The sequence below is a fragment of the Paenibacillus sp. FSL H7-0942 genome, assembly GCF_045040715.1.
Lineage (GTDB): Bacteria > Bacillota > Bacilli > Paenibacillales > Paenibacillaceae > Paenibacillus > Paenibacillus amylolyticus.
This window is the reverse complement of the sequence record NZ_CP150279.1, coordinates 3,344,940-3,402,610: the sequence shown is the minus strand read 5'-3', so window position 1 is coordinate 3,402,610 and position 57,671 is coordinate 3,344,940. Positions and strand designations below refer to the sequence as shown.

The 57,671-nt window shown below is 43.5% G+C and carries 45 protein-coding genes (2 of these 45 cut by a window edge); 5 read left to right on the top strand and 40 right to left on the bottom strand.

Annotation, left to right across the window (positions count from 1 at the left end; all coding sequences use genetic code 11):
- The 8 genes from MHI48_RS15210 to MHI48_RS15175 form a co-directional block, all read right to left on the bottom strand.
- Positions 1–1,139: the 5' portion of a 6-phospho-beta-glucosidase gene (locus MHI48_RS15210; RefSeq protein WP_076253069.1), read on the bottom strand. The gene continues 286 nt to the left of window position 1, outside the view; 1,139 of the gene's 1,425 nt are visible here — the first part of the coding sequence; the start codon lies at positions 1,137–1,139; its stop codon lies off the left edge, out of view.
- A gap of 28 nt (positions 1,140–1,167) precedes the next feature.
- The gene (locus MHI48_RS15205; protein WP_076253068.1) at positions 1,168–3,057 is read right to left on the bottom strand and encodes a beta-glucoside-specific PTS transporter subunit IIABC; all 1,890 of its coding nucleotides are present in this window, start codon (positions 3,055–3,057) and stop codon (positions 1,168–1,170) included.
- Between the two features lie 178 nt (positions 3,058–3,235).
- Positions 3,236–4,117: a LysR family transcriptional regulator gene (locus tag MHI48_RS15200; RefSeq protein WP_076253067.1), complete on the bottom strand. Its 882-nt coding sequence runs from the start codon at positions 4,115–4,117 to the stop codon at positions 3,236–3,238.
- 128 nt (positions 4,118–4,245) lie between these two features.
- Complete coding sequence (locus MHI48_RS15195; RefSeq protein ID WP_076253066.1) at positions 4,246–5,001, bottom strand: carboxymuconolactone decarboxylase family protein; 756 nt, start codon at positions 4,999–5,001, stop codon at positions 4,246–4,248.
- 198 nt (positions 5,002–5,199) lie between these two features.
- The gene (locus MHI48_RS15190) at positions 5,200–6,174 is read right to left on the bottom strand and encodes a hypothetical protein (RefSeq protein ID WP_405144535.1); all 975 of its coding nucleotides are present in this window, start codon (positions 6,172–6,174) and stop codon (positions 5,200–5,202) included.
- Positions 6,174–6,665: an RNA polymerase sigma factor gene (locus MHI48_RS15185; protein WP_405144534.1), complete on the bottom strand. Its 492-nt coding sequence runs from the start codon at positions 6,663–6,665 to the stop codon at positions 6,174–6,176. The genes MHI48_RS15190 and MHI48_RS15185 overlap by 1 nt, the downstream gene beginning before the upstream one ends.
- A gap of 183 nt (positions 6,666–6,848) precedes the next feature.
- On the bottom strand, positions 6,849–8,429 hold the full coding sequence (locus MHI48_RS15180) for a histidine-type phosphatase (protein WP_076317879.1): 1,581 nt from the start codon (positions 8,427–8,429) through the stop codon (positions 6,849–6,851).
- Positions 8,430–8,668: 239 nt separating this feature from the next.
- Positions 8,669–9,091 carry a DUF3237 domain-containing protein gene (locus MHI48_RS15175; protein WP_076317880.1) on the bottom strand — a complete coding sequence of 141 codons (423 nt, stop codon included), beginning with the start codon at positions 9,089–9,091 and terminating at the stop codon, positions 8,669–8,671.
- Between the two features lie 150 nt (positions 9,092–9,241).
- Between MHI48_RS15175 and MHI48_RS15170 the strand changes: the two genes are divergently transcribed.
- Both MHI48_RS15170 and MHI48_RS15165 read left to right on the top strand, forming a co-directional pair.
- Positions 9,242–10,444 (top strand): tetracycline resistance MFS efflux pump, encoded by a 1,203-nt coding sequence (locus tag MHI48_RS15170; protein ID WP_036671164.1) that lies wholly within the window; start codon positions 9,242–9,244, stop codon positions 10,442–10,444.
- 16 nt (positions 10,445–10,460) lie between these two features.
- Positions 10,461–11,081 (top strand): TetR/AcrR family transcriptional regulator, encoded by a 621-nt coding sequence (locus MHI48_RS15165; protein ID WP_405144532.1) that lies wholly within the window; start codon positions 10,461–10,463, stop codon positions 11,079–11,081.
- 88 nt (positions 11,082–11,169) lie between these two features.
- On the opposite strand, the gene MHI48_RS15160 is transcribed toward MHI48_RS15165, so the two are convergent.
- From MHI48_RS15160 to MHI48_RS15125, 8 genes are all read right to left on the bottom strand, one after another.
- Complete coding sequence (locus MHI48_RS15160; RefSeq protein ID WP_076317882.1) at positions 11,170–13,431, bottom strand: glycoside hydrolase family 3 N-terminal domain-containing protein; 2,262 nt, start codon at positions 13,429–13,431, stop codon at positions 11,170–11,172.
- A gap of 98 nt (positions 13,432–13,529) precedes the next feature.
- The gene (locus MHI48_RS15155; protein ID WP_036615816.1) at positions 13,530–14,450 is read right to left on the bottom strand and encodes a carbohydrate ABC transporter permease; all 921 of its coding nucleotides are present in this window, start codon (positions 14,448–14,450) and stop codon (positions 13,530–13,532) included.
- A gap of 15 nt (positions 14,451–14,465) precedes the next feature.
- A complete protein-coding gene (locus tag MHI48_RS15150) occupies positions 14,466–15,407 on the bottom strand; it encodes a sugar ABC transporter permease (protein ID WP_047844314.1) in 942 nt (313 codons plus the stop codon).
- Positions 15,408–15,727: 320 nt separating this feature from the next.
- A complete protein-coding gene (locus tag MHI48_RS15145) occupies positions 15,728–17,404 on the bottom strand; it encodes an ABC transporter substrate-binding protein (RefSeq protein WP_405144530.1) in 1,677 nt (558 codons plus the stop codon).
- 42 nt (positions 17,405–17,446) lie between these two features.
- Entirely contained in the window at positions 17,447–19,108 is a 1,662-nt protein-coding gene (locus MHI48_RS15140) for an ABC transporter substrate-binding protein (RefSeq protein WP_076327589.1), read from the bottom strand.
- 121 nt (positions 19,109–19,229) lie between these two features.
- A complete protein-coding gene (locus MHI48_RS15135; protein ID WP_076317885.1) occupies positions 19,230–20,969 on the bottom strand; it encodes a sensor histidine kinase in 1,740 nt (579 codons plus the stop codon).
- Positions 20,951–22,537, bottom strand: a complete 1,587-nt coding sequence (locus MHI48_RS15130) for a response regulator (protein ID WP_076327590.1) — start codon at positions 22,535–22,537, stop codon at positions 20,951–20,953. The genes MHI48_RS15135 and MHI48_RS15130 overlap by 19 nt, the downstream gene beginning before the upstream one ends.
- Positions 22,538–22,638: 101 nt before the next feature.
- On the bottom strand, positions 22,639–24,621 hold the full coding sequence (locus MHI48_RS15125) for a hypothetical protein (protein ID WP_076327591.1): 1,983 nt from the start codon (positions 24,619–24,621) through the stop codon (positions 22,639–22,641).
- 159 nt (positions 24,622–24,780) lie between these two features.
- Here MHI48_RS15125 and MHI48_RS15120 point away from each other — a divergent pair, with 159 nt between their 5' ends.
- The gene (locus MHI48_RS15120) at positions 24,781–25,632 is read left to right on the top strand and encodes an AraC family transcriptional regulator (protein WP_076327592.1); all 852 of its coding nucleotides are present in this window, start codon (positions 24,781–24,783) and stop codon (positions 25,630–25,632) included.
- Positions 25,633–25,750: 118 nt separating this feature from the next.
- Here MHI48_RS15120 and MHI48_RS15115 read toward each other — a convergent pair whose 3' ends face one another.
- The 5 genes from MHI48_RS15115 to MHI48_RS15095 all read right to left on the bottom strand — a co-directional run bounded on the left by MHI48_RS15115 (position 25,751) and on the right by MHI48_RS15095 (position 32,239).
- Complete coding sequence (locus tag MHI48_RS15115; protein ID WP_405144526.1) at positions 25,751–28,069, bottom strand: glycosyl hydrolase family 95 catalytic domain-containing protein; 2,319 nt, start codon at positions 28,067–28,069, stop codon at positions 25,751–25,753.
- A gap of 284 nt (positions 28,070–28,353) precedes the next feature.
- Complete coding sequence (locus tag MHI48_RS15110; protein WP_036671145.1) at positions 28,354–28,779, bottom strand: MarR family winged helix-turn-helix transcriptional regulator; 426 nt, start codon at positions 28,777–28,779, stop codon at positions 28,354–28,356.
- Positions 28,780–28,917: 138 nt separating this feature from the next.
- Positions 28,918–29,658 (bottom strand): oxygen-insensitive NADPH nitroreductase, encoded by a 741-nt coding sequence (gene nfsA / locus MHI48_RS15105; protein ID WP_036671143.1) that lies wholly within the window; start codon positions 29,656–29,658, stop codon positions 28,918–28,920.
- 14 nt (positions 29,659–29,672) lie between these two features.
- A complete protein-coding gene (locus MHI48_RS15100) occupies positions 29,673–31,019 on the bottom strand; it encodes an NtaA/DmoA family FMN-dependent monooxygenase (RefSeq protein ID WP_076317888.1) in 1,347 nt (448 codons plus the stop codon).
- Positions 31,020–31,135: 116 nt separating this feature from the next.
- Complete coding sequence (locus MHI48_RS15095) at positions 31,136–32,239, bottom strand: Gfo/Idh/MocA family protein (protein ID WP_076317889.1); 1,104 nt, start codon at positions 32,237–32,239, stop codon at positions 31,136–31,138.
- 266 nt (positions 32,240–32,505) lie between these two features.
- Between MHI48_RS15095 and MHI48_RS15090 the strand changes: the two genes are divergently transcribed.
- Positions 32,506–32,850, top strand: a complete 345-nt coding sequence (locus MHI48_RS15090) for a helix-turn-helix domain-containing protein (RefSeq protein WP_074095086.1) — start codon at positions 32,506–32,508, stop codon at positions 32,848–32,850.
- A gap of 72 nt (positions 32,851–32,922) precedes the next feature.
- Here MHI48_RS15090 and MHI48_RS15085 read toward each other — a convergent pair whose 3' ends face one another.
- The 14 genes from MHI48_RS15085 to MHI48_RS15020 form a co-directional block, all read right to left on the bottom strand.
- On the bottom strand, positions 32,923–33,720 hold the full coding sequence (locus MHI48_RS15085) for a hypothetical protein (RefSeq protein ID WP_036615847.1): 798 nt from the start codon (positions 33,718–33,720) through the stop codon (positions 32,923–32,925).
- Positions 33,721–34,953: 1,233 nt separating this feature from the next.
- Complete coding sequence (locus MHI48_RS15080; RefSeq protein ID WP_076327594.1) at positions 34,954–35,916, bottom strand: sensor domain-containing diguanylate cyclase; 963 nt, start codon at positions 35,914–35,916, stop codon at positions 34,954–34,956.
- Positions 35,909–36,544: a chemotaxis protein CheC gene (locus MHI48_RS15075; protein ID WP_036615855.1), complete on the bottom strand. Its 636-nt coding sequence runs from the start codon at positions 36,542–36,544 to the stop codon at positions 35,909–35,911. Before MHI48_RS15075 ends, MHI48_RS15080 begins: the two co-directional genes overlap by 8 nt.
- Positions 36,534–36,908 (bottom strand): response regulator transcription factor, encoded by a 375-nt coding sequence (locus MHI48_RS15070; protein WP_036615858.1) that lies wholly within the window; start codon positions 36,906–36,908, stop codon positions 36,534–36,536. The genes MHI48_RS15075 and MHI48_RS15070 overlap by 11 nt, the downstream gene beginning before the upstream one ends.
- A 282-nt stretch (positions 36,909–37,190) precedes the next feature.
- Complete coding sequence (locus MHI48_RS15065; protein WP_017688457.1) at positions 37,191–38,093, bottom strand: carbohydrate ABC transporter permease; 903 nt, start codon at positions 38,091–38,093, stop codon at positions 37,191–37,193.
- A 12-nt stretch (positions 38,094–38,105) separates the two neighbouring features.
- Complete coding sequence (locus MHI48_RS15060; protein WP_036615861.1) at positions 38,106–39,071, bottom strand: sugar ABC transporter permease; 966 nt, start codon at positions 39,069–39,071, stop codon at positions 38,106–38,108.
- 112 nt (positions 39,072–39,183) lie between these two features.
- Positions 39,184–40,839, bottom strand: coding sequence for an extracellular solute-binding protein (locus tag MHI48_RS15055; RefSeq protein ID WP_036671131.1), 1,656 nt, complete (start codon positions 40,837–40,839; stop codon positions 39,184–39,186).
- A 139-nt stretch (positions 40,840–40,978) separates the two neighbouring features.
- Positions 40,979–42,520 carry a response regulator gene (locus tag MHI48_RS15050; protein WP_076253049.1) on the bottom strand — a complete coding sequence of 514 codons (1,542 nt, stop codon included), beginning with the start codon at positions 42,518–42,520 and terminating at the stop codon, positions 40,979–40,981.
- Between the two features lie 13 nt (positions 42,521–42,533).
- Positions 42,534–44,315: a sensor histidine kinase gene (locus MHI48_RS15045; RefSeq protein WP_076253048.1), complete on the bottom strand. Its 1,782-nt coding sequence runs from the start codon at positions 44,313–44,315 to the stop codon at positions 42,534–42,536.
- Positions 44,316–44,319: 4 nt separating this feature from the next.
- Entirely contained in the window at positions 44,320–45,435 is a 1,116-nt protein-coding gene (locus MHI48_RS15040) for a helix-turn-helix domain-containing protein (RefSeq protein WP_076253047.1), read from the bottom strand.
- Between the two features lie 350 nt (positions 45,436–45,785).
- Positions 45,786–46,625, bottom strand: coding sequence for an SUMF1/EgtB/PvdO family nonheme iron enzyme (locus MHI48_RS15035; RefSeq protein WP_036671125.1), 840 nt, complete (start codon positions 46,623–46,625; stop codon positions 45,786–45,788).
- A gap of 133 nt (positions 46,626–46,758) precedes the next feature.
- On the bottom strand, positions 46,759–47,394 hold the full coding sequence (locus MHI48_RS15030; protein ID WP_036615877.1) for a glycoside hydrolase family 11 protein: 636 nt from the start codon (positions 47,392–47,394) through the stop codon (positions 46,759–46,761).
- Between the two features lie 71 nt (positions 47,395–47,465).
- On the bottom strand, positions 47,466–48,239 hold the full coding sequence (locus MHI48_RS15025) for an esterase family protein (RefSeq protein WP_076253046.1): 774 nt from the start codon (positions 48,237–48,239) through the stop codon (positions 47,466–47,468).
- Between the two features lie 42 nt (positions 48,240–48,281).
- Positions 48,282–49,565, bottom strand: a complete 1,284-nt coding sequence (locus tag MHI48_RS15020) for an SGNH/GDSL hydrolase family protein (RefSeq protein ID WP_076317892.1) — start codon at positions 49,563–49,565, stop codon at positions 48,282–48,284.
- A 288-nt stretch (positions 49,566–49,853) separates the two neighbouring features.
- On the opposite strand from MHI48_RS15020, the gene MHI48_RS15015 reads away from it, so the two are divergent.
- A complete protein-coding gene (locus tag MHI48_RS15015) occupies positions 49,854–50,996 on the top strand; it encodes a glycosyl hydrolase family 8 (RefSeq protein WP_076317893.1) in 1,143 nt (380 codons plus the stop codon).
- A 224-nt stretch (positions 50,997–51,220) separates the two neighbouring features.
- Here MHI48_RS15015 and MHI48_RS15010 read toward each other — a convergent pair whose 3' ends face one another.
- From MHI48_RS15010 to MHI48_RS14990, 5 genes are all read right to left on the bottom strand, one after another.
- Positions 51,221–52,879: an ABC transporter substrate-binding protein gene (locus MHI48_RS15010; RefSeq protein ID WP_143780999.1), complete on the bottom strand. Its 1,659-nt coding sequence runs from the start codon at positions 52,877–52,879 to the stop codon at positions 51,221–51,223.
- Positions 52,880–52,899: 20 nt separating this feature from the next.
- Positions 52,900–53,829, bottom strand: a complete 930-nt coding sequence (locus tag MHI48_RS15005; protein WP_076253042.1) for a carbohydrate ABC transporter permease — start codon at positions 53,827–53,829, stop codon at positions 52,900–52,902.
- 27 nt (positions 53,830–53,856) lie between these two features.
- Positions 53,857–54,711, bottom strand: a complete 855-nt coding sequence (locus tag MHI48_RS15000; RefSeq protein ID WP_036671100.1) for a sugar ABC transporter permease — start codon at positions 54,709–54,711, stop codon at positions 53,857–53,859.
- 275 nt (positions 54,712–54,986) lie between these two features.
- On the bottom strand, positions 54,987–57,338 hold the full coding sequence (locus MHI48_RS14995) for a helix-turn-helix domain-containing protein (protein WP_405144518.1): 2,352 nt from the start codon (positions 57,336–57,338) through the stop codon (positions 54,987–54,989).
- A 294-nt stretch (positions 57,339–57,632) separates the two neighbouring features.
- Positions 57,633–57,671, bottom strand: the 3' portion of a protein-coding gene (locus tag MHI48_RS14990) for an RICIN domain-containing protein (protein WP_076253040.1). It continues 1,668 nt past the right edge of the window; 39 of the gene's 1,707 nt are visible here — the last part of the coding sequence; its start codon lies off the right edge, out of view — the gene reads right to left on this strand; it ends in the stop codon at positions 57,633–57,635.

Sequence of the window (57,671 nt, the reverse complement as noted above, 5' to 3'; positions counted from 1 at the left end):
GTATCTATCGCTCCTAAGCCATTTTCAACGATGAATAGTGGCTTTTGATAGCGGTCATACAAGGAATTCATTGTAATTCTTAGACCTTCAGGATCGATTTGCCATCCCCATTCACTCGTTTTCAAATGAGGATTGCGCAGTGTTGGAAACAGGTTAGCTGCCGTTTGAGTATTTACTTCCGGGTCTGCACTAGTTAACCGCGAACCATAATAACTGAACGAAACGAAATCAACCGTATTATTTTTCAAGCATTCCTCGTCCCCGTCTTCCATGGCTAAATGAATATTCATTCGTTCTAACATTTTCTTGGCATAGTTTGGGTATTCTCCTCGGGATTGTACATCGACGAAGAAGTAGTGCTCGCGATCTCTTGTCATGGCTTTCCAGACATCATCTGGTGCACATGTATACGGGTAAGTGTTGGCACCTGCTAACATACAGCCAATCTTAATTTCCGGGTTAATTCTACGCGCAATTTCAGTTGCTTTTGCACTTGCGATCAATTGATGATGAGCCGCCTGATACTTCACAGCATCCTCATTCTCACCTTCTTCAAACACTAGGCCTGAGCTGCCAAAAGGTAGATGCAACAGCATGTTAATTTCATTAAAGGTAAGCCAATACTTCACTTTATCTTTATAACGGGTGAAGATCGTTTCACACAGTCTCTCATAATAATCCACCATTTTTCGACTTCTCCACGATCCAATAGTTTTCACCAAATGAATAGGGACATCAAAATGGGTAATGGTGACTAACGGCTCAATGCCATACTTCAAACATTCGTCAAATACATTTTCATAGAATTTCAAACCCTCTTCGTTGGGTAACTCATCATCTCCATTAGGGTAGATCCGAGTCCATGCCAAAGATAAACGGAAACACGTAAAGCCCATCTCTGCAAATAAAGCAATGTCTTCTTTATACCGATGATAAAAATCAATAGCCTCATGACTCGGATAAAAATGTTCTTGATCACACTCCAACATTTTTAACTGTCCTCGCATGACAGGAACACGATCTTTCCCTGCCGGGATTACATCAACTGTGGATAGTCCCTTGTTGCCTTCTGCATATCCACCTTCACATTGGTTAGCAGCAACTGCCCCACCCCACAAAAAGTCTTTTCTTAAAGTCATTAAAACACACTCCTAACCTGTAGTTTTGTTAAGCTTTGACAACCAACAATGTATTGTTAAAATCAATATTTTGGGGACTAGTCTCTGCGATCACATCCGAGTAACTATACGAATTGGTTACAATAACGGGCGTTTGAGTGACATATCCTTCTTGTCTGATTTTGTCCAGATCAAAAGTCAGCAAGGTCTGTCCTTTTGTAATTCTCTGACCTTCTTCAACGAACGCTTCAAAATATTTTCCGTTCAGCTTTACCGTATTTAAGCCGACATGAATAAGAATTTCGACTCCTTCATCGGATAATAGTCCAATAGCATGTTTCTTAGGAAATAGAGATACAATCATGCCATCAAATGGAGCAATGACTTTCCCCTCGCTAGGTTCAATAGCAATTCCTTTACCCATTGCCTCTGAGGCAAACGCTGCATCTTGTACATCCTGAAGTTGAATAAGCTGACCTTTAAGTGGCGTTGCAATAACAGAATCTTTAATTGTAATGACTTCATCCGCAACCCCACTCCCTTCGTTCGCATTTGAAACAGTGTTCTGTGAAGGTGCATCTTTTTCATATTTCAAACTGAGCAAATAGGTAAGTACAGCAGTTACGACAGTTGTTATAACAAGTGCGATCAAAATGTTATATAGATTCCAGATATTTTCACCAATGTACAGAGGAATCGCCGGGATTCCTGAAGCGCCTGTTGCGTAACGAGAAACATCCATTAGCCCTGCAAAGAGTCCCCCACTAGCAGCTCCAATCATACCCGCGACAAGTGGGTATCTCTTCGGTAAATTTACGCCGTAAAGAGCTGGTTCCGTGATTCCCATCAACGCGGTGATCCCACTGGAAGCAGAAATTTGTTTTAATGCTTTATCCTTGGTTCTCATCCCTACAACTAATGCCGCAACACCTTGACCTATACAATTGATCATCGCTCCAGGACCAAGGATATTCTCATAACCTGATGTGGTGATTTGAGCAATGGATAGAGGAACAATATTATGGTGCAGCCCAAACATAACCAGTATTGGCCAGAAGGTTGCAACCAGGAAAATAACCAGCCAGCTACCATGTGCGGCCAAGAAGTCAAAGCCCATCGCTAAATACGTTCCGAAAAATGACCCCAGTGGTCCCAACACGGTTAAGGCAAGAATTCCCGTTACTAAAATAGTGCACATGGGAACAAAAATAACTTTCACTGCATTCGGAATGATCCTTTTAAACAACGATTCAATATATGATTGTGACCAAACTATTAAGAGAATTGGAACTACAGAAGAACTATAAGATACAAGAGTTAGCGGGATTCCAAAAACACTTACGTCAGTCCCATCCAAACGCAATTGCGTCAAGTTGGGATGGAGTAAAACACCGGCTAAAACGAGTGCTAAGACGGGACTGCATTTTAGTTTGTTTGCAGCTGAAAACGCCAACAAGAATGGTAAAAAGTAGAAAATAGCATCTGACATAAGACTTACGACATAGTAGGTTTGGGAATCTTTTGAAATCCAGTTGAACAAAATAAGTAGAGCGAGTAATGCCTTGATCATACCAGCCCCAGCTATAGCGGGGACAATCGGACTAAATGTCCCCGAGACGAAATCGATTAATTTCCCCAAAATACTAACTTTCTTAACATCAGTTGGTTCACCCGATGAACTCGCGTTAGGTTGAAGATGCTTGATCACTTCTTTGTAAACGTCTTCAACATGTGTGCCGATGACGACTTGAAATTGTCCGCCGCTCTCAAGCGCATCAATAACACCATCAAACGATTTAAGCGCTTTTTGATCTGCTTTATTAGTATCATTCAGTGCAAATCTAAGCCTAGTCATACAGTGAGTCAGAGTGGATACATTCTCACTACCGCCCACTTTCTCTACAATATCTTGAGCCAACTTCTCGTATTTCTTGCTCATCCAATAATGCCCCCTCTTGTTGTTGCCATCTAAATGAATGAGACCAAAAGCGCTCTAAATAACTTCTCTTTGCAATAAAAAAAGCTATTTATCTGAAATACATAAAGGCTGCATTCATTACACCTTTAAAATATCATCTGATAAACAGCTATAGCCAATACCTATAATTCATACTTTATTATGCCTGAAAGGCATGCCTGATATGTTCCAAAAAACGTACCTCCGTTTGACTGAATACCTTATGTTTTTTCCAGACAATCACTGTTGGAAACTGAAGTTCCGGTTGAAAAGGTCTGAAGCATAATGTGTCAGACTGCTTCATTGCAAGCGCACCCTCAATACAGATGGCCGTCCCTAACCCCTCCTCTACGAGGTTAAGTATGTTAGATATTAAATTATAGGTCGCAACGAAGTTTAAATGTGCATACTCATCGGCAAACCAGCTTGCAATCTCATTCTGTACGACAGATCGGCTGGATATGAGCAGAGGCACTCCGGCTAAATCGGTTGAAGTGACATATTCTTTTTGTGCAAGAGGTGATGAGGTCTTCATAAGGACTCCCCAGCGCTCCTTCTGGGGCAGTCTGATGAAATCGTATTTCTCAATGTGAATGGGCTCTAACAAAATGCCCACATCGAGCAGTCCTTTATCGATTCGCTCCTTTATATCATCCCCCGTTCCACTATAGATGTGATATTTAACCTGCGGATACTCCAGATTGAAGTCTTTTAATAATTGTAAAATAACATTGGACGTTAATGATTCAACACTCCCGATCGATATGGTTCCTCCAACCAGGTTGTTCTGATCTTTAAACTCTTTCTCTGTTTTATCCGCAAGTGTGAGAATTTCTTCTGCTCTTTGACGTAGAAGCATGCCTGCATCTGTAAGTGTTATTTTACTTTTCCCGCGTATAAACAATTGAGTTTCTAAATTTTTTTCCAGATCAGCCAACTGTCTGCTTAACGTTGGCTGTGTCACATGTAAGATCGTTGCAGCATGTGTGATATTTTCTACTCGAGCTACTGTCAAAAAATATCGAAGTACTCTTAACTCCATAATTCCTCCTGATTTACGTTCATTTAAGTGTCTACTGAATCATTCATTTCTTTACTATACCTTCTTGTTAACCAGAAGAAGACAGTTGATTGGGATAATCAACTGTCTGTTGCTTCAAATAAAGAAGATTATTTCTCTGGAATGATTTCATTAACGCAGGCTAAAGCATTTAGTGTTCTAGGAAATCCCATGTAGGGAAGGCAGTGAGTTAGAGCGGTGATCATGGTTTCTTTATTATTGCCAACATTGATGTTACCCTGAACGTGTGCTTTGACTTGACTATCCGCACCTCCGAGTGCACTTAGTATACAAAGAGTAAGAAGTTCTCGTGTTTTCAGATCCAGACCTCCGCGGGTATAGAAGTCACCAAAACAAAATGCTGAAAGATAGTCTTGGATATGCTTCTGATTTGACGGGGCATTTTCCCGGTTTTTCTCAATAATATCGCCAAAAATCTCTTTTTGAATACCAAGTCCTTTGTCAAAGCGATTATCTTCTTCAACCCGTTTTTGACTTTCAAGAGGCAGTGCAACATTTCGCTCTTTTAACACTTCATTTATTTCCGATATGGCATTTAAGGTTTTGGGGAATCCCAAATAAGGTGCGCATTGATAGATTGCTTCTTGGATCTCCGTTGGAGTCAACCCAACATTTAGCGCTGCACGAGTATGTGCTTTGAGCTGTGGCAACGTTTGATTAGTAGCCAGTACAACCAAAGTAATAAGCTCTCGTTGCTTATCGTCAAGAGTACCTTGATCAAAAATTTCACCAAATATGAAGCGACTTAATATGTCCTGAAATTCAGGATCTGTAGCATATGCCGCTGGAACTCCCTCGCCGAATAACCTTTTATATGTTTCCTGGCTCTTTTCGATTCGATTCATATTCATCTAACCTCCTGTTTCTTTTTAGTTAAAACTAGGTGTACCCATTTTACATTGAAAGAGGAAAGAATCCATATCCTATTCATATCATTTTATTGCCTAATCCTATCAAATGATTGTTTGTTGATGAAAAAAGCGAACAAAGCACTTGCGTGCCCTGTTCGCTCTTCTTGGTGCAGCCATGTTACTGTCTTCGCCTTACTCGCCCAAGCTGTCCCAGAATGATTGGAACGCGCCTTTCTCCACTTCCAGGAATGCCGGAACATTACCATAACGAACCAGAGCTTTTTCACCAAACAGAACCAGTGGGACCTGCGTTTTGTCTTCCAGCGTGAGATAGATGATCTTGCGATCTTCCTTGCCGTAGAGGTTCTCTTCCAACTCCGGACTCGTTGCGATCGGTTTGGCAGCATTTAGCGATGAGATAAAGCTGCCCAGTGCTTCATCCGCTGCTAACGGTTGAAGCTGCTGCAATCCATTGTTCCAGCTGTCGAACGTCTCCCATTGCGCCGAGGCGATGTTGCCTTCGAGATGAAGCTTGCCGATCAGGTCGGCACCAGTACCAATAGTGATCCCGTTGTTCTTGTCGAATAACTGAGCATACACCTGACCATCGATCTCGGTGTAAGACATGATGCGGAAATCCTTGTCGTAGCCATTGACCGCATAGATGTCTGCTTCGCCAATGTTGGAAGCAAGCTCCGTATATTTATCCTGGCCGCTCAGTTCATTGATGCCACCAGTTGTAGTACCAAGCTTTTCACCCCGCAGGTTGAGTGCATTTGCGCCTTCAAGCAATGTTGGGGACTGTGTATATACGTTTCCTCCATATACAACCAGTTGCATCATATCAGCCATCGCGCCTTTGCCCTGTGAACTCGGCAACTCCATCTTCGGAATCACGATCGGATCAAACGATGCTCCTGGAGTCACCGCTGCCACCTGTGGTGTTGGTGCGGCTGGTCCATTGAATTGTTGCCATACACTTGGCGCAGCCAATCCAATGCTGGCAGCGATAACAACACTTGCTGCAATGTATAGTGGTTTACGTTGACGTTTTGGTCCCTGATGTTGCGTGTTTAAGGATTGCTCTACCCGTTTTTTCATTTGCTCGTTTGTTTTCATATGATCCACCGCTTTCTTGTAGTTTTGTTTGAATTGTTCTTCGTTCATTACAGTTCCTCTCCTTCCAGCTCCAGTTTTAACAGCTGTCTTCCTCGTTTCAATCTCATTTTCACTGCTGATTCGCTAATCTCCAGGATCTCGCTAATTTCTCGAATCGGATAATCTTCGTAATAATACAGATGAACCACCGATCTATACTTGACGGTCAATGACAGCACAAGTTCGATCAGCGCGTGATCTTCAGGGTTGTCTGTTGTAAGAGGATCGACTCCCTCCAGCTTGACCTCCCGTTTGCGCCAGCCTCTGCCTAATAAGGATTTGCAATGATTGGTGATGACCCGAATCAACCATGCTTTTTGATGCTCCGCATCGTTGAACGTAGGGGCTTTTTCTATTAGTTTGATGAAGGTATCCTGAGTGGCTTCCTCCGCGTCTTCTCGTCTGCCGAGGTGCACCATGGCAATCCGGAACAGCGTATCCGCGTATGTCTCATAGACTTTCATCACATGATCGCCCAGCTGGGGCACTGATCGCTGCATGGTTGTTATGCCCTCCTTTATACCTCTAACACTCTTACGGACGGCATTTGGTCACATTTTGTTTTAGGATTTTTTTACTGGTCCATTTCATTCAAAATGCAAAAAAAGAAAGCAGCCCCGTTTAGGAGTTGCTTTCTTCATCTTCGTCTTTATTTTCATATAAAATGCATATCGTTCGACCGATTAGAATTTCTCCTGTAAAAGCTCGATATTGTCTTCCAAACTGCTGTCCAAGCTTACGCCTACCTTCTGCAGTTTGTTTTCGTAATATGTCTTCACATCTTCCCATTTATAGTACGGATAGGCCTTTGTTTCAATCGGGAAGGCGATCTCTTCTTCATTTCTAAGCATTTTCACGAGAACATCCTTACCATTGGAATACAGAATCCATTGAATATTTGCTCCCATTGGTGAGATAACCGAGCCATTCCAGTTTTGGGTCACGTCCTGCGGTTTGTCGATACTCACATTAGCTCCGGCGATATCCAGGAATGAAGATAGTGGAATGATGGTTTCTGCGTGAGCAAAACGAAATATACCAGCCGTGTCTTTCTGCTGAATGGACTGGTCGGTAGACACGATCAACTCTTTGACCAGAGGTGCAATGATATTTTGCGGCAGATCCGTTGACGTTAAAGATGGACCTTTTTCATAGAAATCATTGATATTGTCAATGCTCTCGTACCATTTCAACTGATTAGCCGTGAAATACCGCCCGAATTCGAAGTCACCTTCTCCTTTTATATTCGAAGAAATGATGTAGAGTTCGTATAAATTAGAAGCAGCCTCGGTTGGGTTGCTGAGCTTCACTTTTCCCTTCTCATCTTTCAGTTCAAACTCTCCAGCGTTCAGCCGTTGATAGAAGTCATCAGAGAAAAATTGCAGAAGGACCTCTTTTGCATAACGCGTTCCAGTGCTCTGTGTGACATAATCCTCGTATAACTTAACCCAGTCTCCATCTTCTACGTACTCGTTATACTTCGTAGCCAAGTCGTAGGGCCGTAGATAGGGGTCTTTCCCTTCTTCAAAGGCTGAAGCCAGAATGTCTACCTTATTATCTCCCAAGCTTTCCTTTAACCCGTCAATAAACTGATCTCTGCTCTGCGGCGTTCGATCTTTGAAGGTTGCTTGTGCAATCACTTTTTTATCCGATGTAAAAAGTTCTTTGAAATTCTGCCCAACTCTGGCCCCTATTCCTTTCAGTTCTTCTCCACCCGTAGTGGATAACAATCCATAATGATCTTTTTCAACCTTCATCAGATTGCCAATTTCCTTCTTCAGCTCTTTGCCCAGATTAGTGATCTGCCCGTCCTTTTCAGCGATGTCGAGCAGTTCAAATAACGTCTTGTCGTACTTGGAACTGGATAGATGTCTGGAACCATGTCTCCCTATGTAGTTAATAAATATGGGTTCATATCCACTAGGAGCTTTTGTATAACTTGTTTCCTTAAAAGGATATGGCGTTTTGGTACCGCGGTACCCCTGCTGATCGCTCATTTTTTGTCCAACAAACACCGATTGGGTGTTGTTATCCCAGTCTACCTCTTGCCCCAAGGCTTCACCAATCGCTCTTGCAGGTACATAAGTGACCCCATTGTAGAGAAATGATTCGCCTTCCACCCTTTGACCGTTTACAACCACATTAGCCGATTGTTCAGAAACTTCGAGCATGCGTTTGGAGCCTGCACCATATGCGTCAAATACACTTACAGACGTTAAGATGGCGAGTGATGCTACTGAAATCCCGATTTTTTTGATCATCATAATGAATAGTTTTCTCCTTATTCCGCCTGATATGGGTTTATTTTCGCTCATCATACTATAGGTGAGAAGTGTCTGCGCCGTATCCATCCTATGTTAATTAATTGTAAAAGAGTACATATAAATATTGACGTAAAGTCTCATGCGACAAAAAGAGCCGCTCCTTAGCGACTCTGACTTTTCATTATAAAAAGCTATCTTCTCTGCCATACAATAAAAAGATAATTGCTATTTGCCCCGCATTACAGCGGTTTTCTATATATTTTTATATCTATCCCTGACTCCGTCGGATGACCTTCTCCAATAAGTGTCTCACAGTTCAAGAAGGATAAGGCTTTGCTGTCTGTAATCATTTTGGGGGAAGTGCGAAATAAAGCAGTTTTCAGCGTTTTATCAATATTTCCGTTATTTTCGATATAAATTTTGCAGGAATGACCTGTGTTGTCGGTCCCTTGGAGCATGTATCTTGCCGATAGCGTATGCGGGTCACCATTCTTCCCTATGATCTGCGTATCCACTCCTCCACCCAGCACAATTCCCTCAAAGTACTTTCCGGTTACGCTGCCTGTAAAAGTAATCATGACAACCGAATCATCTCCGCTATTCTGTAAATCAAATGATTCTTCGATGTTCACATGTACCGTAAACAATTCCTCTAATTTCACGTATTCTCACCTCCATATATGGACAATTATAACTCTACTCATTAGACTGCTTCACTAAAAAAAAGATTTACATATTTCCTTCAAATCATTTAAAATGGTTTACACAATGTAAAGGTTAACAAGTTGTAAATGAAGGGGTTAATGACGCACATGAGTACATTACCAAAATCAGTTCGCTTTCCACTGTTCATTCTGATGTTAAATCTGTTTATTGCTTTATTGGGGCAAGGGATGCTCATCCCCATATTACCGGAGTATTTGAAGCTTTTTCATGCGGGAGGCACAGTAGCAGGATTTTTAGTTGCAGCCTTCGGTGCCGCTCAATTCTTCTTTTCCCCTCTCGGGGGACAACTGTCTGATCGATTTGGACGCAAAAAGTTGATCATCGCAGGTATGTTTCTGTCTGTCATTTCAGATATCATATTTGCGCTGTCGACGTCATTGCCGTTCCTCTATGTCGCACGGTTTATCGGTGGAATCAGTCTCGGTTTAATGGTTCCTGCCAACCTCGCATATGTCGCCGATATTACAACGCCAGAGACACGTGCAAAAGGTATGGGCTATTTCGGCGCAGCAATGAATTTGGGGATGGTTCTCGGACCTGGTCTGGGCGGTCTCATCGCCGAGATGGGCATTCGCATGCCCTATTTCTTCGCAGCGGGTCTGGGACTGATTGCGGCCCTAATGACGTTGCTATTGCCTGAGACACTTCCTCCCGAGAAAAGAACGGTCTCCATCCGTCTTCAAAAAGGAGATCACTTGGGCAAGAAAATCTGGAGTTCTTTTAAAGTCCCCTATTTCAAATACTTGATTGTGTTGCTTGTCATGACCTTTGGTCTCATGAGTTATGAGACAGTATTCGCGCTTTTCGCAGAGCAAAAATACGGATTCGACGCTGCAACAATCTCCATCATTATTACTTTGGGCGCGATTATCGGTATCGTTGTGCAGATCTGGCTTTTGGATTGGTTCGTACAGAGAATCGGTGAAGTTAAGTTGATCCGTCTCTCCTTGATAATCACACCCATAGCTTTATTGTTAATGTTGATTAAGGTCAACCTTGTGTTTCTGTTGTTCGCTTCTGCGTTATTCTTTGCCTTTAATTCGTTTTTACGACCTTCGGTCAGCACGTTAATATCCAAAAATGCAGGAGATCGGCAAGGTTATGCATCGGGTCTAAATACTACATTTTCCAGTCTCGGAACGGTGATTGGCCCGCTGATCGCAGGACTATTGTTTGACAAAAACATAAACTTCCCGTATATTTTTGGTGCAATTATGCTACTCGCTTCACTCGGACTGACCTTGAACGCATTTCGTTCGAAGAAAGGACAATTGTATACAAGTGAATGAAAACTGGCATCAACAATTGGGAAATAAACATCGTGATGATTTGATTGCAGCAGGTAAGGAGCTTTTTTTGAAATATGGATTGCTCCAGGTGAAGATTAAGGATGTATGTACAAAAGCTGAACTTAGTAGAGTGACCTTTTATAAACATTTTCAGTCTATGGATGAGCTTCTTCTAGCCATTCAGATGCAACTGATCGAACATTTAACGGATGAGGTTAGCCGTGCTTCAACGAAGGACTTGAACGGGCGAGAACAACTCACGTTTATGTTGAATGCATGGGTTGTTTATGCCGAGAATCATCCAGACTACATCCGGTTTATTCAATTATTTGATATCAACTATGAGATGTATGATTTTAGTCCTGAATTACGAGAACGATACGATCTATTCAACCAGAATGGGAAAGAAGATCATTTCCTGATGGACGCTTTATCCCAAGGCGTTGTTGACGGCAGTATTAAGAACCCATCTCCTCCGCTGGATCTGGCTCAGTTTATCTTCACAACGATGATGGGCATGCTCCAGCGCATGGTAACTATTCGTGCTGCTCATGATAATTCATTGGATATACGGATGACGGAGCAATTTGTGAAGATGCTGCTTCATTTTGTTTGTAGCGAAGAAATACCCGAGTGATGGCATGGTACATGGATCGATAAAACAAAAGTTTGAAATAAAAAACGGATTCCGTATGCTGGAATCCGTTTTTTTCATTAATTAAGCGTTAATCCGTTAACACGGGCAACTGTCCTCCAGCTTTTAGTTGACCAAGCAATACTTTGATCCCGGCAGACGTATTTGGCTCCTGCTTTCCATACACAGCAATTCCTGAGCGCACGTTTTGCAAATAGATCATCTCGTATGGGTTACCGAGTGAGAACAACGTGTATCGCTGATTACTCTCGTTCATCGCATTAATCAAGGTTTGATAATCACTCCACCCGAACTGGCTGGCCACATTGCGGAATTGGTAAGAAGCAAGAATCACATAATTGGCTTTGCTAATCGCCTGGAGCGTTTCATTCATGTTGCCTTGACCAACAAGTGATATTTCAGTCTTTAACGACAGGTTGTTAGCGGCTTGCAACAGTTGCTTTTCAAGCTGTTTCGCCTGTTCCTGCTCGGCTGCGACAATAACAACCCGGTCGCCTTGCTTCATTGGATCAGGAAGCACACCTTCGCGACTGCTGAGTACAGTGACCGCTCGCTCTGCGATTGTCTGCTCCACTGCTCGGTGCGCCTTCGATCCGATGATACCGTTAAGCTGAGTTAGCTTTTGCGCAAGAGTTTGACTGCGTTCAAATAAACCATATTTCGCTTTCATCTCCAAGATTCGTTTCACAGATGCATGTATGGTTTCATCCTTGATCATTCCTTTGTTCACCGCGTTCACCAGCGTTTGATGGGCCGCTGCTGAATCTTTTGGCATAAGGATGATATCAACACCTGCGGAAACGGCGCGTTCTACCGATTGATTCTCCCCAAAATGCTCTGCAATTGCATTCATGGTAAAGGCATCCGACACAATGAGACCTTCATATCCAAGCTCTCCGCGAAGAAGTCCTGTCAGTACCTTTTTCGATAAGGTGGCAGGAATCGGCACACGTTCACCGTCCTTGAGCGAAGTGACATGTTCGTTGTCTATGGCAGGGAAAGCAATATGCGCGGTCATAATCATCTCTACCCCATTTTCAATCGCAGCCCGAAACGGTTTTAATTCGACCGCATCAAGCCGTTCTCGGTTATGGGCAAGCACAGGCATACCAAGATGGGAATCTACCGTTGTATCTCCATGTCCCGGAAAATGCTTAACTGCCGCCATCACCCCTGATTGCTGTAGCCCTTTTATTGTTGCCAGACCAAGCCGTGTCACCAAATCCGCATCCGAGCCAAACGACCGTATACCAATGATGGGGTTATCTGGATTGCTGTTGATGTCCAGCACTGGCGCAAAATTAATCTGCAGTCCCAGTGCCTTCAGCTCCTCCCCTGTCAGCTGACCAGCTGCTTCGGCTAGTGTTGCATCTCCAGTTGCGCCAAGCGCCATTTGACCTGGCAGGTTCGTACCGCCTGGTATTCGCTTAATAACGCCTCCTTCTTGGTCGATGCTAAGAAATAGAGGAATGTCACCTGCTTCTCTTTGTATATCATGTGTGAACGTTGTAAGCTGCGTCACGTCTACAATATTTTTGTCAAAAAGAATAAGTCCGCCCAAGTCCTGATCATGGATAGTTCGTTTCAGCCCCTCATTAACGGTCGTTGTCGCTTTACCATTCCATTGCCTAATGTCAGGCATAAGCATCTGACCAACTTGCTCGCTCACCGTCATATAGGATATCAGTTTGTCCCAATCTTGTGTCCGAATGGCCACTTCACGTTCGAAGCGAATTACTCTCGCCATAAATACGGCATATTCAGCGCGCGTGACAGCTTGGTTCGGACGGAAGGTGGCATCTGAATAACCGCCGACCAAGCCGTTTGAACTCATAATAAGAATGGGTGCTGCTGCCCAATGCCTGTCCGTGTCTGTCCATTTTGCGGCGTTCTTACCTTCCACGAGTGCATATGCCCGTGTAAGGAAGGCCGCAGTCTCTGCGCGGCTAAGTGGTGCATCCGGACGGAAAGTTCCGTTAGGAAAACCACTTGCAAGTCCATTTTTAGCAGCTATCATGATTTCTCGATGGAAAGGATGTGTAGTTGGAACATCGGAATAAGTTGTGCCTTCCACTGCTCTTTGAAGCTGATCTGAATAGAGCTCGCGCACCATAAAAGTGACAGCTTGTGCCCTTGTCACAAGTGCCTCTGGCTTGAAGATCCCATTGCCGTATCCGGCTACTGTTCCCCGTTTCGCCATATACGTGATGCCATCCTCTGCCCACTTTGAATACTTTAGATCAACAAACGTTTCTTCCGCAGCTGCCGTTCCCACCCCTATAAGCATAGAGCCAACAACGGCACCAATAATCGTCATCCATTTTACATGCATTTGTTTCACTCCTGTTGTATTCTATGGATGAATAGACGTTACTACGGTATAGTTTGTTGCGTTTTCATAAGTTCAATGAAATTATATTCAGGTCATGACTATCCCTTCACGCCACCAATCGTCATACCCTGGACAAAGTATTTCTGTAAGAACGGATACACCATCAGAATAGGAACACTTGCAATAATGGTCATGGTCGCTCGAATCGAGGTTGGTGTGACCGCCGTTGCATTGCTTTCGGCAGACTGATAAGCATCACTTGCTGATGAAGTCGCTGAGGTTGTCGAAGTTTGCAGAATCTTCATCAACTCATATTGCAATGTGCTTAATTCTTTATTGGAAGAGTTGTACAGGAATACATCGAACCAGGAATTCCATTGTCCCACAGCTACAAAGAGTGATACGGTTGCCATTGCGGGAATCGTTAGCGGCAGGACAACGCGGATAAATGTCGTGAACTCCCCTGCCCCGTCAATACGGGCTGACTCCAGAATGCCTTCAGGAAGACCCTCAATAAATGAACGGATGACGATCATATTGAAGACACCGATTACACCCGGAATGATATATACCCAGAAGGAACCGATCAATCCAAGGTCTCGAATCAGCAGATAACCGGGGATCAACCCCCCGCTGAAATACATGGTGAATACAAAAAACATCGTAACAAACTTGCGAAGCACAAATTCCTGACGACTAACCGTATACGCGAGCATGGCTGTACAGAAGACGGACACCACGGTTCCAATGATCGTACGCAGCGCCGAGATCAGAGTTGCGTGATAAATATCGGATTCGCCAAAAATGTATTTGTAGTTGTCCAGTGTCCATACACGAGGCCATAGATATATTCCACCCCGAATGGCATCATTTGCATTATTGAAAGATACGGCAATCATATTAACAAAGGGATAGATCGTCACAATCATCAGACATACCATGAAGATGATGTTAAAAGTGTCAAACGCTCGATCCCCGGTGCTGCTATTCCGCAAGCGGGATGTGTTTCCTTTTCGCATGGCATAGGCCTCCTTTTAGAATAGTCTGCTCTCTCCCATTTTTTTCGCTATATAGTTCGCTGAGAAAAGGAAGATGAAGCTGACCACCGTTTTGAATATGCCAGCTGCTGTACCTAAGGAAAAGTTCCCCATCCCTAATCCATATTTGAGTACAAAGATGTCCAGATTCTCCGAATAGTCCATATTCATCCCGTTACCCAGCAGATATTGCGGTTCGAATCCGGATTCAAGAATACTTCCCATGTTCATGATCAACAAGATCACAATAACCGGTTTCAAGCCAGGCAGGGTGATATATAACATCCGTTTGAAGCGACTGGCTCCATCAATCTCGGCAGCCTCATATTGCGCCGGATCAATTGCCGTAATTGCTGCCAGATAGATAATGGTGTTCCAACCGACATCTTTCCAGACCTCAGTTGCCCCCAGAATACCCCAGAAGTATTCTCCTTTCCCCATCCATAGTACCGGACTGTCAATCAGGTGAAGCTTCATCAGCAGCAGATTGATAATTCCGTCTGGTGACAGGACTGTTAATACAATGCTGGAAGCAACAACCCATGAGATAAAGTGAGGCAGATAACTGACGGTTTGCACAAAACGTTTAAATATGACATTTTTCAGCTCATTCAACAAGAGAGCCAGCGTAATTGCTGTCACAAATCCCAACACCAGTTTAATGGAACTCATAACGAGTGTATTTCGCAGCACCCGGTAGAAGGTATTGTCTTCAAATAACGTACTAAAATGTTGCCAACCTACCCATTGCTGATCCGAGAAGGACCTTGCCGGTTTGAAATTCTGAAAAGCCATGGTCCATCCCCATAACGGCAGGTACTTGAAGATAAAAGCCCAGATGACAAAAGGAATACACATCCAGGCAAGCGTTCGTTGCTGCACAAGTCGCTTAAAGAACGAGTGTGCTCTGGTTCCCTTCGGACTCGAGGCCGGAGGCATCGAGTTAAGGGAGACATTAGGTTTCTCCACGGTGAACCTGCTCCTTTCCTGTGCTGTTATTCATGCGAGGAGAAGCCGGAGTTATGCTCTTTCGTCTTCTCCTGCGCATGTAACAGTTTGTTTTAAAGAGATTGTTCAAAAAGTCCGCTTTTGATTACGAAAGACGCCTTGCGGCATCATCAGCATCGAATATGGAATTCAGCCGAAATGTCCGTTGCTCACGTAGTTTTCCCTACGCTCCGCTACTCCATTTCTAGCTTCATCCCATCTTCTTGGTACTGAAAACCGGTCTTATTGAACACGCACTTAAAGTGTTCGTATTACCATTTTCCTGCTACACGATCCTTCACAACTTTGGTAATGGTCGCTTCATAACCAGCTTTATCCAATTTGTTCAGTTCAGCCATGTAGGCATCCCACAATTTATCAAAATTCGATGGCGGTCCCAAGATCATCTCCGGCAAGTATTTACGTTGCAAATCATCCGATTTGGTCGTGAAGATCTGTTCAGGTGATCCTTGCTCCAGTGCGATGGACCATGCCGGGAACCAAGGCCGCTCTTCCGGTTTGTTAAACAATTCACTAAAGGTTTGGATACCGTAGGCTTCGAGGAATTTCTTATCTCCCTCGGTGTAAGATGCAGCGGCCACTTCCGGCTGGTTGCCAGGGCTATAAGCGTTACCATCGGTTAGTGTAGATTCACCGCCATATTTCGGCCAGTCTGTCCCAAAGTAGGTGAACCCGAATTTACGGCTGAGCTCCAGATCATCATGAGCCTTGCGTTGATCTTCATTTGCATAATAGAATCGGCCCTTTTCATCCACACTGTACGTCTCATCCTTGATTCCCCATTGCACCAGAACCTGATTCTCTTCCTTCAGCAAATTATCAAAATATTTGATGATACGAACAGGGTCTTTGGCATTCACCGAGATGCCTGTTGCATAGTTGTTGACAAAGCCCGGAGGATCAACATACTGATCCTTAATTCCTTCATCAAACACAATCGGAAGTGGTGCATAACGTTTCTCATCAATGCCTGCCGAGAGCAGGTTTTTCGACGCATCTCCAACCTGCCAGCCATAATTGAAGTATCCTAACACACGACCCGAAGTCAGCTTGGCCAAGTACTGGTCTTTGTTCATCGTAAAGGATTCCGGATCAAGCATGCCTTGAGCATTGATTTCATTCAACTTCTGAATCCATTTTTTCTGGGCATCTGTTCCTGCGACAACTTTCGCCTCATGGGTAGTCATGTCGACCATGACACTGCCATCGTTCGGATAACCTGCCAGATGCATCGCTGGATTTTGCAAGGTGAAGAAGTTATTGGCCACACCCGCAAGTGACACAAATCCAATCGTCTCTGCACCGTCGACAGTTGGATGTTTTTCCTTATAATCCTGAATCAGATCAAAATATTCATCCAGTGTAGTGATCTTGGGATAATCAAACGCTTTGAGCACAGATCGTTGAATCCAGAAAGCTCCTCCGCCCACATTTGGACTACCTGAATACTCACCCTGATTAGCCGTATAAGGCAGGGCATAGATTTTACCGTCTTCGGCATTTTTCATTTTATCGAAATATGGTCCATACACCCTTTTGATATTAGGACCGTATTCCTCAATCAGATCATCCAGCGGAATATAGGCACCTGCATCCAGTAACTTGGACATCTCACCACTGGAGCTAATGACATCAGGATAGTCTCCACTGGCAATCATGACACCGGCTTTTGTAGCACTATCACCTACCAGATATTCCAACTTCCAGTCCACACCCGTCTGCTCTTGCAACGCTTTACCGATGGTAGTTTCGCTTGCCAGAACATCCTTCTTGCCTGGAGAGAACATGTAATACGAGAACGTGACTGGACTGTTCTCATCATCACCTGTGGCTGAAGGCGCTGATGACGAACTGTTCTGACTGCACCCAGCCAGCAAAGCTGTTAGTAATACAGCTAAACCCGCTGTTCTAAATTTTGGCTTTAACATGTGAATATTCCCCCGTTCCGTGTTTTCTCTTATGGATTACACTCACCATTTGCCAGCTACACGATCCTTAACTGCCTGTGTTATCGTAGCTTCGTATGTTTTCTTGTCGAGTTGATTCAATTGACTCATATATTCATTCCATGTGTTCTCGAAAGTGGAAGGCGAATCCATAATCATTTTGGGTAAATATTTCTTCTGGAGGTCTTCTGCCTTGGTGATAAAAATCTGTTCAGGAGAGCCCTGCTCCAGTGCAATAGACCAAGCAGGAGACCAAGGACGCTCATCCGGTGTGCTGAATAGTTCTGTGAATGTCTCCACACCATATTTCTCTAACAACAGCTTGTCACCGTCCGTGTAACTAAAGGTAGCCACTTCTGGTTGGTTGCCCGGTCCATAGGCGTTACCATCCTCCAGCACGGAGTTATTCCCGTAACGAGGCCAGCTGTAATTAAAATAGTCAAAGCCGTATTTACGACTTAATTCTGGATCTTCATGTGCCTTGCGTTGGTCATCATTTTCAAAGTAAAAACGACCCTCATCATTCACACTATACGTCTCGTTCTCAACACCCCATTGAACCAGAATCTGGTTTTCTTCCTTGAGCAAATTATCAAAATATTTAATAATTCGCACGGGATCTTTGGCATTTACGGTAATTCCGACACCGTAGTTGTTCACAAAACCTGGCGGGTCCACATACTGGTCTTTGACACTGTCATCAAATACGATCGGTAGAGATACGTATCGTTTATCGTCAATACCAGCCTTCTTGAGGTTGTTCGTTGCGTCTCCAACTTGCCAGGAGTAACTGAAATATCCAAGCACCCGACCGGACGTCAACTTGGCGAGATACTGATCCTGGTTCATTGTGAAGGATTCTGGATCAAACATCCCCTGTGCGTTAACCTCGCTCAGCTTCTGAATCCATTGTTTCTGATAATCAGATCCGGCTACCAGTTTGGCTTCATGACTCTGCATATCCACCATCACACTGCCATCGTTTGGATAACCTGCCAGATGCATAGCCGGATTTAGCAGGGTGAAAAAGCTGCCCGATTCACCAGCAAGTGTGGCGAAGCCGATGGTTTCTTTTCCATCGATCTGCGGATGCTTTTGCTTGTATTGCTCAATCAAGTCAAAATATTCGTCCAGCGTTTTGATCTTGGGATAGTTAAACTCTTTTAACACAGCACGCTGAATATAAAAGCCGGTCTGGAAATTAGGCTCTGACACATAACCGATGTTGGCAGTGTATGGCAAGAAGTATATCTTTCCATCCTCCTGTCTGAATTTGTCCATATAAGACCCGTATACCCGCTTGATGTTAGGCCCGTATTGATCGATCAGTTCATCCAGCGGGATAAAAGAACCTGCATCCATCAATTTGGCCATTTCACCACTGGAGTCGATGATGTCGGGGTAATCCCCACTCGCAATCATTACACCTGCCTTGGTTGCACCGTCGCCCACCAGATATTCCATCTTCCAGTCAACGCCTGTTTGCTCCTGTAGCTTCTTGCCAATGGTCGTGCTGCTTGCCAGAATGTCCTTCTTGCCACCGCCAAACGTGAAATATTTAAAGGTGACCGGGGTGTTGTCATTACTGTCAGGATAAGAGGCTTCCGGGCTGGCTTTATTACAACCTGCCAGGGTTACAGCCAGTAAAATGGCCAGACCTGTTATAATGTTTTTTTTTCTAAACATGTAGCAAATGCCCCCTTAAAGTATTGTTTGTGTCTTTAAGCCTTCTCAATATATCAAGATAGCGCTTTCAAAGTTACCCATGAAAGTGTACCTCCTACTTTGAAAAGTATATCCCTCGTATTTAGTCGCCTGGCATGGCTGATGGATCAAGTGGAAGCTTAATTTGGATATGCGTACCTTCTCCTTCCCATGTCTGGATGTCGAATGTAAAGTGATTTTTATAACAAAGTTTTAAGCGACTATACGCATTTTTCATGCCAACATGCTCTCCCATATCGGTGTTTTGATCCAGGTAACTTAACAACTCTTCCAATTTTGCTTGTGACATCCCTATACCGTTATCCGTTAGTCTGATATGGAGCTGGTCATTTTCCATTGAAACAAAGAGTTGAATGATGCCTACACCCGGAGATGACTCAATTCCATGAATACTTGCATTCTCAACAAAGGGAAGGATAACCATCTTGGGGATTCGGTACATCAGTACCGCAGGATCTGCCTCAATGGTATATTGGAGTTTTTCTCCAAAGCGGTATTTCTGAATTTGCAAAAAACTCTCGATGAGTTCCAATTCTTCCTTCACTGTCACATCATTCTGATTCCAACTAATCGACTTGCGAAACATCTTGGCCATGTTATGCACGATTTTGGCAGTCTCTTTCTCACCTTTGATGAGGCTCCGCATACGTACCGACTCCAGCGTATTAAACAAAAAATGTGGGTTGATCTGACTATGGAGCGCATGAAGTTGTGCTTCCTGCTGCTTCAACTCCAGGTCTTTCTTTTGGATGTCGGCGAGATATACCTCATGAATCAGGTTATGGATCGTCTCGGTCATTCGATTAAATTCCATCGTGAGTTGACCTATTTCATCTCTTGCATCTTCAGGCGGAATCGTCTGGAAATTCTGTGTTTTTACTTTTTTCATATGTTTTAGAATACGCACCAGCCTGACATGGATGGATCTGGACATCGCCGCGATGATAATAGAAGGCAGGACAAAATTAATGCAAGCCAGCCATACGACGAAGGAACGGGACTTCCGCACCTCCTTCAACACAATTTCTTCATCCATCACTCCATGCAGGGACCACCCTTCCAGATAGTTAATACCTGTATACGTAATCTCAAAGGGAATCATTTTGTTTGGAAACTGGATCTCGCTGTAACGTTTCCCTATCTGAGCTTCTTCTGCTGTAGGATCATTTGAAAATTGGATGTGTCCCCCCGGATCAAGAAGATACACTTTTCCATCAAATCCGCTGTTGTGAAAATACTGCTTGATCATATCCATATTCAGGTCAATTTTAAGTAACTGCTCTCTCCCCCCAGTGTCCAGATTGTCGAGCCTTTGAACCAGACTTAACATCTGATCCGATGAGATCAATGCCGGATAAGGGGCGGAGTATGCCTGAAATTGAACGTACCAGTCCGAGTTGCGGACATCGTCAGTTAAACGATCAATATAACCGGAAGATAAAATGGTAGAATTATCGGTATACACTTGATACCAGCGAATCCCCTGATTCATTTGCCCGGAGAATTGCCCTTTTAGATAGGAATTATAAGCGTCAATATACTCAAAATGACTCTGAAATGAACGGGAGATGGTGTCATTGAATACAGGGTCAGTATATAACGAATAAGAGAGGCCGACGCCCTGATCAATGGTTACCCGCAGGTCATTCTTCAGATTGTTCAGTGCCATGCCGGCATCACGAGTTTTCTGACTGCGAATATTGGCAGATGTGACATTGTAGAACACCACATTGGTAACAACGATGGGAATAAACACAGATAAGACATACATAAGCAGTAGCTTATCTCGAAGCTTCATGTAATTCAGGTTCCATCTTGGCATTGTGCACCTCGCTGCTCATTTCCCATAAGGAGATTGCGATACTCTGTAGGTGATAACTTAACCAGTTTCTCAAACTGGGTTACAAAATAATCCGCATTCTGAAATCCTACACGTGCAGCAACCTCGTACATTCTCAGATCCGTCTGGCGCAATAACTTCTTCGCTTCATGAATCCGCAGGTTGAGCAGATAGTCATTGAAATATTGATTGTAGCTTTTGCGGAATAATCGCCCAAGATAAACGGGATTCATATAGAAGAGCGCAGCAATGCTTTTGAGATTGATGTTCTCGGTATAATTTGCATCAATATATCGTTTGATCTTGCTGATATCCCCTTTGGATCGTTCCATCCGCAGATGAGAGACATAATCCTCGGCTTCCTCCAGCGCGATGAGAAAAGCATCTTTCAATAGTCGTAAATTCCAACCTTCATGACTTTGTTGTGCCAGCTCCTTCAGTTGTTGCAACCCTTCATCATTACCACCCATTTCGTGGACCACAGCGAGAATACCCGTTATATAACGCAAAAGAGAACCCGATAAAGCCTGAGAAGAAAATCGATTCATATGAAACAATTTGAATTTCTCTTCTACAATCTTGTGGTAAGCTGACCTATTCCCCTCTTCCAGGCTCAGAATTAATTGATCCACCTCGTCCTGGTATACATTGAAAACAAACAGTGGTTTGTCCTTGATTTCCGTATAACGTACGACACCACCAGTTTCAGCATATTTATGCTTGGCTGCTTCTTCAGCCGCCATAAGGGATTGTGTGACATCACCAATTTCTTTGACGAGTGTTCCTGCGTAAAGACCGATATCCAGGTTGAACCTTTTGCTCAGTGTTATATGAATATTATGCAGGTTATCCTGTAACGCCGAGTCTCCTTGATGATGATCAGGCCACAACAGTAATAAAGCAAACGTGCCGCGTTGTTGCTCACTGATGAACATTTTACATAAATTACTCTCCAGAGAATGTACTGCTTCACGTAGCTGTTCAATCGTAATTTTAATTGCATCTAATCCGGTCTGAAGTTCAATCAAAGTTATGAGCAGACTGGAGTTACGATTGATGCCAAGCATCTCGGCATATCGATGTTCATCCTCCTTCTGTACATGGCCTTTGATCACATCCTCCAGCATGATGTTACTGGCCTGTCCCTCAGTCCAAAGAATATGTTTTCTTTTATTGCAAATCAGATTAGCTGACTTCTGCAACGTCGCCGTCAATTCTTCATCATCAATAGGCTTCAGGATATAGTCATGAACACCGTACCTGATTGCCTGCTGTGCATATTTGAAGTCATGATAACCACTGATGATAATGAACACAGGTTCCAGATGTGGTATTTTCTCTACGGCACGTATCAGTTCCAGTCCATCCAGGATTGGCATACGGATATCTGTAATAATCACGTCTGGTTGCAGGCTTTCAATCAGATTTAATGCCTCTACACCGTTCTCTGCCTCTCCGATAATCTCCATATTAAGATCCATCCAATTTATGAGTTCATACAGCCCCTTTCGTATATACATCTCGTCATCTACCAGTAATACTTTTAACATCCTTGTGTCCCCTTTCCTCCAACGAAAATAAACCGCCGGTAGCGTGTCTCCCTATCGGCGGAATCTAATATGGTGACTGTTGTAGTTATTGCATAATAAATTCATTCATGTCGTGCATAATCCCAATAGTCGCCAACGAGGCCTTCAATGATCGATCCACTAGCCCATGGCATCAGGCAAAACCAGGTGCTGGCTGGCGTACCATCCGCATATTTTTCAGTGACCAGTCCTTCCGAATGACAGAAGCGTTCAGACATCCATCCTTTTTTGCCATAGCCGAATTCTTGATCATAACGATTATAGGTCTGACAACCCCACCCGATGGTATCCATCATACGTTGACGAACATAATTCTCTTCCCGCTGTCCAACATAATACAACAGCTCATCCACTAGATTGCTGGACATGGGGTGAATATGCGGATTAGCTACTGAAGTAACACTTCCCCCGGAACTGGACCAGCCTAATGTACTGAGTGGCGGAATCTTAACAGGTGAGTTGTAACAAAATTTGAAACTGAATTCATAGCTGATTGCATCTCTCATGTGATCTAGAAACAGCTCGTCGCCAGTCAACGCGTGTAGAAACCGAACAGCTTTGATGTAAGCCAGAATGCCTTCCGAATCAACAGCTTTATCCGCATCCAACGGAGCGCCGTAACATTCCATGTGTTGGACATAGGTGCTGTAATAGTGGGCTTCACTTCGTCTGAGCTCATCCAGAGAAGAGGCATCATGGGTTAACCAACTGTAATATGCCTTGGCGGCAAGACACCAGACTCCGCTAAAGGCATCATATTCAAGACCTGCTCCTGTCTGCTCTGACAAAATGGTGGGATATTCTCCATCCGTATTCTTTGTGCACTCCAGACGATCAAGCACTTGCTTGACGTAACCCAGCCAATCATCGTGTCTCACATTTCGAATGCGCTTCTCATAATCGTAGCTTTTCAGAATGTAGAACATCGCTTGAGCTACAAGGTAAGAGGAATGTCCTGGGGTACGCATACCGTCGAACCACCAGCCTTTAACACTCCATATCCCATCCTGATAGGCATCGTATGGAAGTCCGGATTCGGAATTCATGGCATTCTCGATAATATTGGTAATGCAGGATAACGCCTGCTGTCGCATAGGCTCATTATTCAGGCGCAGTGCGGCCATAAGCATTGGAGCAGCTATGGTCATACCATTTGTCCAACTGATTGAGATAATTTTGTTGTATCGGTAGCCATCAGTTTCAGCAGCATCTTCATATACAAATGTTGAATAATGACGATCCTCCGGAAGCCAGGCATATTCATAGATGGCATTGGACAAATCCGTTACCGTTGTCTGAATGTCACTTCCTTCTCTTGGTTTTTCGTGATACCTCCTATAGATTGTTTCCAGTGCAGGATTGATACCCAGTTCTGATTCAGACTCGTAGTTATATAGTTCAAGAGTGAGCCCAACTGATTCACCTGCCGCAAGTTCAAAACAATTTTCTCCAAGGGCAGCTCGCTCATGGACAAGTCTGGATTTGATAAATAACAACGGAGCATTCTCATATCCCAGCGTATATCCGACCGTACCCTTTTCAATAGAACATGTGAATCCCCCATATTGCACGAACGTTCCTTCCATTCCTGGATACCATTGCTGCTTCTGGTTTCCCGTATTGATCCAGTAGGGACTTGCGCTTAGACCAACAATCCGACCTTCATCATAGATAAGTGCAGCCGGATGAGACAGACGATCGCTTCGGACCATCCACCAGGGTGATGAAGGGCGAGAAGGACTGCCCTCCCTTAGTCTAGGGAACTCATTTGGGACATTCTGGGGTGCTTCGCCCCGGTTGCGGCCATACATAAATGCAGGCAAAAAAAACCTCGGATTCTGTTTGTCCAACGGCATTTCCACATGAATAACTCCTGTCCAGGCATTCTGTCCCTCGTTGTAAATCTGAATGTCGGCTTGCCATGGAGCTTCTGCACTGCCGTTTCCGCTTATTACTTTTACGTCAGCCTTGAGAGCATGCTTGTCCAATGCTGTGTACTCTACGGTGTCCTGCGCTCTACTTCGTGCCGTGAAAATCAGATCCATCTTTTCCTCCAATCGCGTTGTACACACCTGAGTGGAAACGCTTGCAATTATGTATCCATCATGCTAGGATGGTTACATTTTATAGGTTCACGTCTGCAATTTCATTGCACAAACGGCTATATTTATTGCGCGAAACGACAAGGAGGTCATATATCTGATATGAATGAGACTTCAGAATACCTGTTTGATCCAATCCAGAATGAGCTGTTGTACCTTCATCGCACCACCACGTATAATATGGGAACGTTTTATCATCGACATAATGCATACGAACTCTACTTATTTCTTCGTGGCAATGTAAACTTCTATATTGAGAACCGTTGTTACCATTTGCAACGTGGAGATCTGCTCGTTCTTAACCCGGAGGAGATGCACCGTTCCTTTGCCTTGGACAAAAACGAATATGAGAGAATCACCATAAATCTGAAAAAGTCATATTTGAACCGCTTGTCTACTTCAAGCACCAACTTATCCGCATGTTTCGACTACCGTCCCAAGGGTAAGGGTAATATCGTACATCTTGAAGAGGACGAACTTCAACGAGTGCTACAATTAGCTGGCGAGCTTGAACAGTGTCTCTCATCAAGTGACTATGGAGCGGATATTCTGAGGAATATTTTGATTACACAGCTACTTCTTCTAACGAATCTAACTTTTCAAAATACGGATTTTGTTGCTACGGATATTATGCCTGAACTAGTTCGAAACACGATGGATTACATTGAATGTAATCTGACGAGGCAACTGACGCTCAAACAATTGTCAGAGGCTATGTTCACGAATAGCAGCTATATTAGTCGACAATTCAAAAAACATACCGGACTCACGATTCGTGCATACATTCTTAGTCGCCGTATAGAGCTGTCGAAATCTTATTTAATCGAAGGTTTAAGTATTACAGAGGCCTGTTATCAATCCGGTTTTGGAGATTATGCCAATTTTATTCGCAGCTTCACGAAGATGGTCGGCACTTCACCTGGTAAGTACGTTAAATATGGAAGTCTTCTTTAAACATTGTATTGAGCATAAACACGCCAACTCTTGCCTAAATCTTATCTCAGCAAATAAAAAGAGCGAATTCGCACGGCAGTTTTGTCAGCCGGTATTCGCTCAGGTAATCGGTAAATTCTTATTGATTATTCCAGTCGTATCCTCTTAGTTCAATTATTGAATTGGGGCCAGGAAAGTTTAATTCTATCTTTTGGTCCAGATAGGATACGGTTACTCTTGATTCTGCAATAGAGCGAATTCTGGCATTTAACAGATTACCATTTTCCCATTCCAGATCTATTTCAAATCCCCCACGAGCCCGAATACCACGAATATATCCTTTTGGCCAAGCTGCTGGCAAAGCAGGTAATAATCTGATTAATTCGTTATGGCTCTGGAGAAGCATCTCTGCTATACCTGCGGTACCTCCAAAGTTCCCATCAATTTGAAACGGAGGATGGTCACAAAACAGATTGGGTAACGTGGAGGAACGTAGAAGTTCCACGATGTTATCGTGTGCAAGTTCCGACTCCTCTAATCGTGCCCACATATTGAGAATCCACGCCCTGCTCCATCCTGTGTGACCACCACCGTGTTCCAGTCTTCTGTCGAGTGTTACGCGAGCTGCCTTGGCGAGATCAGGCGTTGATTGCAACGTAATTTGCGTTCCAGGATGCAAAGCAAATAAATGGGAAATATGTCTGTGACCAGGTTCCAATTCATCATAATCGTTACTCCACTCTTGGATCTGGCCATGTTTGCCAATGGAGGTCTCCGGTAATTTGGTTAAAGCACTACGGAGTAATTCTCCGAATTCCTGATCTTCTTGCAATATCCGGGTGCTTTCAATGCAACGCGTGAAGAGTTCTCTAATAATCTGATTGTCCATTGAAGCACCAAAACATAAAGCCCCCGACTCTCCATTATCTAATATATAGCGATTCTCCGGTGAGGACGAAGGACATATCACCCAATTGCCGGAAGGATCCTCTATTAGATAATCCAGAATAAAGATAGCCGCATCTTTCATCGTGGCGTAAACTTTTTTGAGAAATTGAACATCCTTATTGTATTCATAGTGGTCCCATAGATGTAATGAAAGCCATGCTCCCCCCATGGTCCAAAACGTCGATGTCATGCATACATCCTGCGGAGCAGCGTCTGCCCAGATATCCGAATTGTGATGAGCAACGAACCCTTTGCATCCATACATGGTTCTAGCGGTTTCCTTTCCCCGGACTTGCAGTCGATCTATAAAATCAAACAATGGAACGTGACATTCAGACAGATTGCAGCTTTCTGCAGGCCAGTAGTTCATCTGTGTATTAATATTAATCGTATATTTGCTATCCCATACAGGAAGCATGTCTTTATTCCATATCCCTTGAAGATTTGCCGGTAAAGAACCTGGACGACTACTTGAGATAAGCAGATAGCGACCAAATTGAAAGTATAGACTCAGCAGTTCCGGATCATGCTGACCAGCTCTAAGCCGCTCAAGGCGCTGATCGATTGGAAGTTCGGAACATATCACATCTTTATTTTCATCTTCGAGATGTATATCCATCTTTTCGAATAAGGATTGATAGTCCGAGACATGATCGGCTAGCAGTTCGCTATATGGTTTTGCGGAAGCAGTATCAATCCTGCGGAGGCACTCCACTTCGAGTTGTTCCTTAGGTACTCGGAAATCCGTGCACGCCGTGATTAGAATAGTCGCTGAATTACCATCCTTCAGAGAAAGCTGACCGCTTGAATAATGAACCTGCCCTCCTTCAGATATAAGGCGAATCGCACAACAAAAACGGATTCCTTCTTCTCCCCCACTTCTTCCCCGGATGATCAAGTCATTCGTTCCACGCTTCTCGATCCGGTCCAGATAGGATTGGAAACCAACAGGATGCTTAAGAATATCGGAATAGGATGTTGATTCCAGAACGGTTCCCCTGCCAAAAACAGTGGAGAAAGATAACTTTCCAGGCACGCTAGATTTGAGATGAACAACGAGCACTTGATTCGGGTAGCTAGCAAAATATTCTCGGCTGTAAATGGATTGATCTGCGGTATAATTCACGTTTACCTTGCCTTGTTCCAGATCGAGATGTCTTTGATATCCATTTGGTTCATGTTCACTGTGATCCATAGCGATATAGAAGTCCCCTAATGGCTCATAATGCCTTTGCCCGTCAGGAACACCTACCAGAGTATCTGCTGCGAGTTCTTCTGCTTCCCTAATCTTACCGTCAAAAATCAGGCTTCTGATCTGAGATAAAGATTCAAGTGCTTGAGGATTATTCCGCTGCATCGGACCACCATACCACAGACTATCTTCATTAAGCTGAATTCTCTCGATCTGTGTTTTTCCAAAAATCATGCCTCCAAGAGTTCCATTTCCGATAGGTAATGCCTCTTCCCATGTTCCAGCAGGTTGATTAAACCAGATATTTTTGGTCTTCACGTTAAAACCTCCAACGAATTATAATTCCTCACATTTTCATGTTTAGTGTGTTCCGTTTGTATGTTCTTTCAGTGTACTGTAATCTCTTAAGCATCTAAATGAACAAAATTAACTTGAATTATCACAATCTTATCCCAGCATTAGAGATGTAATCGTGAATTCCGAAACTGACAGTACAAATTCTTGTTCCGGGCAAGAAAATATAGCTATTGGCAATAAAAAAACCGCTATAATAGCGGCTCTGTTTCGTTCATTTATTTAGATTACGTGAATCTTGGCATAAGTTATAAGATATTTCGCTCCATTTGTTGCATAAATTGTCTCAATATCAGCCGATCTTCCGAAGAAATGGATTGAAGTAGTTTCTCTTGTTGCTCTCTCCATTTATGCTCAACCGGTTTTTCTAATTCTTTGCCCTTATCGGTTAGAAAGATACGCATGATCCTTGCATCCTGTACATCACGTTTGCGATATATAAATCCGTTCTGTTCCAGTGATTTGACCATGTTTGTAACCGTTGGTGGTTCGCATTTCATATGTTCACTTAGTTGCATCTGGGTTACCCCATCACCCAACCACAGCCGATACAACAAATTATCTTGTCCTACATAGAGATTAAGTTCCCGAAGAGATTCACTATAATTTCGTCGCATTTGGGAGGAAATTCGATCTAAAGACTGTCGAATTTCACAATCTACTGTATCTGTCATGAACGATCCCTCCCTAACATCCGAATTATATTTAGCAGACTAAATGTATCATGGAGATATACAGGTGTCAATTCACCTTAGTGTCGTCTTTAAGGGCCTTTTCCTATCCAAGTTTCACCCGAAAGATTGGTTTAGTCCTTATTTTTTGGCAAAACCTTGCTTGTTCAAATAGGCCATCATTTGCGGTTGGATACTTCTCTCGAGGTGATCCTGGATATGGTCACTCCATCCTTTTACTTTTTTTACGGTGAAAGGGGCTCTCGTCGGACGATTTTCATAATACTTCAGCATGGTCTCATCATAGATTGCTAATTTCTCTTGATCCATTGGTTGGTATTGATTATCAAGCAATACCATGGATTGAGGGAGTCGAGGTTTCAGTTCCGGCTTATCTCCAGCTGGATTACCGATACATAACCCCACCAGAGGGATAACATATTTAGGTAAATTCAATGCGTCAGATAGTTCGCTAATATTAGCTCTGACCGCACCAATGAACACTCCGCCAAGTCCCAGCGATTCAGCCGCGGTTAACGCATTTTGTGCCATCAGGCCAGCATCGAATGAACCAATCAACAGAAATTCAATATATTCAATATCCACATCCGGAGCGATTTCATGATTTCGGTTGAAATCTGCACAGAAGATCCAGAATTCGGCCGCTTCTTCAATATAGGGTTGATCGACACACAGATGTCTGAGTTTTTTTCGAAGTACTGGATCTGTGATGCGTATAATGGATACCGCCTGCAGAAGACTGAACGATGAAGTTTGATTTGCTGCCTGAAATATTGCATCTATTTGTTCCTCAGTTAGGGGTTGAGATGTGTAAGAACGAAACGATGTATGGTTATGAAGCAATTCAATTGTGTTATTCATTAAAAAAATCTCCTTTATTCGTTGATTCCATGTTCCTGCAATCCGTATTCGTAAGGAACGCCCATATTCTCGCGTAGTGTTTTTCCTTCATATTCCTTATGGAACAAACCGCGTTCCTGCAAGATAGGTACTACCTGATTCACAAAATCTGCAACGCCATCAAAAGATACATCGGGCACGACTGAGAATCCGTCACATGCTTCAGCCAAAAACCATTCTTCCAAGAAGTCAGCAACCTGTGTCGGGGTGCCTGCAACAACCGGATGATAGTTGATGACCCCGTGAGCGAGAACATCCCTTACAGAGAGTCCTTCTTTTAATAACTTTAAGGCTCTCGGAGAACGTGGGTCCATGGGGTTGGCATATGCATTTTTCAACAAGTCTGCCGCTAAAGGTTGATCTATATCTACGGAGTTTACCGATAAGGGTAAACCAACCATGGATCCGAGGTAACTTACCCTGCTGGGGATTTCCTGGGGGTTAAAGCTCATAAGCTGTTTCCGACGATCCAGAGCTTCTTCCTCCGTTGAAGCCAGAGAAAACATAAAACCAGCAAACATTTTGATATCATTGGGGTTTCGACCAAAACGGGCAGCACTTTGCCTTATCGCTTGTCTGTGTTCCAGGGCAGAAGTAATATCATAAGGATTGGCGTACACTCCGGAAGCATATTTCCCAGCTAATTCTAATCCTTCACCTCCTCCCCCTGCCTGGAAAATCACTGGCTGCCCTTGCTCAGAGGGCGGAATGGGCAAAGGACCACGAGATGCATAATATTGACCCTGAAGGTTAATAGGCTGGATTTTGTCCATATCCGCAAATTCCCCTACTTCTACATCTAACGTCCAAGCGTCTGGCTCCCAACTCCCCCACAAGGCCTGAACAATTTGTATGCTTTCATGTGCCTTGTCATAGCGTTCTTGGCGATTTTCAACCCGGGCACCGAAATTAGCCGCCGCTAGGGGGTCGGATGTGGTAACCGCATTCCATCCCACACGTCCATGACTGATAACATCCAGTGCTTTGAACTGACGTGCAATGTTATAGGGATAGTTAAATGTTGTAGAGAGTGTAGCCACAAGCCCAATGTGTTGTGTCTCTCTTGCTACTGCCATCAGTGCCAACATGGGGTCCATAGGAAACATAGGCGTCTGTGGGCCTAAATTATTGGATAATGCTGGAGTGTCAGCGATGAAAATCATTTGAAACTTTCCTTGTTCAGCTAATTTAGCCCGTTCTACATAACTATCCATATTGGTGTAAGCTGCAGGATCCGTGCCAGGCATTCTCCATGCGCTAAATTCGGCACCATAACCCGAAACCATCTGTAAAGCCAGTTGCATTTCACTTCTTTTTTTCATAACGATTTTCTCCTTCGTTCTGGACAGGCACAGATATTTGTGCCCTTACTATAGCGTGAATATATTTAGCATGCTAAGTATATGGATGGATCAGATTTTGTTCCGTTTAGTGAGGGTTATAGATATTGACGTTCACCGGTCTGGGCTGATTTCTCGACGGCATCCAGTAACTGATGAAGTTTCACCGCATCCGCGAAATTAGGTGCTAAGGTAGTACCTTCTTGAATATCTTTGGCAAACTTACGATAAGCCTGAGCCATGTTCAGAACAATTCCGGAGTCGTTATATAGAGAATGTGGAGCCGAGTAATAGGCATCGGGAATGGGTAGTTCACAAAGCTCGTTGTCCGTAGATCCTGCACCGCGTAAATGGTGTGATCCGAATTGAATGGATGCAGGAGCGCTCAGAACAATCGTGCCATTGTCTCCGAAAATTTCAAGTGTGAGTCCTGTCTGATGTTTGACTCCACCTTGAATATGAACGCTGGCTGCTGCCCCATTAGTCAATTTCCCTGTAATCATGATCTGATCATCCGTTGTTTTCTTGATGACTTTCTGAATATCTACCAATTCAACTTCTGAAAACTGTTGAGCTGTGGTGGCAGACAATTCTGTAAAGTCCCCAAGCATGAAAGTGAAGGCATCCAGATTATGTCCACCTACAATGGTCAGCAAGTTCCCTCCAACTTTCCGATCAAACAAGTACGCACTCGACTTATCACCAACGCCACCCATGCCATCAATGGAGATCTTCAGGTTGGCAGACAACACTTTACCGACATAACCTTCTGCCAATATATCTTTTACATATTGAACGGCCGGGGCTTGTCTTGCCTGTAATCCAATCGCATTTGGCAGTTGTGCGGACGCTATCCATTCCTGCATTTCAAGCGCTTCCTCTGTATTCGACCCCAGTGGCCATTCACAATAGATTGGTTTGCCAGCAGGCACGACGGCTTTAACGGCGTTATAATGTTCCTTGACATTAATACTGACAACAACCATATCCACATCAGGATGCTGAGCCAACTCCTTCATATTGTCAAAGCCGTGATCTGCATAGAAAGCTTCTGCGCTTGCCTTTGCACTCACCATATTACTTGTCCCAACCGCTGTAAGCTCGAACTCATCCAAATGCTGAATAGCTGGAATATGTGTTCCACTCGCCCACCCGTTATTAATGGATGCCCCTATGATACCTGTACGAATTTTTTTGCTCATTGTTAAACATCTCCCTTGTTAAAATTTACAGTATGATCGAATATCAGTTTGTCTCCAGCCCTTATCAGTCACTCATTTCTATGATATATTTATTTAGCTTGCTAAATATTCAATCGAGATAACATTAATTATTCTTTCATACTTTAGGTAAACTAAAATTGTTTTGGTGTTGACACCATCATAGGTGTATTTGTTTTATTAGCAAAGAGGGCAATTTAAATGAACATAGTACATCTTTATGTACCTTTGGATCAGGAGTGATATGAATGAGAGTTTGCAACGAAGGTTTTGAACAAGAGTTTATAGATGGAAAAAGTGACATGTACGCCATAGCTTTTACTCAGAATGTCCTTTCTGGGCGTTGGAAATATTTTATCTTATGGTACCTAAAAGACGAAACACGGCGATATACGGATATCAAAAAATTCCTTGGAGATCTGTCTCAAGGCTCCCTTACAAAGCAGCTTAAAGAGTTGGAGAATGATGGTGTTATTCAACGTGATGTATATCCGGAAGTTCCTCCGCGAGTTGAGTATTCGTTAACAGACAAGGGAATGAAGTTACTACCGATCCTTGAAAAGATGGAGGACTTTGGAAAAGAATACGGCTAAGCAACTTAATTGAAATGGATAGCTTAACCCAAAAAAGCCGCAATTTAGCGGCTCTTTTACTCTGAAAAATTTCTATTCTACTTTATAATCAGTAACTACATCAAATTCTCCAATAATATTGTCTCCTTCTACATCATACAAATGAATCGTTCGAACAGTACCATTCACTTGTGTTTGTGCCAAGGCTTCTTCGATGGTAGTGATTTTAGGTGTAAGATCTTCAGCTTTTAGATAACCCTCGATTCCATTGGTGCCAATTGCAGCAATCAAATCGGGTTCAACCCCAATGATTGGTTCAGATAATGCTGAGCCATAGGTATCGCCCTGTGAATTGACATCATATTTAGTTTGAAGCAATAATTCGTGAATCGTTTCCGATGTTTCAGTGTTGTTTTCAAATAAAACATTTGATGAATTTACGTTCGATAACTTTAAGTTTGGCGATTTGTATCCAGTATAACGAGTGTATCCATTCCCATTATAGAATTCACCAACGTTCTGAGCATAATACGTCGTTTTAGTCGTTATTCTTGGAGAGTAGACAAAAAAACTAGAGGTTTTCGACGTATTATATGTCATGGAACTTGAAGCTGTTAAGCTTCCGCCAGATGTGTACAATCTAGCCATAGCTCCCATATATCCATTTGGAACACTTGCTGAAGCCTTCACTGATGCAACGGCTTCAGCAGTCGTACCTGTAGTGAAATTTCGAGTCCATACTTCAGATGTGAAAGTGTACGTGTGTCCCTTAATTTTGGGTGTACTATACGGTGAAGATGCAGTATTAGCCAGGACTGTTGAAGATGCCAAAAATAACGATAGAATACAAATCATTACCGTACTAACTTTCTTCGTTTTTCTCTTATTCATAGTTTATCCTCCTCATAATAAAAAATATTTGGATTATAGTTTCAATCTTTAATCCCTCTCTGTAAATATATTAAATTTATTGTAATAATTAGATTTATTTTCCTTTTATATCATAGCACTGTTCCAGTTTTTTTGAAATAGATTCGCTAGTTTTCTTGCCTTAACATCAAAGACATATTTTTGACACCTTGCTCCGTAATTCACGAATCGCTCCTTTTCAGCTCTGCCATTCGATGTGGGTCTCTTCCTTATGGCTGGATGTCTTATGATATATTATATTAACAGGCATCGAGCACATCCATGGTTAGTAGCAGTTGTATCAGCTCTCATATTGACTATTGTAGAGTGGATCGCCAAAGATTACGGAAAAGTGTGGTATTTTAATAGATGGTACATCATCTGGTCTTACGCTTCGTATTTTAAACCTATGGTTATGGCGTATGTATACAGTTTGATCTTCTACAAAATGTTCAAACCACGTAACCCTTCATAAAGTATGTATTCTCAGCCAGCATAGGCAAATCAATAGGTTTCCATATTACTTATCTTTGTTAAAGGGGGGATGATATGTTTTTCTTCTTTTTCTTTCTGTTGCTTGGAATGATTGGTTTATTCTTTGGGGTTAGAGCACTGAGACGACCTAATTCATGGCCTTTTAATCGTACGAAGGATGAACTTCATGAATACGATATGATGGGCATCAAGTTTAGAGGCGTTTTTCTCCTTGCTTTTGGTACTGTTCTGACTATCGCCTCTTTCAGACTTCTTCTTATTTAAAATCCAAAAAAGCCGCTAATATAGCGGCTCTCAATCGGGCCTTACTCTGGTCCCGCTCAATATCGTGGTATCAACATTAATCTATGGTTTAATAGTAGCTTGCTGACCATCAGGAGCCACCGACTTATCGTTCGTCTTCACACCCCTGCGCTTCTTGTACCCTTTAAATATGAAATACCCCACTATGATTAAGATAATCGGCATTCCGTACAGTAATAGAATATAGAAACTGAACAGCAAAAGTACGATTATCGACCCATCTATTACATTCAATATGCACACTCCTTTATAAGTATTACTGGCTGAATGATTACTACATTACTCAATAACTACTCTCTCATCTTCATATGTAAAAAAATATTATTCATAGAAAAAATGTATTTTTTCTTATGTTAATTGTATAGACAAATAAAGTTGCTATTATAGCAACTTTATTAAAAGACATTTTTAGATTTCTTAAGCATTTTCAGGTTCATAAATTCCGTAATCATTCTTGCCATTCTTTTTAATCTTGTACATAGCTCCATCCGCATGTCTCAGAAGTTCGGAAGGCTCCTGTCCATGCTTGGGAAATAGGCTGATACCAATACTCATCGAAAGGTTGATATAGTTTCCGGCAATTTTGAAATGGGTACTGAATGCAGCTTCCAATCTTTTGGCGATGACTTCAGCATCGTGATCATCTTTCAGATGGCTTAAAATGATGAATTCGTCCCCGCCAAGCCGAGCTACAGTGTCCGCACTTGGAATTGTTTCACTTAATCGCTTTGCCATTTCCAGCAACACTTGATCGCCAACATGGTGTCCATATGTATCATTCACTTGTTTAAACCCATCAGCATCCACAAACATGACGGCTAGTTTGTTATGGTTTCTTTTGGCATTACTGATGGCCCAGGCAAGACGGTCATTATAAGCAAGACGATTAGGCAGACCGGTAAGTGGATCATGCAAAGACAAATGCTTGCTGATTTTCTCGGAGATTTTGATTTTGGCGTACTCCGTCTCCAGTTCTTTGATCAGATTTTTAAGTTTATATACCCTGGTATTGGTGTTAGTCATGTCAGTAATCTGAATAAGGGCGTAACTCCGATCTTCATGATAGAGCGGTTCAACATGCATATTTTGTCTGAATAATTGTTCATCCTCTCCTTCATTAGGAAGAATGAACGCCTTATGTAAAGCGCTTGAGCAAAATCTGCTCTGTCCATGATACAGCGCATTTTGCAAAATATTTAAATACATGTTCGACTTAAACCGTGGGCAGATCTCAAGCAGATTCAAGCCTACTACCTCTTCTACATTCTTGCCAGTAAAGCGCTCCAACCAGGCATTCCACACAACAATTTTTAAATGCCTGTCCACGATCATTATTCCCATATGGGCTTTGTTCAAAGCTTGTGAAATAAGATTATCCATTGCCCGCCTCCAACAAAGCGTCCATTTTGGCCAGCAGGCTCGATATGGAGTTCATACTCAGTGCTATGACAATGATACCTGTCACATCCGTATCGGCAAGTAAAAACGAGGTATGTAAAACCAGGACATAAACTTCATTCTGAAGCAATATTTGTTGATCGGAATTGGTGACATAGATCAGTTCAATATCAGGCAGGACGTATTCCAGTTTGATCTCCAGGAAGTTACCGAATTCTCCAATAATGGCGTTAAGCAGGACATTGCTAACTTCCTTCAAAACGTCCAAATCCGTGTCCATCAGGTTCGGATCGTTCGATATAACGCTCTCACCCAGTTCTCCAAGACAGATGTTTGCCAATACTTTAGCCTGCTCAACAGGAAACATCAGAAATGCTTTTCCCTGAAATTCGTATCCAAACTGTAAAGATGACCTAAACAGGTGACCTTCACTAAAGAAAATATTGTATCTTCGATCTCCAGGATCAACATCGGATATGGAGATTAGTTCCACTTCCGGAATATTCAAAACGATACGCTTGTCTACAATCTCTGACAACATGTTAGCCGCTTGTCCCACGTAAACGTTCACTAGTTCAGTAAGCAAATCCTTCTGTAAATCATTCAGCATGATAGGCCGCCTGAATCAGTTGAATCATGGTAGTTGCCTTCTCTGCGGTTAACGGTTTATTCAAAAAACCAGAAATGCCTAACATTTCAACTTCATCCCTAGTTGTCTTCTGAATATCTGCAGATAAGATAATAATTTTGACATTGCTATCCGTTTCTCGAATCATTCGAAGCATTTCTTGTCCGTTCAAACCAGGCATCAGCAGGTCGGTGGTTATAAAATCAGGTTGAAATTCCTTGAATAGGTTGTATCCTTGCTCTCCATTGTTAGCAATCTGAATCTCGCATTCTGGAATATGATCAACAATCAGCTTTGTAAGTAATTTCTGTACGAAAATGGAGTCTTCCACGATTAATACTTTCATTTTCTCTTCAGTCTCCTTGATAAAATGGTAAGAGCTCGGGATGGTCAGGCGCTGTGGACAGTTCTTGATATAGGGCTTTCGCGCGCAGTGGCACCCTGAAAAGAGACTGACTGGTGAATCAAGTAAATATAAATTATAGTAACTTTAATTTAATTGTCAACAACATTATTGAATAAGTTCGATTCGTGTGCAATTGACATACTAAGGTCCGCCGTTTAAAAAACATAAAAAAACGGTCACCTAGTGACCGTTTTTGATCGGTTATCTGGAACTGCATTAAGTTTACTCTTTTACCCCTCCAAGCTGCAAGCCATGAACGAAATACTTCTGCAAAAATGGATATACAACTAAGATGGGTAATGCGGCAACAATCGTAATCGCTGCCCGAATAGATACAGGTGTGACCATGTTACGCGCAGCACCAAGATCTGCACCATTGGCAACGGCTGCACTGCTGTTGGAATTCATAGAAGATGATAATAGTTTCATCAACTCATATTGCAGCGTGCTCAGGTTTTGTTTGGAAGATGCATACAGAAACGTATCAAACCAAGAATTCCATTGACCGACTGCAATGAACAGTGCAACAGTAGCGAGAACCGGTTGGCACAGCGGTAGAATAATGGAAATGAATGTTCTGAAATCTCCAGCACCATCAATTTTGGCGGATTCGATCAATCCCTCGGGTAGTGTCTGGATATAGGTTCGAATAACAATCATATTAAATGCACTGATCAGCCCAGGAATAATGTACACCAGGAAGTTGTTTAACAAATGCAAATCTTTCATTAGGAAGTAAGTTGGAATAAGACCTGCACTAAAATACATTGTAAGAACAACTGTAATGGTAATGGGCTTTCGTAATATATAATCTTTTCGGCTTAGTGTGTAAGCCAGCATGGAGGTTAAGAATAGACTTAAAACTGTTCCCAAAACCGTTCTCGCCACAGATATACCAAAGGCGCTGAAGATGGTCCCTCCTGCAAATACTGCTCTGTAGTTTTGATCTGTCCATACCCGAGGCCACAGATAAATCCCACCCCGGATGGTGTCATTACCGGCATTGAAAGATACGGCGAGTGTATTCACAAACGGATACAGGGTAACAATCGCGATTGCGATCATCAGTATACCATTTAACGTATGGAAGACAATCGGTTCAAGCCGAGATTTATTGATTCCCATCTCTAGTCCCCCTTATATTAATCGGTCTTCCCCGAGCCGTTTGGAAATTGAATTCGCCGCAAAGATCAGCGTGATACTAACTACTGTTTTGAAGATACCTGCCGCAGTAGCCAAAGAATAATTCCCGATCTGTAGTCCGTATTTCAGGACAAATATATCTATCGTCTGTGACCAGTCGACAACCACACCATTACCTAACAGATACTGAACCTCGAATCCAGCTTCCAAAATCCAGCCCATATTCATGATCAGCAAAATGATAACAATGGATTTGATTCCGGGTAAGGTCACATACAGCATTTTCTTATATCGGTTCGCACCATCAATCTCTGCCGCTTCATAGAGGGAAGGATCGATAGACGTGATGGCCGCCAAATAAATAATGGCATTCCAGCCAACTTCTTTCCATACATGGGATGCGCCTACAATGCCCCAGAAGTATTCCGGAACGCTAAGCCACATGATAGGTTCTTGAATGATATGCAGCTTCATGAGTACCACATTCACAATCCCACCATCTACAGATAGTGAACTTGCTACGATACCTGTCACAATAATCCATGAGAGAAAGTGAGGTAAATACGATATTGTTTGAATGGTTCGTTTATATAACTTATGTTTGATCTCATTAAGTAAAATGGCAAATATAATTGCTGTCGCAAATCCGAGCACCATATTGATGACGCTCATCGCAATGGTATTACGAAGCACGTTAAGAAATGCATCGTCTGTTAACAAAAACTTAAAGTGTTTGAGCCCGACCCATTCCTGCTGCGTGAAACTCTTCGCAGGACTGTAATTCTGAAAGGCCATAACCCAGCCCCAAATGGGATAATACGAGAATACGAGAATGTACGCAACGATGGGCAATGACATGAACATGAGTTGTCTTTGTCCGCGCAATCGTTTTAACAGTGGTGCTTTGGGAACGACTGTACTGGTGGTTTGCTCTGGTATGGCTCCAGGCGTGTTCGCCATCTTTCACTCCTCCTATTGGCTTGCAGCGACTTTAAGGATGATGTCCCCGGAAGGCACTCGCCTGAGTAATCCTTTGGTTGATACCTTCCGAGAGAATCATTGCCGCATTTTTTTATTTAACAGACCAGTTCTCGATTCTCCATTTCAGTTGATCATTAATTCGATCTTCATAGGATTTAACATCGATCTTCTTGTAAGCGTCTACATATTCAGTCCAAATGTTATCGAACTCATTCGGTTTTGACATGATTGCTTTAGGCAAGAATTTCAATGAAGTGTCTGTCATTTGTTTGTTCGCTACCGCAGCATCAGAGCCTTCTTTCAGATCGACCTGCCATGCTGGATAGTACACTGGATTTTCTGGTGCAGGAGAGAAGAAGTCACTCCACGTTTTGAAGCCGTATGCATCCAGAAGTTCTTTATCTTCCGGTTTGAGGTTGTCATAGAATTCCTCAGGTTGGTTGATCGCTCCAATTGCATTGCCATCTTCAAATGTTCCTTCAAGCTTCGGTGCAGCAGCGTAGAAACCTTCAGCTTTGTTAACCAATCTCCATGCTGGATCATCCTGCTCTGTCCGTTGCTCTGGTGTACGATAGAATCTTCCCTCTTCATTCACTTGATAGTCTACACCCTCTTCACCCCATGACAAGAGCTTCTGGTACTTCTCGTCCATAAGCTTATCGAGGAATTTGATGAGTGCGACAGGGTCTTCGGCATCTTTACTGATACCAAAACCATTGTTCAAGTTAATGACCGGACGATCCAGATAATGATCTGTGATACTTGTATCATAGACAAGCGGGAAGCCTACGTATGTCTGGCCAATTTTCCCCTGTGCTACGAGTGGGTCTTCGCCGGCTTGGAAATTCCAGTGCTGGTCGAACATACTAAGCACACGTCCCGAAGAAATTTTGGCCAGATATTGATCGTAGTTCTGAACAAAGGCTTCTTTATCCAGCAATCCCTCGTTGTACAGATTGTTTAGTTCCTTATAATACCGTTTGGAGATATCTTTGTCGGCAAAAACGGTTGCGACTCCACTATCATCTACGACTACGCCCCCGTCGTTGGGGTGACCCGTAAGATGTTCAGGTGGGTTAAGCAAAGGGAACGTCCGCCAGTCTGAAGCCAATGTAGTGAAACCAATCGTTGGTTGACCATCAATAGTTGGATTCTTGGCTGCATAATCACGGACCAACTTTGTGAAATCATCCAACGTTTTAGGAGTTGGGTACCCGGCATCCTTCAGTATGGACTTTTGGATCCAGAATGCAGGACCAGAATAATAGTTACTAATGAACTCTCCTGTATACACTCCATAGTTAGGCAACCAGTAAATATGTCCGTCACTGGAATCTTTCATCCGGTTCCAGTCTTTACCGAAATGTTTCTTCAGATTAGGTGCATGCTCTTCAATGAGATCTTCGAGCGGAATAACCGCACCCGCTGAGACCAACTTGGTGTCTGCTGTGATCAGATCCGGGAAATCGCCCCCGGCAATCATAACGCCCAACTTCTGTTGAAGATCACCTACTAGAAACTCCATCTCAAGATTAACGCCGAGTTCATCCTGAATCTTCTTGTAGATTCGGTTATCTTTAGCTGGCGCCTGATTTGGCGTTCCGATAAAGGCCGAGATGTTCAGTACCTCTTTCCCATCCTTTGTAGTCGCTTTCTCATTGTCACCGCTGCATCCTGCCAGTGCCAAACTCAAAGCCAGAACGAGTGATACGGAACCCCAAAGCTTCTTTTTCTTAAGTCCCCCCATGTACTTGCCCTCCTTGGAAGTGGTATGTCTTACTGTTTTTAGTATGAAGAAATGTATGCGGTTACAAAATATATACATTTAAGGTCTACCCCCCTGTAATTGTAGGTCTTATTCAGGAGGGGTTCTTCTTTTTCATGGATCAATTCGCATACTTTTGCCTGTATTCTACTGGTTTCATGGCTGTTCGTTTTTCGAAGTGTCTGAGAAAATGCTGGTAACTGCGGTACCCTACTTGCTCCGCAATCGCACTGGATGTTTGATTCGTCTGCTGGAGCAGACGCTTCGCTTCTTCCATTCTTAGATCATGTACTACCTCGATTACACCCTTACCATACTTTCGCAAAAAGGATTGCCCTAAATGGACAGGATTCACGTAGAATCGTTCTGCGAGCTCCTGGATCGTAAATGTCTCCCTGTAATGCATCTGCACATATTCAGCAACCGTCGCCTGGATGCCACCCATTTGCCTCTCCCGGAAAATTGCCAGTGCTGACTTGCATTGTAAACAGAAATGTTCCAGATTGTTAGCAACCTCTTCTATATTTCGATGGCCCTTCTCCAGAATTCCGCTCGCCAATTCGTTCATTAGAGCATTAGGTTCTCCTCCTAATTCTCTGCACAGGGACAATCCGCGGAATATAATATGGGTAGAGAAAATATGTACAATCTCTGGCGCAGCCTTCATCTGTACAAACAGTTCAAAAGCACTCCGAATCGCAGACGAGAGGTCCTCCACAGAACCGTTTTCAAGCAAATCGCAAATATGGTCCACCTCTGACAGCGTTTCCGGATCAAACTGCCAATTCTCCAGCTGAATATCTTCGGCAAACAAAAGATGCTCTTGATTAAAAAACAAATAACGCCCAACTTCCTGAGCGGAGCGGAAGGATTCAGATAAATGCTCCAGTTTGTTGACCGTTAATCCAACCGCGATATGAATATCTCCGCAGCCGTTATGTTGCATATTATTCATCAAACGCTGGGTAAAAGCTTTAATTGCTTCAAACGTCTCATTTCTATTATTCGTTTCCTCCCCCCATACAAGCCCCAATGAGTCTCTTGTTCTGTCTATCACATAACAGCAAGTTGTTTCTTCAGCCGTTTGTTCGACTACTGAACAGACTTCCTGAATATCTCCCTGAAAGGCTATCCGCAGGTATGCCCAATGGGACTTGTTCAAACGAGGACGTATCTCTGACATCTCCTCCTCCGATATATTTTGCTTATCCTTAATCAGTGCGGACAAAAACGCTTTGATCCTTTGCTCGTTTGCATGTTCCCTTATACGCTCCTGGGTTTCACGCTCCTGCAATTGCATACGGAGACGGACCAACATATCCTCTGCTTCTGTACTGTCAACCGGTTTGGTTAGATAGTTGGAGACACCTAATCGAATAGCTTGTCTGGCATAATTAAAGTCACTGTATCCACTCGTGATGACAAACAGCACAGACTCATGTTCCAATCGTCGTGCTTCTTCTACAAGTTCCAGCCCATTCATCACAGGCATACGAATGTCTGTCACCACGAGATCAGGTCGATCTTGTTCCATCATCCGAATGGCTTCCTCACCGTTGGCGCACACGCCTCTGATTTCGAAACCATACTTTTCCCAATTGATCAGAAGCTGTAACCCTTCAATGGCATAAGGTTCATCATCGACTAACAATACTTTATACATGAGAGTTTACCTCCTATTTCCTCTGTTCCAGCTTGGAGATCGGTATACGGTACCCTGCAATGGTTTCCTTTCCAGGTACACTGCTTAGATCAAATATCGCATTTCCTTCATAAAAGAGTTCCAACCTGCGGTAGACATTGCGGAGTCCTACATGCTCGCCGTTCCTGGGTCTTTCAGAACGAATATCTCGCAGGAGCTCGGTTAATCTCCCTGCATCCATACCGATTCCATTATCGATCACCTGAATAACCAGTTCAGAAGCGTTTCGACTCGCCGTTATCTTGATCTGTCTTCCATTTTTTCGCGCCTGCAAGCCGTGTTTGCAGGCATTTTCGACAAGCGGTTGAATACTCATTCTGGGAATGAGCAACGAAGCTGCATCAGGATCAACCTCGAAGGTGTAATCAAACAGTTCTCCAAAGCGAAACTTCTCAATCTGGAGATAAAGATTCGTAAATTGCAGCTCTTCTTGCAAAGGAATCAGATTGTCAGAATGACTGAGCAACTGTCGCATCAGTTTGGACAGACTTTTAATAATCTCAATTACTTCCGTATATCCATTCTTCGTACTAACGACTAGCAAGGCATTCAATGTGTTAAATAAAAAATGGGGATTCATCTGACTCTGGAGCATGGACAATTCAGTCCTCACTTGATCCAGCTCCAGATCTTTTTGGCGGATTTCCAGTTTATATACGTCATTAATCAGCGTATGAATTTTACCAATCATGATGTTAAATGTACGAATAAGCCCGCCAATTTCGTCGCGGCCTTCGTGAATTTCAATCAGATCGAATCGTTCGTTACGAACCTTCTCCATATGTCTGGATAACTTGCGAATCCGATAGTGGTAGGAACGCAAAATAATGTAGATCAATACAGAGGGGACCACGATACTTAATGCCAGCAACCCCAGAATTGATTTAAACGCTTCTTGCAAAAGGTGGTCAAGGTGACGCGTATCGGCAACTCCAATCAATTTCCAACCCTTTAGGTAGGCTAGATTCCCCAACGATTTTTCGAGCGTGTAAGCAGAATCTCCAGATTCCTTGAGCATTGATTCATTATCAAGGGGGGATAAATCGGTTTCGCTGAACTCCCCACTTGAAACGACAGTTCGATTGTTGCTGTCCACCAGTCGCAGCTGAAGACTGTCTGATTCACGATTTAAAATGCTGTACACCCGGCTAAGTTCCAGATCAATCTTGGAATACTTGTTGTAATTGGCATAGGAAGTATAGGTATCCATTTTGCCAATCACACTGATTCTTCTTCCCGCGTTAAATCCGGATGGCTCAATATAATCAACGACAAGAATGCCTCCACTGGTGGATTTCAGCTGTTTCAATCCAGGGAGTACATTCTTGTCTTTCATCACGATATAATGACTGCCCGTCTGAATGGTATCGTTATCCGTATAGATACGCACCTCCAGAATATTCGCTGACATGTACCGTGTTAATTTATCTCGCAGGAATGCATGGTAGACGTTGTAATAATCCACGGGGGAGTGATAGGTCCGATCCAGTGCCTCATAGAGCGAATCGTCTGCTGCAATAATTCGGCTCAGGGCAACGCTCTCATCAATCATGCCTAGCAGTTCCCCCGCAGCCCTGTCGATGGATTTACGTAGATTTTCCTGTTCTCTAATCTTGATATCCGCAGAGGTTCGTTCATAAAAGAAGATATTAATCGTTATTACAGGAAGGAGAATACTAAGTACATAAATAAGCAGAAATTTGGATCGGAGAGGAATATCATTAACCTTACTGAACATCCAGAATTTATGACGCATATAATCACCCTTGGTTTTTGTTTTTATAGACTGACGGAAGCTCCCCTGTATGCGCTCTGAACTTTTGGGTGAAATATTCAGCATCATGATATCCTAGCCTGAATGCAATGTCAGTGATCTTCATATTGGTACGTCGCAGGAGTTTACGGGCCTCCTCAACACGAAGCTGGTGCACATAGTCACTGAAACTGACCCCCATCTCCCGCTTGAACTGTTGACCCAGGTAGGCAGAATTCACGTGAATACGATTAGCTACATCCTGTAATTTAATTTTACTTCGATAGTGCTGCTTCAATTCATTCACTGCTTCTGCAACCAGCCCTCCCGTACCCGTCTTTTGCTTCAATTCAGACTGGGAAAGTTGCTTGGACAGTCGAACACACAGGTCTTGCAATGTGCCGGAAGACCAACTCGCAGCCTCATGCCAATCTTTTTCACATAGTATTTCTCTGCAACCCTCTCTTTTTCCATATTTACGTAGCAACTCCCCATGGATATATCGGATGACATGATGTATCCATTCCAACGAAACCTCTGCTTTCTCACTTTTCTCTAACAGTGCACTCACTGCAATATCGATAGAATACGTATTTTCTGCTTCAATCAACGCCAAGATCTCTTTGGAGATGTTCATCATTTGCTCTAAATCATATTCTTCGCTTATTCGATATTCATTAAGATGATTCTCATAGGCTTCATCTGTAACCGTGACTCCATTTTGCTGTTTTTGCTCATTTCTGCGTTTGTCCAGAGGTTCAATCATGTCCATAAGGATTTGATGAATCTCCTCGGGAACAAGAGGTTTAAGCACGTACTGATCGACCTGATACCGTATGGCTTGCTTCGCGTAATTAAAATCGGAGTATCCTGTAACGATAACAATTTTAGAGGTATAGGCGAGATCTTCTCGCAAGGTGTGAATCAAACCAAGACCATCCATAACAGGCATTTGAATATCCGTGACGACAAGATCCGGTTCAACCGAGTTAAATAAAGCAAGTGCTTCCTCCCCATCTGTTGCCGTTCCGCAGAGTTCATATCCACAAGCTCGCCAGTCAATCATTGTTCTCCATCCTTCTAGCATAAACGGCTCATCATCCGCGACAATGACCTTGTACATTAGCTCACCTCACTTTTATCCTTGATCAGCTGCATGTATTTTATCTATATCAATAGGTAGATTCCAGTTGTTCTGAAAACGCTAAACAGCAGAACAACAGCAGGATTGTTGTCTGCTCGCACAACTTTGGAGAACAAAATTTCTACCAGTCTCATCGTCATTTATCAATAACATAGAACATGGTTCCATCGGACTGTACTATAAGAACGCTCCGATTTTAGCGAAGCGCCGGGATAACAATTCAAGTGTAACGCTTACATTTTGGTACAACAACCTGTTAAACTATAGGTTTTCACCCGACAAAGTATAGGTTTAGCTCAGAAGTAATCTATTTCCAGGAAAAAGAGTTTTCATTCTCCACGCACAATACGGAATCCTTGATCGGGACCAAAACCATTTGCATCAAATTTGCCTCGAAATGATATTTCATTGTTATTGACACCGCCGATCCAGCCTCCGCCTTTCACAACTCGCCAAGTTTGATTTGGACTCTCCGAATCGCTGTACCAGTCCCAGCACCATTCTCTCACATTCCCAGACATATCATAGATTCCTAACTCATTCGCCTTCTGAGTTCCGACTTTTTTGGTTTGATTACGATTGCTCTCAATAGCGGGCCAGCTCCAGTCACCCGTCAGAATGTTCTCGCCGGCATTTACCCAGTACCAAGCCACTTCATCAGGATTGTTACTTCCGCTGTATGTGTAATTTAAGCTCTTTTGACCTCCGCTTGCAGCGTATTCCCATTCTGCCTCTGTGGGTAAACGGTAACCGTTGGCGTCCTCGTTGATCGTTACATTCCATTTTATAGTGTCATTTTCATTGTGATTATTCGTGTCCTGGTTGTCTTTATCTATATTGTAATAAGGTTTCAGGTTTTCTTTTATACTTTTTTGATTACAGTATTCCACTGCGTCATACCAGCTGACCATTTCAACAGGCAGGTCATCTCCCTTGAAGCCAGAAGGGTTTTCCCCCATAACCTCCATCCATTCTTTTTGAGTTACTTCGTATTTGCCAATATAGAAGGAATCCAGCGTTTCATTCCTATCGATCTGACTCGGCTTACTGCTCTTGAAGGCTCCTCCTTCGACGAATACCAAGTCATCGCTTAATTTCGTATTACTTGCTGAACAAGCACTTAGACTAACAACTATAGCGATTAAAGTTAACCATACCAGCTTCTTCATTCAATTATTCTCCTTTACTAGCTTAAATCCGGCAACGTCGAGGTCCGTTAGTCTGGAGAATAACGTTACTCAACGCTACCGGAAAATTGAATTTCAAATGCAGGTGCAGAAGTTGAACTGCATCACATCATTTTTACCAAACCGTCACGTTTGCGCTTCCGCTACTTTGATAACCTTCCGTTGCCATCACCTGATAGGACCAGCTGTTGCCTAAGTACATCCCTTTGCTCGCCCATGCATTCACATGATTACTGAACGTGATGGTAGAATTGACTCCGATTGGTTTCTTGGTCTGTCTAACACTCCAATACTGAGGGAAAGTCTGAGTACCATCAATGGAAGGTGCATTGTATCTCATCGTTGTATAGATGTCATATGTGCCGCCATCACTAGTCATCGAGCCCTTATACGTTCCGGTAGGACGATACGTTCCCCAGCTATCCACCACGTAATATTCAATTAGAGCGTTTCTAGTCCAACCATAGAAGGTGAGATAGCCGTTACCTGAAGGAGAGAATACGCCGGCATTATAATTGACCACTCGATTAGGCGTACCGTATGTCCACCCTTTCCCGACAACAAAGTTCCCGGTATTTTGCCAATTCACGCTGTAATTCCCGCCCGATCCATTCACGGCGTTGACCGTTCCTCCACCATCTGTCCAATTTTGCCAATAATCTGTTGCTGCGCTCGATGTGGCTGCGAAGACACCAAAACTCATGGAAGCTGCAAGAACAACGGTTAACAATTTTTTGCTAAATTTAAACATAGATTATACCTCCTGATATTTTAATAGATTTGGTTGATGCTACAATCCGATATGAATGTTCTTCAGCAAATTCATTTGAAAAGACGTTGCGAAAACAGATACAAATCGTTCTTCCACACGGGCCAATCATGTCCTCCACTTTCCTCATGCCAAATGTGAGGTACTCCGTGTTGCGCCAAATATTGGTGAACCCCAAGACTAATCTCTATAAGATTGTCCTGTTCACCGCAAGAGATCCATAACAGCGAGAGTAATGAAGGCGCTTTCGAAAGATCAGGGACAAGTAGCTCCGGACTTCTGGTGTTTGGGGCTGCAGAGAAAGCACCGATCCATGCAAAATGGTCTAGATTATTTAATCCGATATTTAAGGATTGACCTCCACCCATGGATAAACCAGCAATCGCCCTTTTATCCCGGCTTTTATGCAAAGGGTAGTTCGACTCCATGTAAGGTATCAAATCGTTGAGCAGATCGGATTCGAACCGTTTAAATGCTTTGATTTTCTCAGGTTCAAACAGGTCTCCTACGGCTCGATCATTCGACATTGCGCGACCGTTGGGGAAAACAATAACCATCGGTTCAAGCATATTATCGTTGTACAGATTATCGAGAATAATTTGCGGAGATCCATGAGTATGCCATTCGGTTTCGTCTCCGCCAATACCATGCAAAAGAAAAAGTACAGGATACATCGTTGTCGAAGAAAATTCTGGTGGGGTGTACACCATCGCTTTACGGGAATTGCCAACCGTGGTGGAAGGATACTCTACCGTCTCCATGACTCCACGTGGTATATTCTCCCGATACTGGTCATATCCCGTTACTGCTGGTGAGATCAATTCCATTCTCTTTTCCTCCGAACATATGAGTGACTATCAGTCTTCAATTTAATCCACATAGCCAAAACCCAGAATAGTGAAGCATTTATGTTCATGGCCTTCCGCCATTTCGATCTCGATGGAGTGCTCCCCCACATGCTCTTCGTTAAGCAGAAGTGTGGCATGGCAATGGGTCCAGTTCACTTGACGCGGATCGACTTTTTGGACAAATACCCCATCTACCTTGATATGTGCAGTTCCGAATTCATCGTTACCAGAATCCTTGAAGATCAGAATGAGGCGTTTGCACTGCAAACTTATCCGAAAGCTACTCTTATCCTCTTTTCCCTCTCCTGTACGCATCCAGTTGTTGGGGAACTGAGGTGTACCATAGTCATGAGCATCCATCTCAGCCATCTGCAGATCCGTGTCCGTTTTACAAAAAGAGCCTGCATCGATTCGGGCAATATGATTGCCATTTTTCCGATCCAACAGCTTCACATTAACAAATTCATTCCCAATTAGCGGAGCTTTTTCAATATGATGATCTTTCTCATCCCACTCAGAACGATTCGTCACGTCGAACAAATATTCCAAACAATCGGCCATAATTCGATGCCCTATGTTAGTTGGATGATATATATCATGGAAAAATTGCTTTTTGGAAATAACGTTGCCTTCACCTTTTGTCTTATTGAACTGATCTACGACAGCATCTTTCACACTTACCATTGGCAGATCATAATGCCAGCCTACCGGAGCGAGACGATCCTGTAGATTCCAGTCATTTTCGAATACACTGAATAACAAGATGACCGCTGGCTTGTTATCGGCAGTAAGTGCTTTGAGTACCAGACTCTCGTAACATTTACCTTGGGTTTCATCATCTGCGTCATTGACTGCGAATTCGATTATGACAATATCCGGCTGAACGGCACCTCCCCTCAGCACATCACGATCATAACGTACAATCCCCAGTTCTGAAGGAGTTCCACCCACACCTGCTTTAATCAGATGAATCGAACTATCTTTTGAAAGCGCAAACATAAACTTGAACGACTCATACGACCGATAAGCGTAACTTTGGAGATGAATAGGTACTGCACCAGCACCATGGGTAATGGAGCCTCCAATATAAGCGATAACGACAGGTTCGCCGTTTTTTGCCTTCTCAATGGCTCGTTTTAATCTGACATTATTTCCTTTGTTCAGAAGAGATCGGCCAATCATGTCGCGATATCTAGGTGACTCAAAATCAATTGCGGGCTTGACTGCCGACGCTGTCACTCCAACTGGATCGCGCGGTGCAGTGAATTCCGTGTTTTCACCTGCATCTCCTGAATCCTGGAGCATAAATCATCATCACATCCTTCCGGTTTAGATTCTGACCATCCTCAAACAACTTTTAAAGAATCACAGCTTGTATTATTAGATCAGATGTGATCCTTCTCCCAAAGTGTATCCCTTACATAATTTTACAACAACCTGACAAAGTATAGGATTTTAACCAATATATCATTTTAATTTGAGTACAATGACATGCAGATCAGAACACCTATAATTTTTCATGTAAACGCTTTAATTTGTATACTATTTCCATGATATAATTTTGAAAAACCGCATTGATAAAGGAGGATACTCATGAATATCACGGGTCAAGGCGCGTGGGATACGGGTACATATACAAATCTGTTCTTGAAGCTAGGCTACGATAAGAATGAGATTACGAACAGATTGGAAGAAACATGGAACGAGCTGTTTTATGGCGATAAAAATACTCGAATATATTACCCTATGGGTGAGGACAAGGGTTATTTGCTGGACACCGGTAATCTCGATGTTCGCTCCGAAGGCATGTCCTATGGCATGATGATGGCTGTTCAGATGGACAAAAAGGAGGAATTTGATCGACTCTGGAATTTCTCACACACGTTTATGCAACATAAAGCGGGACGTTATAAAGATTATTTTGCCTGGCATTGCAAGCCTGACGGAACCCAACTCTCACAAGGTCCTGCTCCTGATGGTGAGGAGTTTTTTGCCATGGCGCTTTTTTTTGCATCCAACCGCTGGGGCGATGGGGCTGAACCTTATGATTACAAGGCACAAGCCCGCAAAATCCTTCGTGCATGTATACATCAAGGCGAAGACGGCGAAGGCGATCCCATGTGGGACCCGGAAACAAAACTGATCAAATTCATACCAGAAACACCGTTTAGCGACCCATCCTACCATCTGCCTCATTTTTATGAGCTATTCGCGAAATATGCGGATGAAGAAGATCAGCGCTTCTGGAAAGAAGCGGCGGCCGCTAGTCGTGCTTACCTTCATACAGCCTGCCATCCCGTAACCGGATTATCACCTGAATATGCGAACTATGACGGCTCTCCGGCTCCAATACAGCCGCATGGTGATTTCAGACATTTTTACAGTGATGCCTACCGTGTTGCTGCAAATATAGCGCTGGACTGGGAATGGTTCCGCAGGGATCACTGGCAGATCGAACAATCCAATCGGATTCAATCCTTCTTCAGTGATATTGAAATGTCCGATTATCGTCGGTATACAATAGAAGGTGAACCTTTCGACGAACCTTCACTGCATCCTGTAGGTTTGCTGGCTACCAATGCCATGGCTTCACTGGCTGCGGACGGTCCACATGCTGACACATTCGTTCGCAAGTTCTGGAACACACCTTTGCGTCAGGGAGAGCGACGTTATTACGACAATTGCCTGTATTTTTTCAGCATGCTCGCTCTAAGCGGAAGATATCGCATGTACTAAACTAAGGGAATGTGCACGAGCTGTTGAACCTGCCCTGTGAACGTTTGGCTTGCAGCACAGGTCCAATCACTGAATTTTAAGAAGGATGCAATGATATTACGATTTAATCTATATCAATAAAAAACGTTCCCGGCTCGCATATGTTGACTGCGAACCGGGAACGCGTGTGGTTGTGCAAATACAGGCAGTAACTTTTCCCGCTCTGTATGATTCAGATACTTTAATTATTTGGAAACGGAAGAAGTATCATAGGAAGACTGCATAATCTCCAGATATCGATTAATGTTCAATCCCTCCAGGCCTTTCACATATTCATCCCAATCCTTATCCAGACTTTTGGCGCCAGTAATAAATTGCAGGGCGTTCTGATCGATGTAATCCTTGAGATTGGTCTGCATCATGCTGGCTTCATCAGCTTGGGACGGATCTACCCACAATGCCCAATGAGGGAAAATCTCTTTTGGTTCCTTGCCCTCCATTAACAATGTCGCCTCATAGAGACGTCGCTCACCACCATCATTGGCATAGATGTCTGTCCCCTGTACTTCGGAGTCCCGATATGCCTGATAATGATTGTACTGACTTAATGCAGCCCAACTGTCATTACGAGGTTCTTCTCCAGAAGGAAGCGGAATGGCTTTATATAACGGCTCAATCTGATCATTGAGCGCGACTTCTCCTTCTTGTGGTTTGCGCCAGCTTACACCCTCTTCTCCGAGATATGATGCCATGGTTCCTTCCTGGGTATAGAGATAATCCAGCAACTTTATGGCCGCGATCTGTGTTTCCTCACTGGCTTTGTTTGTCAGTACAAAAGACGCTCCGGGATCAATCGGATAGTTGTACGTAGCATAAGCAGCATGGGGTCCCTTCAATGGAGGGATGGGATTGTAATCATTCCCGTAAGGAGAACCTTCGGCAGTGGTTACGAATAATGATGGATGCATCGCTGCTCCTGCACCGAGAAGCTGTGCATCAGCGTTATCTCCAATTTTTTTGAAGGCCCCGACGTTTTGGGTAAATGCCCCTGGATCAATCAACCCTTCATCGTACAGGGATTTAATATAGGCAAGCCCTTCTTTCCACTCCGGTTTGTTCACTACGGTCTCCACTTTCCCCTGATTGACAATGAGATAATTCCGATCGTCGTCATAGATAAAACCGTTCATCAAGTACGGAATAATGTGCACACCGAAATTTTCAGTCGAACCGCTTAGCGGTACTTCGTCGGCTTTGCCGTTCCCGTTCGGGTCTTTCGTTTTAAATGCCCGAAGCATTTCCTTAAATTCTTCTGTCGTCGTGGGTTCGGTCAGGCCCAGTTGTTCCATCCATTTGGTGTTGACCCACATTTTGTTTGGGTATGAACAGTGAAAACATTCATTCAGACCCGTCAGACCATAGATATTTCCGTCAGGAGCAGTGTTCATGGCCCGATAATAGTCATTGCTTTCAAGCACTTTTTTAATATTGGGAGCATGCTCCTCAATCAGATCATTCAGCGGCAAAATAACCCCCTGCTGACCAAACTTCAACAAGTCTGTCTGGGAGAAACGATCTACCCAAGGGATGAGCAGATACAAGTCCGGATAATCACCGGAAGCCAGTGAAATCTGTCTTTTCTCCGCTGCACCGTCGAATGGAACCGTAGTCCAGTTGAATTTAATATCAAACTTCTCTTCCATTTTCTTCGTGAATTTGTTAGTGGAAAGGTTGGTATCCGAACCCTGGTGAGCAAACACATTAATGGCCGTCTTGCCTGATGGATCGCTACCTTCCCCGTTCCCCTTATCAGAACTTGAACATCCGGCAAGTACCAACGAGGTAAACAGCATACAGGCAAGAATGATGAATCCCGCTTTTTTCAATACAATCCTCTCCCTCATGAATAATAGAAAAAATGAACTTATCCTTTGACTGAGCCAATCAACATGCCTTGCACGAAATACCGTTGAACAAAAGGATAGATGATTAGCACCGGCAAGCTGGCCATCACAATTAACGAGTACTTCATGAGTTCAGCCATCTGCTGCTGTTTAATCATTTCCGATGCATCCATGCTCCCCGTACTGCTGTTCAGAATAAGAATGCTGCGTAATATCAGCTGTAGCGGATAGAGCGACTGTGATTTCAGATAGATGAGGGCGTCAAAGTATGCATTCCACTGACCGACAGCGTACATAAGTGACAACACGGCGATAATCGGTTTGGCGAGTGGCAGGATAATACTGAAGATAAACCGGATGTCACTGCAGCCATCGATGTCTGCTGCTTCGGACAATTCTTCCGGTATCGAATTCTGAAAAAAGGTACGGGCAATGATGACTTGCCATACCCAGACGGCATTGGGAATCAGCAACGCCCAACGGGTATCAATCAGTCCCATGGTTTTGACCACCAGATAGGTAGGGATCAAACCGCCTGAGAACAACATGGTGAAGGTAATAAACATCATTAACGAGCTGCGACCAACAAACGTTTTTTTGGATAATGGATAAGCAATCATAATGGTCAGTGCCACGCTGATGAAGGTGCCGCAGGCTGTATAAAAAAGGGAATTGGCATAACCGGTAAGGACTTGATCATTCCGCAATACAGACTTGTAACCGTCAAACGTCAGGTCAATGGGCCACAACCAGACTTTTCCCGAGGAGACGGCAGCAGGGCTGCTGAGCGAAGAACTCACAATATATATCAAGGGATACAGCACGGCAATCAGCACCACTGTCAACATGAAGTAAACAACCGTTATAAATACGCGGTCTCCCCAGGATTCACGAATCGCACTGCTGCTCTTGATCCGCGAACGACCTGCATTTGTCTGTGTGTTAGGCATGGGTTGATTCTCCTCCTTTCGCTCCCGTTACCATAAGCTTGTATTGGACAGTCGCTTGGCAACCGCGTTTACAATTAATAGCAGAATCAGGTTAATCACCGAGTTGAACAGGCCAACCGCAGTAGCGAAGCTGTAATTGGCATTCAGCAATCCTATTTTATAGACATACGTGGAGATGATCTCCGAAGCAGACAGGTTGAGCGGATTTTGCAGCAAATATATTTTTTCGAACCCAACAGCCATGATATTCCCTACACTCAGGATCAGAATGATGACGGCTGCCGGAAGTAGTCCAGGCAGATCAACATTGATGATTTTCTGTATTCGGTTGGCTCCGTCCACTTTGGCGGCTTCATACAGGGATGGATCAACACCTGCCAGAGCAGCCAGATATATCACAGCGGAGTACCCCATTCCCTGCCACACATCGGAGAATACGTAGATGGATCGAAACAGTCCAGGCTCACCGAGAAAATTCACTGCTTCGAAACCAAGGGCGCCTGCAATCGTGTTGACAATACCCAGCCTAGGAGACAGAAAGAGCATAATGATGGAGACCATAACAACGGTAGAGATGAAATATGGAGCATACGTCACCATTTGTACTGTTTTTTTGAATCGTATGTTTTTGATTTCGTTCAGCGCGAGCGCCAGTAATATAGGAATCGGGAAACCAACGATCAGGCTGTAAAACGAAATGTAGAGTGTGTTCTTGATCAGCATGACAAACGCTGGATTTTTAAAAAGTAATTCGAAATACTTGGTTCCGGCCCACGGACTGCCCCAGATCCCCTTGATGACGTTGTAATCTTTAAATGCCAGGACCGCATTCACCATAGGTACATACTTGAAAATAATAAAGTAAGCAATCGGTGGCAGGATCAGCAGATATAGCTGCCAATGTCGCCTCCAGCTTCTGGATAATGCTTGCTTCAAGGCAAACGGTTTACTTGGTTTCTCCACGGACTTTGATTCACTGGTCATTGTGGTTCTCAGAATCATCCCCCCATTCTTGGCTCCAAATCGTGCTGAACTTCAGCTCAACTTGGTAGCGCTTACTTTTTGAGTAATCATAAGATTGCGCTGGGGATGCGTAAAGGTACAGTTACGCTGAGAAAGTACAAATAGCGAATATAGTTCCCGAGAAACAGCCTACATTAACCGCTATGAACGTCCATTTTCCGAAATACACTCGGAGAAATGCCGCGTACCCGCTTGAAAGCTCGGCGGAATGAATGTGCACTATTATACCCGGTGGCCTCCGCTATCTCGTCAATGGTCTGACCGGTGGAGTGCAACAAGTTCGAGGCAGCATCGATGCGTACCCGTTCTACATAATCGGAAAGATTCTCTCCCGTATGTTCTTTGAATAGTTGGGATATAAACTTCTCGGACTTGCTCATGTGCTCGGCAATCCGATAGATCGTCAAGTTTGCATCCCCATAATGTTGTTGGATAAAACAAATCATTTCGCTTACAGTATCCGCATGTGCTCCTGCTCTTCTTCTCTGGAAATCACCGCAGATGTCTTCCGTTAACCGTTTGAATTTTGCCCGCAGCGAAGTAATCGTTTCTGTCATCTGAATGGATGTCACCCGGGTTTTATATTCCTCCAGCAGGGAGGCATCCAACTTGAATTTGGGTTCGTCCAGCTTCAGAAAAGTCCCCTTCAGCTCCATGATGAACTGCTGTGTCATCTCGTAGGACAGTTCCCGCTCCTCTAAATTACGAAGAAACAATTGCTCCAGAATACGTACCGCCTCTTCAGGCTCCCCGACTTTGATTGTGTTCAGCAGGCGCTGTTCAGACTCAATCGGATAATAGAACATTTCATTTTCCTTCATCGTATCTTCAAATCTCACCAGATGATCTGTTCCCATATGAATGGCATAATCCAGAGCTTGTTTGGCTTCGTCAAAGGAACGCCCTGCATCATTCCAGACCTCGTAAGCTGCACCTGTGCCAATTGTTGTGGATATCCGATGCTCCCGGTAGATCACTTCCATCAAGGTGTTCAGCTCTTTTTCACATCTCCCTATAGCTTCATTCAGTGAGTTCTCATCCAATGGACAGGCAAAAGCGATCTGGTCTGTTCCCCAATCCGTGATCAGCAGCTGCGCATTCCACTCTGTAAGTACCTGTTTGATGAGCAGCCTTGCGACACCCAGTTCATGGATCGTTTCTTCACTGTCCGGATTGGCATATCCGTTTACCTTCACTATGCCTGCCAAGCCCTTGCTGCTATGAAGAGAAATGTGCGCCTGGGATGAGATAACCTCCAACTCAAGTGAGGTATAGACTTCTCCCGTTAACAAACGTTTGATAAAACCGTCTCTCAATAACGGAATCTGCTCATTCATGGCGTTTTTAAGTGAGTCATTATTAGCAATGAGATTGTTAATATGACTTGCCAAAAAATCATATTCATTGCCCCGTCTGCCTGGGGAATCGGTGATTTGTTCCCGAAAAGAGGCCAACAATCTGTATACGGGTGCACTATTCCGATAGGCCAGAACCAGCCCGAATAACAGTCCCAAGGCAATGGTTGCCAAAGTAAAGACCAGCGTGACTTGTTTGATTTGGTCCGCTTTTGTCATGAGTGCTTTCTCCGGAATCCCTGCCATGTAATTCCATCCATTTTGACTAGACTGCATCGATATCAGCAGCCGACCATCACTTCCAGGCTGTACATTCTGCACGTTCAGCTCCGTTTCCGCAGCGTTACCTTCTCTCTTTCGACTCTGTGCCATTTGCTCGGCTTCGGCTTGTTCAATGCCATGGGAGAAAATGATCTGTCCTTCCGCATCGGTGACGAGAGTCCAGCCGCCATATTGATCCACAATATGTTGAGTAAGGCTGGCCATCTGATCCTGATCAATCATGACACCAATCGTCGCTTGCGGTTTGTTGAAGCTGTTCAAAGGCAGAGATTGCAGAAACGTAATGGCGGGAACGTCTGCAAGCACAGTGCCGAGTATTTCACGTTTATAGTTTCGAAGCGGTATGATTTCATTAAAGTGTGGTTGTTTGAGAATTTGGTCATGCCATTGTTCAAACGACATACCGTCCAGCTGATTGGCAGCATAATAATGCTCTGGACGATAATACACAGTTCTTGGTGTGATGATGGCATTGTAGTTCGGAATGTGAATGAAGAAATGGGACAAGTAATCATTGGTACTGCTGTACATGGAGAGGCTCCGCTGCATACGGTTCATACCGTAGACATTGTAGAGATCATGCGGCTTTGGCCCAGCAATTAAATTTTGCAAATCGGGATTGACGGCAAGCTGTCTGGTAAAAGCTTCGACTTGAAGAAGATTTCGCTCAATGATCTCTTTGCCAAGACTCAGCGACTTCAAGCTGTTTTCAATGGAACTGGAACGGGCCGCTTCAATAGAAGCTCGGTAAGAGGCATATCCCGCAATTTGAGGAATCATCAGAATGACAAGATACGAAATGAGGAATCGGCGGAACACGGGTGAAAATTTGGACCATAGGAGCTGCATATGTACCCTCCCTTTTTTTATCGAGCGCTTACATTTCTCTGTGTTAAGGTAGCTGTTCAATGATACACCGGGCATTTCTTCCTGGTGAAGGTACAACTTCTTCCTTATGGTACATTTACATACTGTAGCGTACAATGCTTGCATGAAAATAATTGTTGGTCTGCGGGTTAGCGCACAAATATAGTTGTATTTTACCTTCGCATGACATCCATCCCAAAGTATCAAAAATAAACGCAAAAAACCTCCCCAAGACATGGAATGACTTGGGGAGGTTTTTGTTTAATGTTGTGCTTATTAATTGCTAACGGCAACAAATTTCCATTGTTGGTTTGT

Excerpts from the sequence above, each read along its gene's own strand:
- MHI48_RS15110 (WP_036671145.1), bottom strand. The coding sequence starts at position 28,779 with ATGACAGATACAGTAGATTGTGAAATTCGACAGTCTTTAGATCGAATT.
- MHI48_RS15065 (WP_017688457.1), bottom strand. The coding sequence starts at position 38,093 with ATGGGAATCAATAAATCTCGGCTTGAACCGATTGTCTTCCATACGTTA.
- MHI48_RS15050 (WP_076253049.1), bottom strand. The coding sequence starts at position 42,520 with ATGTATAAAGTATTGTTAGTCGATGATGAACCTTATGCCATTGAAGGG.
- MHI48_RS15045 (WP_076253048.1), bottom strand. The coding sequence starts at position 44,315 with ATGCGTCATAAATTCTGGATGTTCAGTAAGGTTAATGATATTCCTCTC.
- MHI48_RS15080 (WP_076327594.1), bottom strand. The coding sequence starts at position 35,916 with ATGGATAATCTTATTTCACAAGCTTTGAACAAAGCCCATATGGGAATA.
- MHI48_RS15160 (WP_076317882.1), bottom strand. The coding sequence starts at position 13,431 with ATGCATGTAAAATGGATGACGATTATTGGTGCCGTTGTTGGCTCTATG.
- MHI48_RS15040 (WP_076253047.1), bottom strand. The coding sequence starts at position 45,435 with ATGTACAAGGTCATTGTCGCGGATGATGAGCCGTTTATGCTAGAAGGA.
- MHI48_RS15140 (WP_076327589.1), bottom strand. The coding sequence starts at position 19,108 with ATGTTTAGAAAAAAAAACATTATAACAGGTCTGGCCATTTTACTGGCT.
- MHI48_RS15055 (WP_036671131.1), bottom strand. The coding sequence starts at position 40,839 with ATGGGGGGACTTAAGAAAAAGAAGCTTTGGGGTTCCGTATCACTCGTT.
- MHI48_RS15195 (WP_076253066.1), bottom strand. The coding sequence starts at position 5,001 with ATGAATCGAATCGAAAAGAGCCAGGAAACATATAAAAGGTTATTCGGC.
- MHI48_RS15060 (WP_036615861.1), bottom strand. The coding sequence starts at position 39,071 with ATGGCGAACACGCCTGGAGCCATACCAGAGCAAACCACCAGTACAGTC.
- MHI48_RS15005 (WP_076253042.1), bottom strand. The coding sequence starts at position 53,829 with ATGCCTAACACACAGACAAATGCAGGTCGTTCGCGGATCAAGAGCAGC.
- MHI48_RS15010 (WP_143780999.1), bottom strand. The coding sequence starts at position 52,879 with ATGAGGGAGAGGATTGTATTGAAAAAAGCGGGATTCATCATTCTTGCC.
- MHI48_RS15150 (WP_047844314.1), bottom strand. The coding sequence starts at position 15,407 with ATGCCTCCGGCCTCGAGTCCGAAGGGAACCAGAGCACACTCGTTCTTT.
- MHI48_RS15030 (WP_036615877.1), bottom strand. The coding sequence starts at position 47,394 with ATGTTTAAATTTAGCAAAAAATTGTTAACCGTTGTTCTTGCAGCTTCC.
- MHI48_RS15170 (WP_036671164.1), top strand. The coding sequence starts at position 9,242 with ATGAGTACATTACCAAAATCAGTTCGCTTTCCACTGTTCATTCTGATG.
- MHI48_RS15130 (WP_076327590.1), bottom strand. The coding sequence starts at position 22,537 with ATGTTAAAAGTATTACTGGTAGATGACGAGATGTATATACGAAAGGGG.
- MHI48_RS15120 (WP_076327592.1), top strand. The coding sequence starts at position 24,781 with ATGAATGAGACTTCAGAATACCTGTTTGATCCAATCCAGAATGAGCTG.
- nfsA (WP_036671143.1), bottom strand. The coding sequence starts at position 29,658 with ATGAATAACACAATTGAATTGCTTCATAACCATACATCGTTTCGTTCT.
- MHI48_RS15200 (WP_076253067.1), bottom strand. The coding sequence starts at position 4,117 with ATGGAGTTAAGAGTACTTCGATATTTTTTGACAGTAGCTCGAGTAGAA.
- MHI48_RS15095 (WP_076317889.1), bottom strand. The coding sequence starts at position 32,239 with ATGAGCAAAAAAATTCGTACAGGTATCATAGGGGCATCCATTAATAAC.
- MHI48_RS15020 (WP_076317892.1), bottom strand. The coding sequence starts at position 49,565 with ATGCTCCAGGATTCAGGAGATGCAGGTGAAAACACGGAATTCACTGCA.
- MHI48_RS15090 (WP_074095086.1), top strand. The coding sequence starts at position 32,506 with ATGAGAGTTTGCAACGAAGGTTTTGAACAAGAGTTTATAGATGGAAAA.
- MHI48_RS15180 (WP_076317879.1), bottom strand. The coding sequence starts at position 8,429 with ATGATGATCAAAAAAATCGGGATTTCAGTAGCATCACTCGCCATCTTA.
- MHI48_RS15190 (WP_405144535.1), bottom strand. The coding sequence starts at position 6,174 with ATGAACGAAGAACAATTCAAACAAAACTACAAGAAAGCGGTGGATCAT.
- MHI48_RS15085 (WP_036615847.1), bottom strand. The coding sequence starts at position 33,720 with ATGAATAAGAGAAAAACGAAGAAAGTTAGTACGGTAATGATTTGTATT.
- MHI48_RS15015 (WP_076317893.1), top strand. The coding sequence starts at position 49,854 with ATGAATATCACGGGTCAAGGCGCGTGGGATACGGGTACATATACAAAT.
- MHI48_RS15075 (WP_036615855.1), bottom strand. The coding sequence starts at position 36,544 with ATGCTGAATGATTTACAGAAGGATTTGCTTACTGAACTAGTGAACGTT.
- MHI48_RS15070 (WP_036615858.1), bottom strand. The coding sequence starts at position 36,908 with ATGAAAGTATTAATCGTGGAAGACTCCATTTTCGTACAGAAATTACTT.
- MHI48_RS14995 (WP_405144518.1), bottom strand. The coding sequence starts at position 57,338 with ATGCAGCTCCTATGGTCCAAATTTTCACCCGTGTTCCGCCGATTCCTC.
- MHI48_RS15135 (WP_076317885.1), bottom strand. The coding sequence starts at position 20,969 with ATGCCAAGATGGAACCTGAATTACATGAAGCTTCGAGATAAGCTACTG.
- MHI48_RS15025 (WP_076253046.1), bottom strand. The coding sequence starts at position 48,239 with ATGGAATTGATCTCACCAGCAGTAACGGGATATGACCAGTATCGGGAG.
- MHI48_RS15035 (WP_036671125.1), bottom strand. The coding sequence starts at position 46,625 with ATGAAGAAGCTGGTATGGTTAACTTTAATCGCTATAGTTGTTAGTCTA.
- MHI48_RS15205 (WP_076253068.1), bottom strand. The coding sequence starts at position 3,057 with ATGAGCAAGAAATACGAGAAGTTGGCTCAAGATATTGTAGAGAAAGTG.
- MHI48_RS15145 (WP_405144530.1), bottom strand. The coding sequence starts at position 17,404 with ATGTTAAAGCCAAAATTTAGAACAGCGGGTTTAGCTGTATTACTAACA.
- MHI48_RS15125 (WP_076327591.1), bottom strand. The coding sequence starts at position 24,621 with ATGGATCTGATTTTCACGGCACGAAGTAGAGCGCAGGACACCGTAGAG.
- MHI48_RS15100 (WP_076317888.1), bottom strand. The coding sequence starts at position 31,019 with ATGAAAAAAAGAAGTGAAATGCAACTGGCTTTACAGATGGTTTCGGGT.
- MHI48_RS15155 (WP_036615816.1), bottom strand. The coding sequence starts at position 14,450 with ATGCGAAAAGGAAACACATCCCGCTTGCGGAATAGCAGCACCGGGGAT.
- MHI48_RS15185 (WP_405144534.1), bottom strand. The coding sequence starts at position 6,665 with ATGCAGCGATCAGTGCCCCAGCTGGGCGATCATGTGATGAAAGTCTAT.